General features: G+C 55.4%; 50 protein-coding genes and 2 pseudogenes (2 of these 52 running past the window's edge). 24 read left to right on the top strand and 28 right to left on the bottom strand.

Translation table 11 applies throughout. From position 1 onward, the window contains the following. Positions 1–567, bottom strand: the 5' portion of a protein-coding gene (gene ompR, locus Q3H59_RS01650; RefSeq protein ID WP_001157751.1) for a two-component system response regulator OmpR. Its footprint begins 153 nt before the window's first position; only the first 567 of its 720 coding nucleotides appear in the window; it begins with the start codon at positions 565–567; the stop codon falls past the left edge of the window. Between the two features lie 512 nt (positions 568–1,079). On the opposite strand from ompR, the gene yjbE reads away from it, so the two are divergent. Further along, a complete protein-coding gene (gene yjbE / locus Q3H59_RS01645; protein WP_137386665.1) occupies positions 1,080–1,322 on the top strand; it encodes an exopolysaccharide production protein YjbE in 243 nt (80 codons plus the stop codon). A 146-nt stretch (positions 1,323–1,468) separates the two neighbouring features. On the opposite strand, the gene greB is transcribed toward yjbE, so the two are convergent. Further along, positions 1,469–1,957: a transcription elongation factor GreB gene (gene greB / locus Q3H59_RS01640; RefSeq protein ID WP_101762682.1), complete on the bottom strand. Its 489-nt coding sequence runs from the start codon at positions 1,955–1,957 to the stop codon at positions 1,469–1,471. Between the two features lie 192 nt (positions 1,958–2,149). On the opposite strand from greB, the gene Q3H59_RS01635 reads away from it, so the two are divergent. Together Q3H59_RS01635 and Q3H59_RS01630 are read left to right on the top strand one after the other, a co-directional pair. Beyond that, positions 2,150–4,477, top strand: coding sequence for a Tex family protein (locus Q3H59_RS01635; protein WP_110867721.1), 2,328 nt, complete (start codon positions 2,150–2,152; stop codon positions 4,475–4,477). A 113-nt stretch (positions 4,478–4,590) separates the two neighbouring features. Next, positions 4,591–6,276, top strand: a complete 1,686-nt coding sequence (locus tag Q3H59_RS01630) for an alpha-amylase family glycosyl hydrolase (RefSeq protein ID WP_101762683.1) — start codon at positions 4,591–4,593, stop codon at positions 6,274–6,276. Here the strand turns inward: Q3H59_RS01630 and bioH are convergent. Further along, positions 6,260–7,030 carry a pimeloyl-ACP methyl ester esterase BioH gene (bioH, locus tag Q3H59_RS01625; RefSeq protein WP_280172165.1) on the bottom strand — a complete coding sequence of 257 codons (771 nt, stop codon included), beginning with the start codon at positions 7,028–7,030 and terminating at the stop codon, positions 6,260–6,262. The genes Q3H59_RS01630 and bioH overlap by 17 nt on opposite strands. A 35-nt stretch (positions 7,031–7,065) precedes the next feature. On the opposite strand from bioH, the gene gntX reads away from it, so the two are divergent. Further along, entirely contained in the window at positions 7,066–7,743 is a 678-nt protein-coding gene (gene gntX / locus Q3H59_RS01620; RefSeq protein WP_309832843.1) for a DNA utilization protein GntX, read from the top strand. Positions 7,744–7,801: 58 nt separating this feature from the next. Next, entirely contained in the window at positions 7,802–8,377 is a 576-nt protein-coding gene (gene nfuA / locus Q3H59_RS01615) for a Fe-S biogenesis protein NfuA (protein WP_064741235.1), read from the top strand. A 39-nt stretch (positions 8,378–8,416) separates the two neighbouring features. Here the strand turns inward: nfuA and malQ are convergent, their stop codons facing one another. The 5 genes and pseudogenes from malQ to glpE form a co-directional block, all read right to left on the bottom strand. Further along, positions 8,417–10,471, bottom strand: a complete 2,055-nt coding sequence (malQ, locus tag Q3H59_RS01610; RefSeq protein ID WP_192414816.1) for a 4-alpha-glucanotransferase — start codon at positions 10,469–10,471, stop codon at positions 8,417–8,419. 28 nt (positions 10,472–10,499) lie between these two features. After that, positions 10,500–12,906, bottom strand: a pseudogene (gene malP / locus Q3H59_RS01605) (maltodextrin phosphorylase). Positions 12,907–13,081: 175 nt separating this feature from the next. Continuing rightward, a complete protein-coding gene (locus tag Q3H59_RS01600) occupies positions 13,082–13,840 on the bottom strand; it encodes a DeoR/GlpR family transcriptional regulator (RefSeq protein WP_008107931.1) in 759 nt (252 codons plus the stop codon). A gap of 42 nt (positions 13,841–13,882) precedes the next feature. Continuing rightward, positions 13,883–14,707 (bottom strand): rhomboid family intramembrane serine protease GlpG, encoded by an 825-nt coding sequence (glpG, locus tag Q3H59_RS01595; protein WP_110867722.1) that lies wholly within the window; start codon positions 14,705–14,707, stop codon positions 13,883–13,885. Positions 14,708–14,739: 32 nt separating this feature from the next. Next, positions 14,740–15,066: a thiosulfate sulfurtransferase GlpE gene (glpE, locus tag Q3H59_RS01590; RefSeq protein ID WP_008107933.1), complete on the bottom strand. Its 327-nt coding sequence runs from the start codon at positions 15,064–15,066 to the stop codon at positions 14,740–14,742. Between the two features lie 228 nt (positions 15,067–15,294). On the opposite strand from glpE, the pseudogene glpD reads away from it, so the two are divergent. Continuing rightward, a pseudogene (gene glpD / locus Q3H59_RS01585) lies at positions 15,295–16,804 on the top strand (glycerol-3-phosphate dehydrogenase). A gap of 131 nt (positions 16,805–16,935) precedes the next feature. On the opposite strand, the gene iolE reads toward glpD, so the two are convergent. From iolE to iolD, 3 genes are all read right to left on the bottom strand, one after another. Then, positions 16,936–17,832 (bottom strand): myo-inosose-2 dehydratase, encoded by an 897-nt coding sequence (gene iolE / locus Q3H59_RS01580; RefSeq protein ID WP_137386669.1) that lies wholly within the window; start codon positions 17,830–17,832, stop codon positions 16,936–16,938. A 65-nt stretch (positions 17,833–17,897) separates the two neighbouring features. Further along, a complete protein-coding gene (locus Q3H59_RS01575) occupies positions 17,898–18,911 on the bottom strand; it encodes a Gfo/Idh/MocA family protein (protein WP_137386670.1) in 1,014 nt (337 codons plus the stop codon). A gap of 68 nt (positions 18,912–18,979) precedes the next feature. Continuing rightward, positions 18,980–20,914, bottom strand: coding sequence for a 3D-(3,5/4)-trihydroxycyclohexane-1,2-dione acylhydrolase (decyclizing) (gene iolD / locus Q3H59_RS01570; RefSeq protein WP_309832836.1), 1,935 nt, complete (start codon positions 20,912–20,914; stop codon positions 18,980–18,982). A gap of 549 nt (positions 20,915–21,463) precedes the next feature. Between iolD and iolC the strand changes: the two genes are divergently transcribed. Together iolC and Q3H59_RS01560 are read left to right on the top strand one after the other, a co-directional pair. Further along, on the top strand, positions 21,464–23,377 hold the full coding sequence (iolC, locus tag Q3H59_RS01565; RefSeq protein WP_101762693.1) for a 5-dehydro-2-deoxygluconokinase: 1,914 nt from the start codon (positions 21,464–21,466) through the stop codon (positions 23,375–23,377). A gap of 333 nt (positions 23,378–23,710) precedes the next feature. Further along, a complete protein-coding gene (locus Q3H59_RS01560) occupies positions 23,711–24,556 on the top strand; it encodes a MurR/RpiR family transcriptional regulator (protein ID WP_101762694.1) in 846 nt (281 codons plus the stop codon). A 71-nt stretch (positions 24,557–24,627) separates the two neighbouring features. On the opposite strand, the gene iolB is transcribed toward Q3H59_RS01560, so the two are convergent. The 3 genes from iolB to Q3H59_RS01545 all read right to left on the bottom strand — a co-directional run bounded on the left by iolB (position 24,628) and on the right by Q3H59_RS01545 (position 27,270). Then, on the bottom strand, positions 24,628–25,443 hold the full coding sequence (gene iolB, locus Q3H59_RS01555; protein WP_271461189.1) for a 5-deoxy-glucuronate isomerase: 816 nt from the start codon (positions 25,441–25,443) through the stop codon (positions 24,628–24,630). A 24-nt stretch (positions 25,444–25,467) separates the two neighbouring features. Continuing rightward, positions 25,468–26,973: a CoA-acylating methylmalonate-semialdehyde dehydrogenase gene (locus Q3H59_RS01550; protein ID WP_192236963.1), complete on the bottom strand. Its 1,506-nt coding sequence runs from the start codon at positions 26,971–26,973 to the stop codon at positions 25,468–25,470. 114 nt (positions 26,974–27,087) lie between these two features. After that, positions 27,088–27,270: a hypothetical protein gene (locus tag Q3H59_RS01545; protein WP_277974186.1), complete on the bottom strand. Its 183-nt coding sequence runs from the start codon at positions 27,268–27,270 to the stop codon at positions 27,088–27,090. 127 nt (positions 27,271–27,397) lie between these two features. On the opposite strand from Q3H59_RS01545, the gene Q3H59_RS01540 reads away from it, so the two are divergent. Further along, the gene (locus Q3H59_RS01540) at positions 27,398–28,213 is read left to right on the top strand and encodes a TIM barrel protein (protein ID WP_309832828.1); all 816 of its coding nucleotides are present in this window, start codon (positions 27,398–27,400) and stop codon (positions 28,211–28,213) included. A 214-nt stretch (positions 28,214–28,427) separates the two neighbouring features. Here Q3H59_RS01540 and Q3H59_RS01535 read toward each other — a convergent pair whose 3' ends face one another. After that, complete coding sequence (locus Q3H59_RS01535; RefSeq protein WP_309832827.1) at positions 28,428–29,651, bottom strand: MFS transporter; 1,224 nt, start codon at positions 29,649–29,651, stop codon at positions 28,428–28,430. A 226-nt stretch (positions 29,652–29,877) separates the two neighbouring features. On the opposite strand from Q3H59_RS01535, the gene Q3H59_RS01530 reads away from it, so the two are divergent. The 7 genes from Q3H59_RS01530 (at position 29,878) to Q3H59_RS01500 (ending at position 36,037) form a co-directional block, all read left to right on the top strand. Beyond that, entirely contained in the window at positions 29,878–30,591 is a 714-nt protein-coding gene (locus Q3H59_RS01530; protein ID WP_309832825.1) for an ABC transporter ATP-binding protein, read from the top strand. Further along, a complete protein-coding gene (locus tag Q3H59_RS01525; RefSeq protein ID WP_222235067.1) occupies positions 30,569–31,540 on the top strand; it encodes an ABC transporter substrate-binding protein in 972 nt (323 codons plus the stop codon). The genes Q3H59_RS01530 and Q3H59_RS01525 overlap by 23 nt, the downstream gene beginning before the upstream one ends. A gap of 3 nt (positions 31,541–31,543) precedes the next feature. Further along, complete coding sequence (locus tag Q3H59_RS01520) at positions 31,544–33,193, top strand: ABC transporter permease subunit (RefSeq protein WP_309832823.1); 1,650 nt, start codon at positions 31,544–31,546, stop codon at positions 33,191–33,193. 199 nt (positions 33,194–33,392) lie between these two features. After that, entirely contained in the window at positions 33,393–33,641 is a 249-nt protein-coding gene (locus Q3H59_RS01515; protein WP_309832822.1) for a hypothetical protein, read from the top strand. Continuing rightward, the gene (locus Q3H59_RS01510) at positions 33,610–34,068 is read left to right on the top strand and encodes a hypothetical protein (RefSeq protein WP_309832821.1); all 459 of its coding nucleotides are present in this window, start codon (positions 33,610–33,612) and stop codon (positions 34,066–34,068) included. The genes Q3H59_RS01515 and Q3H59_RS01510 overlap by 32 nt, the downstream gene beginning before the upstream one ends. A gap of 213 nt (positions 34,069–34,281) precedes the next feature. Next, positions 34,282–34,761, top strand: coding sequence for a type VI secretion system tube protein TssD (locus tag Q3H59_RS01505; protein WP_101762703.1), 480 nt, complete (start codon positions 34,282–34,284; stop codon positions 34,759–34,761). A gap of 229 nt (positions 34,762–34,990) precedes the next feature. Next, positions 34,991–36,037 carry an AI-2E family transporter gene (locus tag Q3H59_RS01500; protein ID WP_101762704.1) on the top strand — a complete coding sequence of 349 codons (1,047 nt, stop codon included), beginning with the start codon at positions 34,991–34,993 and terminating at the stop codon, positions 36,035–36,037. A 78-nt stretch (positions 36,038–36,115) separates the two neighbouring features. Here Q3H59_RS01500 and Q3H59_RS01495 read toward each other — a convergent pair whose 3' ends face one another. Both Q3H59_RS01495 and Q3H59_RS01490 read right to left on the bottom strand, forming a co-directional pair. Next, positions 36,116–37,066, bottom strand: a complete 951-nt coding sequence (locus Q3H59_RS01495) for an ABC transporter substrate-binding protein (RefSeq protein ID WP_309832818.1) — start codon at positions 37,064–37,066, stop codon at positions 36,116–36,118. Between the two features lie 11 nt (positions 37,067–37,077). Beyond that, positions 37,078–37,842 (bottom strand): class II aldolase/adducin family protein, encoded by a 765-nt coding sequence (locus Q3H59_RS01490; RefSeq protein ID WP_101762706.1) that lies wholly within the window; start codon positions 37,840–37,842, stop codon positions 37,078–37,080. Positions 37,843–38,069: 227 nt separating this feature from the next. Between Q3H59_RS01490 and Q3H59_RS01485 the strand changes: the two genes are divergently transcribed. Beyond that, positions 38,070–39,674, top strand: coding sequence for an EAL domain-containing protein (locus Q3H59_RS01485; protein WP_309832815.1), 1,605 nt, complete (start codon positions 38,070–38,072; stop codon positions 39,672–39,674). Continuing rightward, on the top strand, positions 39,649–40,608 hold the full coding sequence (locus Q3H59_RS01480) for a D-2-hydroxyacid dehydrogenase family protein (protein ID WP_309832813.1): 960 nt from the start codon (positions 39,649–39,651) through the stop codon (positions 40,606–40,608). Before Q3H59_RS01485 ends, Q3H59_RS01480 begins: the two co-directional genes overlap by 26 nt. Here Q3H59_RS01480 and Q3H59_RS01475 read toward each other — a convergent pair. From Q3H59_RS01475 to Q3H59_RS01465, 3 genes are all read right to left on the bottom strand, one after another. Further along, positions 40,576–41,079, bottom strand: a complete 504-nt coding sequence (locus tag Q3H59_RS01475; protein ID WP_192414786.1) for a hypothetical protein — start codon at positions 41,077–41,079, stop codon at positions 40,576–40,578. The genes Q3H59_RS01480 and Q3H59_RS01475 overlap by 33 nt on opposite strands. A 111-nt stretch (positions 41,080–41,190) precedes the next feature. Next, the gene (locus Q3H59_RS01470) at positions 41,191–41,661 is read right to left on the bottom strand and encodes a hypothetical protein (RefSeq protein ID WP_101762709.1); all 471 of its coding nucleotides are present in this window, start codon (positions 41,659–41,661) and stop codon (positions 41,191–41,193) included. Further along, positions 41,654–42,454 carry a hypothetical protein gene (locus Q3H59_RS01465; RefSeq protein WP_101762710.1) on the bottom strand — a complete coding sequence of 267 codons (801 nt, stop codon included), beginning with the start codon at positions 42,452–42,454 and terminating at the stop codon, positions 41,654–41,656. Before Q3H59_RS01465 ends, Q3H59_RS01470 begins: the two co-directional genes overlap by 8 nt. Positions 42,455–42,814: 360 nt before the next feature. On the opposite strand from Q3H59_RS01465, the gene proP reads away from it, so the two are divergent. The 3 genes from proP to Q3H59_RS01450 all read left to right on the top strand — a co-directional run bounded on the left by proP (position 42,815) and on the right by Q3H59_RS01450 (position 46,495). Further along, the gene (proP, locus tag Q3H59_RS01460; RefSeq protein ID WP_101762711.1) at positions 42,815–44,320 is read left to right on the top strand and encodes a glycine betaine/L-proline transporter ProP; all 1,506 of its coding nucleotides are present in this window, start codon (positions 42,815–42,817) and stop codon (positions 44,318–44,320) included. A 116-nt stretch (positions 44,321–44,436) separates the two neighbouring features. Continuing rightward, on the top strand, positions 44,437–45,414 hold the full coding sequence (gene hemB / locus Q3H59_RS01455) for a porphobilinogen synthase (RefSeq protein WP_110867652.1): 978 nt from the start codon (positions 44,437–44,439) through the stop codon (positions 45,412–45,414). Positions 45,415–45,523: 109 nt separating this feature from the next. Further along, positions 45,524–46,495 carry a diguanylate cyclase gene (locus Q3H59_RS01450; RefSeq protein WP_210081392.1) on the top strand — a complete coding sequence of 324 codons (972 nt, stop codon included), beginning with the start codon at positions 45,524–45,526 and terminating at the stop codon, positions 46,493–46,495. Positions 46,496–46,525: 30 nt separating this feature from the next. Here Q3H59_RS01450 and Q3H59_RS01445 read toward each other — a convergent pair whose 3' ends face one another. Further along, positions 46,526–47,548 carry an alpha/beta hydrolase gene (locus Q3H59_RS01445; protein ID WP_309832806.1) on the bottom strand — a complete coding sequence of 341 codons (1,023 nt, stop codon included), beginning with the start codon at positions 47,546–47,548 and terminating at the stop codon, positions 46,526–46,528. 317 nt (positions 47,549–47,865) lie between these two features. On the opposite strand from Q3H59_RS01445, the gene Q3H59_RS01440 reads away from it, so the two are divergent. Beyond that, on the top strand, positions 47,866–48,357 hold the full coding sequence (locus Q3H59_RS01440) for a helix-turn-helix domain-containing protein (RefSeq protein ID WP_210081434.1): 492 nt from the start codon (positions 47,866–47,868) through the stop codon (positions 48,355–48,357). A gap of 109 nt (positions 48,358–48,466) precedes the next feature. Here Q3H59_RS01440 and yfaU read toward each other — a convergent pair whose 3' ends face one another. The 6 genes from yfaU to Q3H59_RS01410 all read right to left on the bottom strand — a co-directional run bounded on the left by yfaU (position 48,467) and on the right by Q3H59_RS01410 (position 53,822). Continuing rightward, positions 48,467–49,267, bottom strand: a complete 801-nt coding sequence (gene yfaU / locus Q3H59_RS01435; protein ID WP_192414779.1) for a 2-keto-3-deoxy-L-rhamnonate aldolase — start codon at positions 49,265–49,267, stop codon at positions 48,467–48,469. Between the two features lie 13 nt (positions 49,268–49,280). After that, positions 49,281–50,567: an MFS transporter gene (locus Q3H59_RS01430; RefSeq protein ID WP_309832803.1), complete on the bottom strand. Its 1,287-nt coding sequence runs from the start codon at positions 50,565–50,567 to the stop codon at positions 49,281–49,283. A gap of 47 nt (positions 50,568–50,614) precedes the next feature. Beyond that, positions 50,615–51,817, bottom strand: a complete 1,203-nt coding sequence (rhmD, locus tag Q3H59_RS01425; protein ID WP_110867658.1) for an L-rhamnonate dehydratase — start codon at positions 51,815–51,817, stop codon at positions 50,615–50,617. Between the two features lie 13 nt (positions 51,818–51,830). Next, on the bottom strand, positions 51,831–52,613 hold the full coding sequence (locus tag Q3H59_RS01420) for an IclR family transcriptional regulator (protein WP_277974197.1): 783 nt from the start codon (positions 52,611–52,613) through the stop codon (positions 51,831–51,833). A 177-nt stretch (positions 52,614–52,790) separates the two neighbouring features. Continuing rightward, positions 52,791–53,207: a DUF1640 domain-containing protein gene (locus tag Q3H59_RS01415; protein WP_137386691.1), complete on the bottom strand. Its 417-nt coding sequence runs from the start codon at positions 53,205–53,207 to the stop codon at positions 52,791–52,793. Positions 53,208–53,474: 267 nt separating this feature from the next. Continuing rightward, positions 53,475–53,822: a hypothetical protein gene (locus Q3H59_RS01410; protein ID WP_277974198.1), complete on the bottom strand. Its 348-nt coding sequence runs from the start codon at positions 53,820–53,822 to the stop codon at positions 53,475–53,477. Between the two features lie 566 nt (positions 53,823–54,388). On the opposite strand from Q3H59_RS01410, the gene Q3H59_RS01405 reads away from it, so the two are divergent. Next, positions 54,389–55,384, top strand: a complete 996-nt coding sequence (locus tag Q3H59_RS01405; protein ID WP_309832799.1) for an autotransporter domain-containing protein — start codon at positions 54,389–54,391, stop codon at positions 55,382–55,384. Here Q3H59_RS01405 and Q3H59_RS01400 read toward each other — a convergent pair. Next, positions 55,381–56,565, bottom strand: coding sequence for an NAD(P)/FAD-dependent oxidoreductase (locus Q3H59_RS01400; protein ID WP_137386694.1), 1,185 nt, complete (start codon positions 56,563–56,565; stop codon positions 55,381–55,383). The two genes, Q3H59_RS01405 and Q3H59_RS01400, sit on opposite strands and share 4 nt — an antisense overlap. A 242-nt stretch (positions 56,566–56,807) precedes the next feature. Here Q3H59_RS01400 and pitA point away from each other — a divergent pair, with 242 nt between their 5' ends. Then, on the top strand, positions 56,808–57,428 hold the start of the coding sequence (gene pitA / locus Q3H59_RS01395; RefSeq protein WP_137386695.1) for an inorganic phosphate transporter PitA. 879 nt of this gene lie beyond the right edge of the window; 621 of the gene's 1,500 nt are visible here — the first part of the coding sequence; its start codon is at positions 56,808–56,810; the stop codon falls past the right edge of the window.

Genomic DNA, 57,428 nt, shown 5'->3' with positions numbered 1-57,428 from the left:
CGCCAGGTTCATCAGCTTATCGCGTGACAGCGGCTCACGCGGATGGCTCACCAGCGCTTTCAGCACGGCAAACTCACCGCTGGTCAGCGGCATTGGCTCATCTTCACGGAACATCTCGCGGGTGCCGAGGTTCAGCTTGAACTTACCGAAGGCGATAACCGCTTCTTCCTGCGAAGGCGCGCCCGGCAACTCATTGGCCTGACGACGCAATACGGCACGAATACGCGCCAGCAGTTCGCGCGGGTTAAACGGTTTTGGAATGTAGTCATCCGCACCGATTTCCAGACCGACGATACGATCCACTTCTTCGCCTTTCGCGGTGACCATGATGATCGGCATCGGGTTGCTTTGACTGCGCAAACGGCGGCAGATAGACAAACCATCTTCGCCCGGCAGCATCAAGTCGAGCACCATCAAGTGGAAGGATTCGCGGGTTAACAGTCGGTCCATTTGCTCGGCGTTGGCAACGCTACGCACCTGAAAGCCCTGCTCGGTGAGATAGCGCTCCAGCAACGCACGCAAACGCATATCATCATCGACGACCAGAATTTTGTAGTTCTCTTGCATGTTCAACTCCCAAAGGCGCCATTGCCTGAGCCAATATTGTTAAAAAAAGAGGCCTCAGTGTGACAGTCATTAATGGTTTATATTCTAGCCGAAATTGTTACAAAGCATATTAAACAGCAGCTTATATTTATTTTTAACCCTGAAATGCGCTTCGCTTCGCGTTTTTTATCTGTGCTTTCAAGCCGCTTAGCGCTTATCTGAAAATTTGGCGCATTTTCTTTATGTTACTGGTTCATGACAAAAAATCCCGCCGCCAGAGAGGCGTTCAGGGCGATTTGACTTAAGGTGATGGTGAAGAATAGGCCTGAGTTGCAGTGATGGCAGCATAAAATAGGGCATTTCTCTTGCGGAATGCGCATCTGTTTTCGGAACAATTCCCGAGCGATAAAAAACAAGGCCAGTGTTAAATTAATTCCTACAAATCAATCAGTAATCTCCTCTTTCCTCGCTTCTCTCGATCTCCGACACTGGATTCGTACCTGTTATTATTGAGTTCATGTGGAGAGAGAAAAATGAAAAAAACGGTAATTCTGCTGGGCGCACTGGTACTGACCAGCTTCACTCAGGTTCAGGCGGCCACCAACGCGGGCGAAGCGGCGGGCGCGCAGGCATCCACGACGGCGAAGGGTAACTCTGACGCGATTGGTGTTGGCGCTGTAGGCGCGCTGCTCGGCGTGGCGCTGGCGACCATGGGCGGCGGCGACAAAGGTGGCAGCGGTACCTCAACCACCACCGCGACCCAGGCCGGTAAATAACGCATCACGGCCGTTCCGTTAATCTCTGCCATTTAATACCGCACATTTCGTAGCGGCGCGATTTATCGCGCAGTCAATTGCGCCGCGACGATGTGTGCGTTTTGCGAAAGAGTGTTGAGTACTACACCAACGGCGATTGCGCTTTTTTAAGGCGTCTCTTTCACATAATCGATGCTGTTCACAAACCACAACTTCTGCCCTTCCGGCGTGTTGACCACCACTTCGTCATCCACTTCTTTCTTGATCAGCGCGCGCGCCATCGGCGAGTCGATCGAGATGTACTCTTTCATCGTCTCGCCATAAATTTCATCCGGGCCAACAATGCGGAAACGCTTAACGTCGCCCTGCTCATTCTCCACTTGCACCCAGGCACCGAAAAACACTTTGCCCTCCTGCTGCGGCGCGTAATCGACGATTTTCAGATCGGCGAGGCATTTGCGCAGATAGCGCACCCGGCGATCGATCTGGCGCAGCAGACGCTTGTTGTAGGTGTAATCCGCGTTTTCCGAACGATCGCCGAGGCTGGCAGCCCAGGAGACGATTTTGGTGACTTCCGGACGCTTTTCATTCCACAAATGGTCGTGTTCGGCACGCAGCTTGTTATAGCCTTCGCGGGTAATCAGTTGGGTTTTCATGACTTCAACTCGTGGTGACGGCGGTTCTTCGCAGCAAAGAGGCTAACAATAAGCGACCGATTGACCATCAGCAAGATTGCGCGCGCTGCATTCAGAAAAAGACGGATTCACGGGCCACCGGCTGGCAATTTTCGGCCTCATTCCGTATAACTGTCCGCTATTTCCAACCCTGTGTAAGCATTGTTAATGATGATGAAAGATTCACTGAGCCAGATTATCGCAGGTGAGCTGAAGGCACGCGCCGACCAGGTTGATGCTGCCGTTCGCTTACTTGATGAAGGGAACACCGTGCCGTTTATCGCACGTTATCGTAAGGAAGTGACCGGCGGACTCGACGACACCCAGCTGCGTTTGCTGGAGAGCCGTCTGAGCTACCTGCGCGAGCTGGACGATCGTCGCCAGTCGATTCTGAAATCCATCGACGAACAGGGCAAACTCACGCCTGAACTCGCCACCGCCATCAACAGCACGCTGAATAAAACCGAGCTGGAAGACCTTTACCTGCCGTACAAACAGAAGCGTCGTACGCGCGGACAGATCGCTATTGAAGCCGGTCTGGAACCGCTGGCCGATACGCTGTGGCAGGACCCATCGCAGGATCCCGAGCAGCTGGCCGCCAGTTACGTTGATGCCGACAAAGGTGTCGCCGACGTGCGCGCGGCGCTGGATGGCGCGCGCTACATCCTGATGGAGCGCTTTGCCGAAGACGCGACGCTGCTGGCGAAAGTGCGTGAATATCTGTGGAAGAACGCGCATGTGGTTTCGCGCGTGGTGGAAGGTAAAGAGGAAGAAGGCGCAAAATTCCGCGACTACTTCGATCACCACGAAGCGCTGAGCGGCGTCCCGTCGCACCGTGCGCTGGCGATGTTCCGCGGCCGCAATGAAGGCGTGCTGCAGCTGTCGCTGAATGCCGATCCGCAGTTCGACGAGGCCCCGCGTGAAAGCTATGGCGAAACGCTGATCGCCGAACACCTCAAGCTGCGCCTGAATAACGCGCCAGCGGATAGCTGGCGTAAAGCGGTGGTGAGCTGGACCTGGCGCATCAAAGTGCTGCTGCACCTCGAAACTGAATTGATGGGCACCCTTCGTGAACGCGCCGAAGATGAAGCCATCAACGTATTTGCCCGTAACCTGCACGATCTGCTGATGGCCGCGCCTGCGGGCATGCGCGCCACCATGGGCCTCGATCCAGGCTTACGTACCGGCGTGAAAGTTGCGGTGGTAGATGCCACCGGCAAGCTGGTCGCCACTGATACCATTTATCCGCACACCGGCCAGGCGGCGAAAGCGGCCACGGCTGTGGCGGCGCTGTGCGCCAAACATCAGGTTGAACTGGTGGCGATTGGTAACGGTACCGCCTCGCGCGAAACCGAGCGCTTCTTCCTCGACGTGCAGAAGCAGTTCCCGCAAATCAACGCGCAGAAAGTGATCGTCAGCGAAGCCGGTGCATCGGTCTATTCGGCCTCTGAGCTGGCGGCGCTGGAGTTCCCGGATCTCGACGTTTCCATCCGTGGCGCGGTTTCCATCGCGCGTCGCCTGCAGGACCCGCTCGCCGAGCTGGTGAAGATCGATCCGAAATCGATCGGCGTAGGCCAATATCAGCACGACGTCAGCCAAAGCCAGCTGGCGAAGAAGCTGGATGCGGTAGTGGAAGACTGCGTAAACGCCGTCGGTGTCGATCTCAACACCGCGTCTGTGGCGCTACTGACCCGCGTGGCCGGTTTAACCCGCATGATGGCGCAGAATATTGTTAGCTGGCGCGATGAAAATGGCCGCTTCCAGAATCGTCAGCAACTGCTAAAGGTGAGCCGCCTCGGGCCGAAAGCCTTTGAGCAGTGCGCGGGCTTCCTGCGCATCAACCACGGCGATAACCCGCTGGATGCCTCAACCGTGCACCCGGAAGCCTATCCGCTGGTCGAGCGCATTCTGGCCGCCACCGAGCAGGCGCTGAATGAGCTGATGGGCAATGCTGGCGGTCTGCGCGATCTGAATGCCCGCGACTTTACCGATGAGCGCTTCGGCTTGCCCACGGTCACAGACATCATCAAAGAGCTGGAAAAACCGGGCCGCGATCCACGTCCGGAGTTTAAAACCGCACAGTTTGCTGAAGGCGTGGAAACGCTCAACGATCTGCTGCCGGGCATGGTGCTGGAAGGCGCCGTCACCAACGTCACCAACTTCGGTGCTTTCGTCGATATCGGCGTGCATCAGGATGGTTTGGTGCACATCTCTTCCCTTTCCGACAAGTTCGTTGAAGATCCCCATCAGGTGGTGAAAGCCGGCGATATCGTCAAAGTGAAGGTAATGGAAGTGGATATGCAGCGTAAGCGTATTGCGCTCACCATGCGTCTGGACGAGCAGCCTGGTGAAAGCAATGCCCGCGGCAGCAACCGCAGCGCAGGCAAAGAAAACGCCCGCCCGGCGGCCAATAACAAAGGTCGCGGCAAACCTGCCAGCTCGTCTGCCGGCAACAGCGCGATGGGCGATGCGCTCGCCGCGGCATTCGGTAAAAAACGCTAAGTTCCTGCCGTAAATAACGCGCGGAGAAACCCTCGTCTCTGCGCGTATCAGCTTGATAAATCTCCTCATCCAACTACGCTGAAAAAATAACCTTCCGCGTGGCCCAGCGATCCATGGATATTATCAACGCCTTAATCGATGAGATTTATCACGGCAGCTTTCCGGTCGCGGCGCGTGAACGCCTGCTTTCCCACATTCGTGCCGCACGCGATACGGCAAAACTGCCGCGCAAGGCGCACTGGGATGAGAAAGATGTGGTGCTGATTACCTATGCCGATCAATTCCGCGAACCTGAACAGCCAACCCTTGCCAGCTTCTCGCGTTTTTATCAGCAGCATCTGCAATCCACTTTCAGCCTGGTGCATCTGTTACCGTTTTTTCCCTACTCTTCCGACGATGGCTTCTCGGTTATCGACTATCACCAGGTCAATCCGATCTGCGGCGACTGGCAGCACATCAGCGCGCTGCACAGCGAAACGCGGCTGATGTTTGATTTTGTCTGCAACCATATGTCGGCGCACAGCCGCTGGTTTCAACACTTTCTGGCGCAGGATCCGGGTTGGGATGATTTCTTTATCAGCATGCCGCCGGCGACCGATCTAAGCGCGGTGACGCGTCCACGCACCTCGCCGCTGCTCACACCGTTTGCGATGGCCGACGGCGAGACGCGCTATATCTGGACCACCTTCAGCGCCGACCAGATCGACCTCAACTTTGGCAATCCGGAAGTGCTGATTCGCATGGTCGATGTGCTGCTCGACTACCTGAACAAAGGCGCGGATTATGTGCGGCTCGACGCGGTGGGCTACATGTGGAAAACGCCGGGCACCAACTGCATTCACCTGCCGAAAACGCATCAGCTGGTGAAGCTGTTTCGCGCCATTGCCAATGAAGTGGCGCCCGGCACGGTGATCGTCACCGAAACCAACGTGCCGCACAAAGACAACATCAGCTATTTCGGTAACGGCAAAGATGAAGCGCAAATGGTGTACCAGTTTTCGCTGCCGCCGCTGGTGCTGCACGCCATTCATTCGGGATCGGCGCGTGCGCTGCGTCAATGGGCCAGCACGCTGGATTTAGGCGGCGGCACGACCACTTTCTTTAACTTTCTCGCCTCGCACGACGGCATTGGACTCAATCCGGCGCGCGGCATTTTGTCGGAAGTGGAGATTGTGGCGCTGGTGCGTGATTTAGCGCTGGAAGGCGCGCTGGTCTCCTACAAGAACAATGCCGATGGCACCACCAGCCCTTACGAAATCAATGTCACCTATTTCGATGCGCTCAATCAGCAGGACGACGACGATGACACGCGTTTGCGCCGCTTCCTGCTGGCGCACGCGATTCTGCTGTCGTTTCCTGGCGTACCGGCGATTTACATTCAAAGTATTCTTGGCTCGCGCAACGATAATGAAGGCGTGCGCGCCGCCGGTCATAACCGTGCCATCAACCGGGAGAAGTACAGCCTGCGTGAAATGGAACAGTGGATCAGCGGCGGCAACCCGCTGCGCCAACAGGTGTATGAACGCCTGAGCGCGCTGATTCAACTGCGCACGCGGCAGCCCGCGTTTCATCCCGATAACCCGATGACGCTGCTGGAAAGCGAAAATAGCCTGCTGGTGTTGCGTCGCCATCAGCCGGATAGCGATGAGGGGTTGCTGTGTGTGTTTAATCTCAGCCGTCATGAGGTGACGACACAGTTACCGCTGGCGCGGCATATGCAGGATGTGATTAGCGGGGAGAAGCTGGATGGCAGCCAGCCCTTAACGCTGGCTGCGTGGCAGTTTATGTGGCTGCGGTAAACGTCATGATCAGCTGCGTAAATTCATCGGGGTGAGAAATGAAAGGCGCATGCGCGGCTTTCTCCATCACCACCGAGGATGAAGCTGGCCAGCGTGAATCCAGTTCTTCTGCGACACGACGCGGCACCAGCCCATCGAGATAGCCGTAAATACGCAGGAACCGCAGCGGTAGATCGTCGAGCGCGGCACGCAAATCGTCCTGACGCAAAATCTCTAATCCCCCTTCCAGCACTTCAACCGACGGCATCGGCTGCGATAACACCACCTCTTTCAACTGACGCGCATCCTGTCGCGCGTTCTCCGTGCCCATGGTTTGCAGTGCCAGAAAGCGCTCCACGGTGCGCTGGAAATCGGTGCTCAACTGCTGCTGAAAATTTTGTAGCGTTTCGGGCTTGATGCCCGGCCATTGATCACGCGCGGTAAAACACGGCGATGAGGCAACGGTGATCAGCGCTGCAACGCGCTCCGGCTGGGTTAACGCCAGCTGGCTGGCCACCAATCCACCCAGCGACCAGCCGAGCAGCACCGCGCGGTCGGGTAACTGCGGCAACAGCTGTTGCGCCATTTCCGCTAAGGTCAGCGGCGCAAAACCCTGGCTGCGGCCGAAGCCCGGCAGATCCACCAGATGCAGGCGAAAATGCGAGCGGAGTCGCGGAACGATGTTTTGCCACACTTCGGCGTTCAAACCCCAGCCGTGCAGCAGCACAAGATCGCGATCGCCCGTGCCTGTGGTGTGCCAGTAAAGCGAACTCATCGGTTACACTCCGGAAAAGTGATAAGGAGGTCGCTATGCTACCAATCCCGGCCCTGTGTTGGCTATGCCGCCTGCCGTTGCAGATTGCCAGCCACGGTTTGTGCAGCCGCTGCGTGCAGCAAATTCCGCGCCTACCGGCACTCTGTCCCTGCTGCGGTTTACCGGCCAGTGGAATGCAGCCCTGCGGGCGCTGCCTGCGCCGCCCGCCGCCGTGGCAGAGCCTGAGCTGCGTCAGCGATTACCTGCCGCCGCTGAGCGATTGGGTGCAGCAGCTGAAGTTTTCTCGCGTAACCGCACTCAGAGTGATGCTGGCGCGGCTGATTTTGTTAAAATTGTTAACAATGCGTCGTGATTACCGGCTGCCGCGTGTAGATTTGGTGCTGAGCGTACCGCTGCATCGTCGGCGCGCCTGGCAACGCGGCTACAATCAGGCGGCGCTGCTAGCAAAACCGCTGGCTCGCTGGCTGGGCTGTGAATATCGCGAAGCGGTAAAGCGGGTGCGACAGGGCGCAGTTCAGCATTCATTGAGCGCCAGCGCGCGTAGAAAGAACCTGCGCGGCGCGTTTCGCCTTGAAATGCCGGTGCGCGGACGCCATATCCTGCTTATCGACGATGTTGTGACGACCGGAAGTACCGTGGCGGAAATTAGCCGCATCCTGCTGGCGCAAGGCGCGGCCAGCGTACACATTGGTTGCCTGTGCCGTACCTTGTAGAGCGTCGGTGTTGGGCGTATTATAACCAAGTAATTTAGTCAACTATTGAGCAATCGCCATGATCGTTATTACTGATGCTGCGCAAGAGCACTTCTCAAAATTGCTGTCCAAACAAGAAGATGGCACTCAGATTCGCGTATTCGTCATTAATCCGGGTACGCCAACCGCTGAATGCGGTGTTTCTTACTGCCCACCCGATGCAGTAGAAGCGACTGATACTGAATTTAAGTTCGAAAAACTGTCAGCCTTTGTTGATGAGCTGAGCGCACCGTACCTCGATGACGCGGAAATCGACTTTGTTACCGACAACCTCGGTTCGCAGCTGACGCTGAAAGCGCCTAACGCCAAAATGCGGAAAGTCTCTGACGATGCGCCAATGGTGGAACGCGTGGAATATCTGCTGCAAGCGCAGATTAACCCGCAACTGGCTGGCCACGGCGGTCGCGTATCGCTGATGGAAATCACCGATGACGGCATCGCCATTCTGCAATTCGGCGGCGGCTGTAACGGTTGTTCGATGATCGACGTCACGCTGAAAGATGGCATCGAGAAGGAGCTGCTGGCAGCCTTCCCTGAGCTGAAAGGCGTGCGCGATTTGACCGAGCACCAGCGCGGCGAGCACTCGTACTACTGATTAAGCACGCGGCAGCGACCCGACGCTGCCGCGCGTTCTTCAACGCTTCCTGCGCCCGGTATTCACCGCATTCAATAAGCCCGGCACGTTTCCTCTAAACATCTTTTCGATTGTGACGCTTAACTTGCGCCGCCAGTTTGGATATTCATCTACCGTACCCGGCACGTTGACCGGTGAAGTCATAGCAAGCCAGTCTTCAGGTTGCAGCCCCAGCAATGCGCTGTTAGTGCGCGCCAGATAGCGGTGGAAGCCGCGATTGAGCATCGGTGTGAAGGACAATCGGCTAGCAACGGTACCGTGGCGCGCAGGCAACGTATTCATCTGATGCAGCGCATCCAATAGCGCCTGTTTTTGTTTATCCCTTTGCCTTAGCAATGACATGTATACGCTCTCCTGGTACAAGCCCAGTTTGTGACCCAGAAAAAGATCCTCATATCTCCAGAATCCCGCCAACGTCGGCAAATCATGGGTACTGGCGCTGGCAATCGACTGCACGGGATACTCTTGCGGCTGACGATAGCTGCCATCGCCGTGCTGCTCGAAGAACAACACTTTCCACGAGAAAATGCCGCTTTTGCGCAGCAGGCTGACGATCTCTTTTGGCACCGTGCCGAGATCTTCGCCAATGACCATGCAGCGATGGCGCTGACTCTCCAGCGCCAGGATCGCTAGCAGATCCTCAACCGGATAGGCCACGTAAGCGCCTTTATCCGCGCTTTCGCCGTAGGGAATCCACCACAAGCGCAGCAGCGCCATCACGTGATCGATACGCAAAGCGCCGCAGTCACGCATATTGGCGCGCAGCAGGTCGATAAAAGGCTGATAGCCGCGCGCGCGCATCACATGTGGATCGAGCGGCGGCAAACACCAGTTTTGCCCCTGCGGACCGAGGCGATCCGGCGGCGCACCGACGGAAGCGCCGAGTTTATACAGTTCCGGATCCTGCCAGGTTTCCGCGCTGCCTTGCGCCACGCCGACCGCTAAGTCGCGATATAATCCCACTTCCATGCCAAGCTGCTGGCTAATTTGACAGCAGATGGCAAACTGCTCTTGCGCCACCCACTGCAACCAACTCCAGAACTGAATCTCCTCTTCGTGTTCCGCACACCATTGCTGCACCTCCGGCAGCAAAGCGTTGCGCCAGCCTTCCGGCCAGTTGGTCCAACCCCATTCATCAGGATGCTGCTGGCTGCGTTCGGCGAGAATGCCATCAAACGCCGCCTGATAACGCAGATGGTCGCCGCCCTCAACGATAAATTGCTGGAATCCGGCATCTTCAGCGGCGCGCGGCTGAAAGCGTTGCCAGGCAAAGCGCAGCGCGGCCAATTTCAGTTTGGCCACCGCGCTGTAATCGACAAACTCAGCCGCGCGCGCCTGATCCAGCGCTTTGCGTGTTTTCGCCCTTTGCCACCAACGCTGCGCTGCCTCGCTACGCTGAAAATCCTCCAGCCGATTAACGTCGATATACAGCACGTTGAGCCAGCGACGTGAGGTTGGGCTGTAAGGACTGGCATGTTCTGGCTGTGCAGGATAAAGCGCATGCAAAGGATTAAGGCCAACGAAGTCACCGCCATTATTGGCAACGTTCTCCAGCATTTGCGCCAAATCGCCGAAGTCACCGATGCCCCAATTGTCATCCGATCGCAGCGTGTAAAGCTGTACTAACGCGCCCCACAGTTTCTCTCCTTGCTCGACTGATGCCGGGATAAAACAGCGGCGTGGCGCAATGATGATGCGGGTTTGCCACTGCTGGCGACCTTTGCGCAGCGTGAGCTGGTGATAACCTTGTGACAGACGCGGCGGCAGTGTGAGCGGTTCTCCGCCTTGCACTTCGCCGCTGAAGCTTTTGCCCTGTTCGGTTTGTAGCTGCCAGGAAAAGGTGCCGCTGCCTTGTGGCGTCAGTTGGCGCTTGCTGCGAGCAGCAAATACCTGCACCGGCGGCAGCGGTGGCGCTTTACCGGTTGGCGTTTCCATGACTGCCAGCAACGCGCGTTTGGTCTCATCGCTGATGGTTTCCGGCTCGCCGTGCGCGTTAATAAAGCGCAGCGAAATGCCGGCATCCTGTGTCGCCTGGTCCAGCTTGTTGAGCGTCATCGTGTCTCCAAAATCATCTATCGTGTCTTTATCGGGCCGCCTGCCAAATCCGCTGCTGATAATCGCGAATTGAACGGTCAGAGCTGAAGCGGCCGGTGTGAGCGGTATTGAGGATCGCTGCGCGCGTCCAGGCGTCCGGATTTTTCCACAACGCTTCCACCTGCTGCTGCGCGGCGATGTAGGCATCAAAGTCGGCCAGCACCAGCCAGGGATCGCCATTTTTGGTCAGGCTTTGCAGCATCAAATCAAACGCATGCTTATCGCCGTCGCTGAACTTGCCCTTCTCCAGCTCCTTCAGCAAACCATCCAGATAAGGATTCTGTTTACGCAGCTTTTTCGGGCTGTAGCCGCCCGCCTTCAGCGCTTTCACCTCGTCCACGCTGTTGCCGAAGATAAAGATATGCTTCGCGCCCACCGCTTCAGCAATCTCCACATTGGCGCCGTCCAGCGTGCCAATAGTGAGCGCGCCGTTCAGCGCCAGCTTCATATTGCCGGTGCCGGAAGCCTCATAACCGGCGGTGGAAATCTGCTCGGAGAGATCGGCGGCCGGAATCATCAGCTCTGCGGCGGTGATGCGGTAATCCGGGATAAACACCACTTTGAGGCGATCGCTGACGAGTGGATCGTTGTTGATCACCTGCGCCACTTTGTTGATGGCATAGATGATATTTTTGGCGAGGTAGTAGCCGGGCGCGGCTTTGGCGCCAAACAGGAACACGCGCGGCACGAAGTCGGGGTTATCCGGGTTGTCGCGCAGCTGGCGATAGCAGTGCAGCATATGCAGCAAACTGAGGTGCTGACGTTTGTACTCATGCAGTCGCTTAATCTGCACGTCAAACAGCGCATCCGGATTGATATCAATGCCGGTGACGCGCTTGACGTAGAGCGTCAGCCGCTGTTTGTTTTGCTGCTTAATGTCGCGGAACTGCTGACGAAACGCCTTCTTGCGGGCGAAAGGTGCCAGCCACGCCAGCGCATCGAGATCGTTGGCCCACTCAACCTGCAAGCTGTCATCGATCAGCGTCGCCAACAGCGGATTGCACTGTTTCAACCAGCGGCGCGGCGTGATGCCGTTGGTCACGTTATGGAATTTGTTCGGCCACAGCAGGTGATATTCCGGGAACAGATCTTTCACCACCAGCTCGGAGTGCAGCGCCGCCACGCCGTTGACGGCGAAACAGCTCACCACGCACAGATTCGCCATGCGCACCTGACCATCAGCCACCACCGCCAGCTTGTGCCAGATCGCTTTATCGTCTGGCCACCGTTGCTTCACCACCTTTTTCAGGCGGCGATTAATCTCGCGGATGATCAACATATGGCGCGGCAGCAGGTCGCGCACCAGCTTCTCATCCCAGCGCTCCAGCGCTTCCGGCATCAGCGTGTGATTGGTATACGCAAAAGTGCGGCTGGTGATATGCCACGCATCGTCCCAACTCAGTTGATGCTCATCCAGCAGCACGCGCAGCATCTCCGGGATGGCGATGGTGGGGATGCGTGTCGTTAAGCTGGATCACTTCGAAATCAGGCAAAGTGCGAATGGCGCGCCCGGCGAGATGATGACGCCGCAGAATATCGCCCACCGCGCAGGCGCACTGGAAATACTGCTGCATCAGGCGCAGCCGCTTACCTTCGGCATGATTATCATTGGGATAGAGCACTTTGGTCAGCTTGTCGGCTGCAATGCCTTGCTGCTCAGCCTGCAGGAACTGGCCGTTGTTGAACGCGGTGAGATCGAACGGCTGCGCGCTGCTGGCTTTCCACAAGCGTAGCGGCAGCGTGATACCGTTGCGATAGCCCACCACCGGCAAATCCCAGGCTTCCCCTTTGAGGTGAATTTTAGGTCGCCAGCTGAGGCTGCCATCGTGGTTCTCTTTGACCTTGCCGCCGAGGCCTACCTGCACATCCAGCGCGGCGTTGTGGCGGAACCACGGATAGCGATCGCGCTGCCAGTCATCCGGCGCTTCCTGCTGCTGTCCGTCGGCAAACGTCTGACGAAACAGGCCGTATTGATAGTTGAGGCCGTGGCCCATCGCAGCCTGGCCGACGGTCGCCATCGAATCCATATAGCAAGCGGCCAAACGCCCCAATCCGCCGTTACCGAGTGCCGGATCCACCTCCTCTTCCAGCAGTTCGCTCAGCTCAACCTGATGTTCCGCCAGCGCGGCTTGCACTTCGTTATACCAGCCAAGATTGAGCAAATTGTTGCCGGTCAAACGCCCCAGCAGAAACTCCATCGACAGATAGTTGACGTGGCGCTGCCCGTGTTTGGCTGGCACAGGTGGCTGCGTCGCCAGCATTTCTGCCAGCACGCGGCTCAGCGCTTGCCACCATTGCTGCGGTGTCATTTGCTGGGCGGAAGTGAGTCCGAGATGCTGCCATTGGCGGGTGAGCGCGGCGTCGAAACGTGTTTTATTGAATTTTTGCTGCGACATATCAATCCCTTCGAGTCCGTTAACGGTAAAGCCGGGCGAGCGCAAGAGGTGAATGGATAAGTAAAGCTGGGGGCGCAGAAAAAAGCGACAGGGAAATGCAGGTGCGGTGAAAAAAATCGGTGCTGATTTTTGTAGCGGCGCGATTTATCGCGCAATAAATTGCGCCGCTACGGCATTAGCAAAGTTCGAGGTGAACTTCGTGCTGTTCAATCACTTTCAGCACGCTGGCCGGCGGGCTTTGATCGGTATACATGTAATCAATCAGGCTCATATTGCCGAGGTTGACCATCGCATTGCGGCCAAACTTCGAGTGATCCACCACCAGCATCACGCAGCGCGAGTTTTCGATGATGGCGCGTTTGGTGCGCACTTCGTGATAATCGAACTCCAGCAGCGAACCATCCATATCAATGCCGCTGATGCCGAGAATGCCGTAATCGAGGCGAAACTGCGAAATGAAGTCCAGCGTCGCTTCGCCCATGATGCCGCCATCGCGCGTGCGCACTTCGCCGCCGGCGATAATTACGCGGAAATCAGGTTTCGCCATCAGCAGAATCGCCACGTTGAGGTTGTTGGTGACAACGCGCAGATTGTTGTGATTGAGCAGCGCATGCGCCACCGCTTCCGGCGTGGTACCGATATCAATAAACAGCGTGGCGCCATCAGGGATCTGGCTCGCCACACGCTCAGCGATGCGCGCTTTCTCCGCCGACCACATCATTTTACGATCCTGCCATGCGGTATTTTCTGAGCTGGACGGCAGCGCCGCCCCGCCGTGATGGCGCATGATTTTGTTCTGATCGGCCAGGTCGTTCAGGTCACGCCGAATGGTTTGCGGGCTGACTTCAAAGTGATCAACAAGCTCTTCGGTACTGACATATCCCTGACGCCGGACCAGATCGATAATGGCGTCATGACGTTGCGTCTGCTTCACATCTCTCTCCTCGGCTCGTGGCCGCTTCTTTTATTGGTGCTGCTAACGACGCGTAATCTTACGCGTATCAACAAATGCCATCGCTAAACCCACCAGCAAGCCGGTGACGTGCGCGGCGTTGGCGATCGACAGACCAAATGCGCCGTACCAGCCAATCACCAACCATACGACCGCAAAGCCAATCAGGCCGCGCTCGAGATAAATACCACTTTCGGGATCGCGCTCGCCGCGCAGCCAGCAGTAACCCATCAACGCGTAAACCACGCCCGACAAGCCACCAAACAGCACGCCGCTGAACTTGGCCTGCATCCAGCCGGTTAGCAGCGCCGAGATCAGCATAATCACAAACAGCTTGCCGCTGCCGAGACGCTTCTCGACCGCACCGCCGAGATACCACCACCACATCAGGTTGAACAGGATATGCAGTAGCGAGAAGTGCAGCAGCGCATGGCTAAACCAGCGCCACACCTGGAAATATTGCGAAGAATCCGCCGGCCACGCCAGCCAATCCAGCGCCACATCATCACCGACGATCTGCATCAGGATAAATACCGCGACGCAGGCGATCATGATGGTCATGGTGAGCGGACCTGCGCGTTCGCGAATGCTCGCCCAGATGTGGGTGCGCTCGTAGCGCAAGCCACTTTCGGTGTTGCCGCTATGCCAGCTGGCCGCCTGATAGCGCGGATGGTTGGGATCGCGCACGAACTGCGCGAGTTCGTTTTCGACCCTCTCCAGCTTGCTTTCGTCATCCAACATAATGACAAAGTGGCTTTCGCGCTCAATGCGTAGCGTCACGCCGCGGGTCGCCATGTAGTCGACAAACGCCTGCGCCATGCGCGGATTATTGAACTGGGTGATGCGCATCATGCGGTGATCTCCTTCCTTATGCGATGGGCTCAGGCGTCGCCGAGGGCAACCTGCGCCGGGAATGCCGCGCGCCAGGCATCAAATCCGCCGTCAATGCTGTACGCCGCGCTGAATCCCTGGCCCAGCAGGAACTGCGCCGCGCCTTTGCTGCTGTTGCCGTGATAGCACATCACCAGCACCGGCAAAGCCTGATTGGCGTTGGCGATGAAATCCGCCAGATTGTCGTTGGTCAGGTGCTGCGCGCCCGCCGCGTGGCCCATCATAAAGCTCTGCGGATCACGGATATCCACCAGCTGCGCACCTTGTGCCAGATGCTCTTGCGCCTGCAGGACGTTAATACACTCGAAGGTTTCCATGGTGTCTCTCATTACTTCATCACAATTAGCGCCTAGTTTAACCTGAGAACGCGCCGCGATAACCTGACAAGTCCTGTGGTTATGTGATTTTTTTCCTGTCGGAATGTTAGCTATATCACGCAAAAATGTTTTTATTCAGTTAACCGCTGGCGTAGATGTTGGTTTCCGATTATTATTACGCTCGAAAACGAACATTTTAGAACTATTCCGAACATCGGAGGAGATGACGTGGAAACCAAAGACCTGATCGTGATCGGCGGCGGCATTAACGGAGCCGGCATTGCAGTGGACGCTGCAGGACGCGGACTGTCGGTGCTGATGCTGGAGGCGCGGGATTTGGCCTGTGCAACCTCCTCCAACAGCTCGAAATTGATTCACGGCGGCCTGCGCTACCTTGAACACTATGAATTCCGCCTGGTGGGCGAAGCGTTAGCAGAACGTGAAGTGCTGCTAAAAATGGCCCCGCACATCGCTTTCCCGATGCGCTTCCGTCTGCCGCACCGTCCGCATCTGCGTCCGGCGTGGATGATCCGCATGGGCCTGTTTATGTACGATCGCCTCGGCAAACGCACCACGCTGCCGGGCAGTAAGAGCCTGCGTTTTGGCGCGGATTCGGCCCTCAAGCCGGAGATCACGCGCGGATTCGAATATTCTGACTGCTGGGTTGATGATGCGCGCATGGTGGTACTCAATGCGCAGGAAGTGGAAAAACAGGGCGGCGAAGTACGCACCCGCACGCGCGTGACCCGCGCCTGGCGTGAAGCCGGTTTGTGGATGGTGGAAGCCGAAGATATCGACAGCGGTAAAACCTACACCTGGCGCGCCAAAGGTCTGGTCAATGCGGCCGGTCCGTGGGTAAAAGAGTTCTTCGACGATGGCCTGAAGCTGAAATCGCCGTACGGCATTCGTCTGATCAAAGGTAGCCACATCGTGGTACCGCGCGTCCATCGCGAAAAGCAGGCGTATATCCTGCAAAACGAAGATAACCGTATCGTGTTTGTGATTCCGTGGATGGATGAGTTCTCCATCATCGGCACCACCGACGTGGAGTACAAAGGCGATCCGAAAGACGTGAAAATCGATGACAACGAAATCAGCTACCTGCTGAACGTGTTTAATGGACACTTCAAACAGCAGCTGAGCAAAGATGACATCGTCTGGACTTACTCGGGCGTACGTCCGCTGTGCGATGACGAATCGGATTCGCCGCAGGCCATCACCCGTGATTACACGCTGGATGTGCATGACGACAATGGCCAGGCTCCGCTGCTGTCCGTGTTCGGCGGCAAGCTGACCACCTATCGTAAGCTGGCGGAACATGCGCTGGAGAAACTGACTAAATACTACCCGAATATCGGCCCGGCGTGGACCAAAAACGCGGTATTGCCGGGCGGGGGATTTCTCCGGTTCACGCGAGGATTACACCGCCAGCCTGCGTCGTCGCTATCCGTTTATTAGCGAAGGTATGGCGCGTCACTTTGCGCGGACTTACGGTAGCCGCACCGAAGAGCTGCTGGCAGGCGCGAAGAGCATCGACGATCTGGGTGAAAACTTCGGTCACGAGTTCTACGAAGCCGAGCTGCGTTACCTGGTGAAAAACGAATGGGTACGCGAGCTGGATGATGCGATTTGGCGTCGTACCAAACAAGGTATGTGGCTGAACGAAGCCGAGCAGGCGCGCATTGCCGAGTGGCTGGCGGTCAACGCACAGAAACCGGCGTTGTCGTTAGCGTCATAATCTCAGCCAATTAAAAGGCCGTTATCCTGAAGGGATAACGGCCTTTTTTTATGGAAAACAGCGCGATAAATCGCGCCGCTACGAATGCGTGTACATCCCGTAGCGGCGCAATGCATTGCGAGCATTTGCCCTTATAACCCCGCATTCTCGCGGATGTACTTACGCGCTTTCACCGCATATTCGAACGGATTGGCCAACGCCGGATCCTGCTCCGCTTCCACCACCATCCAGCCTTTATAGCCGTAATCATCGAGGATTTTGAACACCGGTTTAAAATCGATCACGCCATCGCCCGGCACGGTGAAAGTCCCCTTCTTCACGCCGTCCAGGAACGACAGCGATTTCTCACGCACTTCGGCTACCACGCTGTCGCGCACGTCTTTCAGATGCACGTGGAAAATACGCGGCAGATATTTGGTCAGCACATCCAGCATCGCCTGCTGTGAACCTTCGGAATAGTAGATGTGGCCGGTATCGTACAGCAGGCCAACATTCTCATTGGTCGATTCCATAAAGCGGTCGATCTCGGCTGGCGTCTGAATCCCGGTGCCCATGTGATGGTGCAGCGTGACGCGCATGCCTTTCTTCGCGGCGATCTCCGCCAGCTCGTTGTAGCCTTCCGCGGTTAAGCGCCACTCTTCATCGCTGAAAATCGGCTTCTGCTCCAGCACCGCCAGCGTGGTGCCCTGAATACTTTTGCTCTGCTCGGAGCAACCAATCACGCGCGCGCCCATCGCATGCAGGAAGTTCATGTGATTGGTGAATTCGTCAATGGTTTTCGCTTTGTCGCCGTTGGCGAAGAAGGTGCTGAACCAGGCGTTGCAGATCTGAATGCCACGGATATCTAGCATCGGCTTGAGAATCGCCGGATCGCGCGGGTATTTGCTGCCCACTTCGCTGCCGGTAAAGCCCGCGAGCGCCATTTCACTCACGGTTTGCTGGAAGGTGTTTTCGCTGCCCAGCTCTGGCATGTCGTCGTTAGTCCAGCCGATTGGCGCGATCGCCAGTTTAACGTTGTCTTTGTTCATGGTGTTGTCCCTGATTCACAGAGGCGGCCGCTGAGCCGCCGAGGAGTATTTAGCGCACAGCTCAGTTATTTGGCGTAGAAATCCGGACGCGGCGGCATGGTTACCGGCTCAATCGCACCGCTGTTCTGCGCTTTGTGGCAGGCATCGGCGGCCACGGAAGCAGCAAAACCATCCCAGGCAGAAGGTCCGGTCAGTTGGCCGTCTTTCACGTCATTAATAAACGCTTGCAGCTCAACGTCATAAGCATCAATGAAACGGTCTTTCCAATCGGTTAGCAGCGGCACGCCGAGACGCGCGTTTTTGCGCGTTTGGATCGCCGAAGGCTCCGGTAGCTTAGCGATGCCCTCTTCGCCCACTACTTCACACTGAATGTCGTAGCCGTACGCGCAGTTAACGAAGATCTCCACATCAATGCGGATACCTTTCTGCGTTTCGAACAGCACGATCTGCGGATCTTTTAGATTGGCATGAGACTTCGAGGTGGTGCGTGGGAACACTACCTGCACGGTTTTGTAGTCGTCTTCGGTCAGCCAGCGCAGCACGTCCAGCTCGTGAATCAGGGTGTTAGTGATCGCCATGTCGGTGGTGTAATTCTCGCCGACGCTCTGGTTGCGGTGCGCGCAGTGCAGCATCAGCGGTTCGCCGATTTCACCGTCAGTGATCACTTTTTTTAGCGCGCGATAGCCGGCATCGTAAGGGCGCATAAAGCCCACTTGCACCAGACGTTTACCGTGTTTGATCTCGGCATCCACAATGCGACGGCAACCTTCAGCGCTCAGCGCCAGCGGCTTTTCACAGAACACCGGTTTGCCGGCCGCGATTGCCGCCAGCGTAAACTCTTCGTGGGTCGGATCCCAGGACGTCACCAGAATGGCATCGACTTCCGGCGAGTTGATCACCTGATGACCATCCTGATACACCTCGGCTTCGATATTCAGACGTTGCAGCGCAGCACGCGCGCCTTCTATGTTGATATCAGAAACCGCCACCACTTTGGCACCCTGCAAAACGTTATTGCAGCGACGAATGTGTTCCTGACCAATTGCACCGGTACCAATTACACCGAGTTTGAGCGTCATAATTACACCTGTAGAGTCGGATAAGTTAGGGTAAAACAAGGCCGGAGAGCTCCGGCCTAAAAGAGGTTTTAATACTTACGTGCTTGTTCGATATGCATGTTAAGGTTGTCGGCCACTTCTTGCGTGCGCGTTGACGTAGAGGTTTGCGCCACGCCGACGTGCCACCAGCTGAAGTATTTGTGCACCATGGTTTTTGGCAGCACTTTGATGTCGAACAGCACGGAAACGGTCTGCTTCTGCGCGTCGATCAACGCGGCTTCCAGCTGTTCCAGCGTGGTAATGCGGTAGGTTTTGCAGCCGTAACCGCCGGCGATCGCCGCGAAGTCCACCGGCACAAAGCCGCCATCCAGCTTGCCCCCTTCCGGATTACGGAAGCGGAACTCGGTGGTGAAGCTGTCCATGCCGTGTTCCATCTGCAGGTTGTTGATACAACCGTTGGTCATGTTATCCAGCAGCACCACGTTGATTTTCGCCCCTTCCTGAATCGACGTGACCAGCTCGGAGTGCAGCATCATGAACGAACCGTCGCCAACCATGACGTAGACTTCACGCTGCGGCTGCGCCAGCTTTACGCCCAGCGCGGCATTCACTTCATAACCCATACAGGAGTAGCCGTACTCAACGTGGTACGAGTTGTAATCTTTGGTGCGCCACACGCGCTGCAGGTCGCCCGGCAGACTGCCCGCTGCCGCGACAATCACCGCATCCTTTGGGAGTTGCTCGTTTAAGGCGCCCAGCACGCTGCTCTGCGTCAGCACCGATTTCGTCAGGCGCTCAAACTCGGCAAACAGCGCTTCGCGATCGGCGTGGTCGGCGATTTCCGGAATGAAATCGTCGGTGTTATAGGTGGCGGCATAGACGCGCTGCGTCTCTTTCAACAGCTTGCTTTGCGACAGCTCAATCTGGCCGCCCCAATGGTTTTCGAAACCTTGCAGCCCGCTTTCCAGCGCGGTTAAACCTTCACGCGCATCCGCCAGCAGCTGCACCGCATCCAGCTTGTAGCTGTCGAAGTTGCTGACGTTGAGGTTCAGATAGCTCACGTCCGGATTCTGGAAAATCCATTTCGACGCGGTGGTGAAGTCGGTGTAACGCGTACCGATACCAATCACCAGATCGGCCTCTTTCGCCAGCAGGTTGGCCGCCAGGCAGCCGGTTTCGCCCACGCCGCCGACATTGAGCGGGTGATCGGAAACGATGGTGCCTTTACCGGCCTGAGTTTCGGCAAACGGAATGTTGAAGCGCTCGGCAAATTTCAGCAGCGCATCCCCGGCATCGGAATATTTCAGGCCACCGCCGACAATGATCAGCGGCTTGTGTTTACGCGCAATCAGCGCCAGCGCATCTTCTAATTGCGCGGCAGTTGGCAAGCGGCGATCCAGACGATGCACACGTTTCTGGAAAAAGTATTCCGGGAAGTCCCAGGCTTCGCCCTGCACGTCCTGCGGCAGCGCAATCGTCACCGCGCCGGTTTCTGCCGGATCGGTCAACACGCGCAAGGCGTTGATGCAGGCAGTCATCAGCTGTTCCGGGCGGCTGACGCGATCCCAGTATTTGCTCACGGCGCGGAACGCGTCGTTGGTGCTGATGCTGAGATCGTGGCTCTGTTCGATCTGCTGCAATACCGGATCCGGTTGGCGCGTAGCGAACACATCGCCCGGCAGCAGCAGTAAAGGAATGCGGTTGGCGGTCGCGGTGGCAGCAGCGGTAATCATGTTGGCCGCGCCGGGACCGACCGATGAGGTACAGGCGATAATCTGACGACGCAGCGACTGCTTGGCAAAGCCAATAGCAGCGTGCGCCATGCCCTGCTCGTTACGGCCCTGATGCACCACCAGATCGCCGCTGTCCTGCTCCAGCGCCTGTCCCAATCCCAGCACGTTGCCGTGACCGAAAATGGCAAAAATGCCTTTCACAAATTTGGTTTCAACGCCGTCAACGTTCAGGTATTGGTTATCAAGAAATTTTACCAGCGCCTGTGCCGTGGTGAGTCTGATTGTGCCCATATGCTTCTTCCTTTACATGCTGGTACCTGCGGCGAGGTACATCGCGGTTCGGGTAAAAACTGCCGTTCACGGCGCCCGCGGATTAAGTGAAACGTGAGGCGATTATAAACAAATATTTTTTTCATTAAACACGATTACAGAAGAAACATTTCATTTTGCGATGGAGATCAAATTCAGCAATGAAACGTGGGCTGCGCAAGCCGCGAAAGGGGGAAAAGTGGAACAGTAACAGGTCATTTGCAGGTCATAACGAAATTTCATTTCACTTCAGTAGCTTCCTTGATTCGCCAGCACTTTCCTGAGACCTGGCTCACAAGCCTGACTATCACTGAAACTCCCGACGATTCAAACGCCGCTTTGCGGCCTGGTCAGAGTTTTACCTGGCTCACAAAATCGTGATGGATGTTTCATTTCATATTGAATTTGGAATTTTTATTCCTCATACTGCGACCAAAGCCAATCAGGCACCTTGAGAACCCGGAAGCAAAGCGCTCGACGTTGGGCGGCAGCGCCCGCAGTGTCTGCTTATCACAGAAGGAAACAATAGGTATGAGTACACAACAGAAGCGGCTTGATGTGATTTGTATCGGACGCATCGCCGTCGACCTCTACGGTCAGCAAATTGGATCACGCCTGGAAGATATGACCAGCTTCAACAAATATCTCGGCGGGTCTTCCGGCAACGTGGCCTACGGTACGGCGATTCAGGGCCTGAAATCGGCGATGCTGGCGCGCGTAGGTGACGAGCATAACGGCCGCTTTTTGCGTGAAGAGCTGCAACGTGCGGGCTGCAATACCGATGGCCTGATTACCGATAAGCAGCGCCTGACCGGGCTGGTGATCCTTGGGATCAAAGATGAAGAGAGCTTCCCGCTGATCTTCTACCGCGACAACTGCGCCGATATGGGGCTGGTGCCGGAAGATATTAACGAAGATTTCATCACCTCTTCACGCGCGGTCGCCGTCACCGGCACGCACCTTTCGCATCCGCAAACCCGCGCTGCCGTGCTGAAAGCGCTGGATATCGCCAAACGCAACGGCCTGCGCACCGCGCTGGATATCGATTATCGTCCGGTACTGTGGGGATTGACCTCACTCGGCGACGGCGAAACGCGTTTCATTGAATCGGGCGAAGTGACGCAACAGCTGCAGGAAGTGCTGCACTATTTCGATTTGGTGGTCGGAACGGAAGAAGAGTTCCATATCGCTGGTGGCAGCACCGATACGCTGACCGCGCTGAAAAATGTGCGTCAATCGAGCCAGGCCACATTAGTGTGCAAACGCGGTCCGCTGGGTTGCGTGGTGTTTGAGGGCGAGATCCCGGATAGCTGGGAACAGACCAAACTGCAGAGCGGCGTGCGCGTTGAAGTGCTGAACGTGCTGGGTGCGGGCGATGCCTTTATGTCGGGCCTGCTGCGCGGCTGGCTGAATGATGAAAGCTGGGAGCAAGCGTGCCGTTACGCGAACGCCTGTGGCGCGCTGGTGGTTTCGCGCCACGGCTGTGCACCGGCGATGCCGACCAAAGAAGAGCTGGATGATTTCCTAAGCCGCGATAAAGAGGTGAAACGTCCGGATCTTGATGTACGTCTCAATCACCTGCATCGCGTCACCACGCGTAAACAGCAGTGGCCAGAGCTGAATGTGTTCGCCTTCGACCATCGCAAACAGCTGGCTGATATGGCGCGCGAAGCGGGCGTCAGCGAAGCGCGCATCCCAGAATTGAAACTGCTGCTGCTGCGTGCCGCAGAAGAAGCGGCCAATGAAGCCGGCCTGAATGAAAAGAGCGGCATCCTCGCGGATACCACTTACGGCCAGAAAGCGCTGAACGCGATTACCGGTAAAAACTGGTGGATTGGGCGTCCAATTGAGCTGCCAAGTTCACGTCCGCTGCGTCTTGAGCACGGCAACATCGGCTCACAGCTGGTCGACTGGCCAGCCGAGCACGTGGTGAAATGTCTGGTGTTCTACCATCCGCACGACAGCGCGGAACTGCGTAAAGAGCAGGATGAGCTGGTGCTCGATGTGTGGAATGGCTGTAACAAGAGCGGGCACGAACTGCTGCTGGAGCTGATTCTGCCGGAGAGCAATCCGGACCGTAACGAATCTTACTATTACGACATGCTGAGCCACTTCTACAGCCTTGGCATTCAGCCAGACTGGTGGAAACTGCCGCCGCTGTCTGCCGAAAGCTGGCAGGCGATCAGCGGGTTGATCGAGCAGAACGACCCGCACTGCCGCGGCATTCTGCTGCTGGGCCTCGATGCCCCGGAAGAGACGCTGAAAGCCGGTTTCGCCGCCGCAGCGCAAGCGCCGTGGGTGAAAGGTTTCGCGGTAGGTCGCACCATCTTCGGCCAGCCGTCACGCCAGTGGCTGCAAGGCGAGCTGGATGATACAGCGCTGGTTGAGACCGTGAAAGGGAACTACCTGCGGTTGATCGGCTACTGGCGCGCTGTACGCGGTTAAGTGCGAAGTTAGCTGGGAAAAAGCGGCCAATTGGCCGCTTTTTTGATTGTGCTCGCTGGCCCTCATCCTCGCCTTCTCCCGCCAGCGGGAGAAGGGACCGATTCAACGGCTGTTGAGTAAAGAACTCGATCCGGTGTACCGCACAAGACGGTTCCCTCGCCCGCTTGCGGGAGAGGGTTAGGGTGAGGGGGGAAAACCTGCATATTCTGTGAGGCATTTCATAAACCGATGAAATAAGCGTCACGATGATGTCAAACAAATGAAATTTTCCATCCATCTGGTACTATAGCGCTCATTATCCAGCCATATTTTCTTTTCTAGCGGGCCGAAGTAATGACCAATAATCCAACGCAATTAACCTTGTTACAGGACGAGATCCGTCGTCGCTATGAGACGCTGAGCAAACGCCTGAAGCAGGTGGCTCGTTATATCCTTGATAACAGTAACAGCATCGCTTTCGATACCGTTGCTTCAATCGCACAACATGCCGATGTGCCGCCCTCCACGCTGATCCGCTTTGCCAACGCCTTTGGCTTCAGCGGCTTCAACGAAATGAAACAGGTTTTCCGTCAGCACCTGATGGAAGAGACCGTTAACTATACCGAGCGCGCACGTCTGTTCCGCCAGACCGCCACCGACGACAGCGCCACTTCACCCGAAAGCCCGGCCGAAATCCTCAACGTCTTCACCATGGTCAACAGCCAGGCGCTGCAACAGCTGGCGATGCAGGTCAATCCAGACCAGCTCAACCGCGCGGTGAAAATGCTCGATGAAGCCGAGAACATCTACATCATCGGCCTGCGTCGCTCATTCAGCGTGGCATCGTATCTGGTGTATGCGCTGCGCCATCTGGAGCGTCGTGCGTTCCTGATCGACGGCCTCGGTGGCATGTTCACCGAGCAGCTGAGCATGGTGAACCCGAAAGACGTGGTGATCGCCATCAGCTATTCGCCATACGCGCGTGAAGCGGTGGAGTTGGTTGAGCTGGGTGCCAAACGTGGCGCGCATCTGATCGCCATCACCGACAGTCAGGTCAGCCCGCTGGCCGCCTTCAGCGATGTGTGCTTTGTGGTGCGTGAAGCGCAAGTGGATGGCTTCCGTTCGCAGGTCGCTTCGCTGTGTCTGGCACAGACGCTTGCCGTGTCGCTGGCGCTGAACAACAACGTGCCCAGCGAATAATCTCTTCGCAGAGTCGACCAGCTAACAAAAAGGGCAGCCAGGTGGCTGCCCTTCTTACATTGATGTGCAATCTACGAACGCGGATACTGGTCGCTGTTCACCCAGGCGTGATCTTTCTCCCAGGTAAATTTCCACAGACGTTTTGGACCCGCCATCACGTTGAGATAGTAGTTATCGTACCCGGCAATGGTTGCCACCGGATGATAGCCACGCGGCACCGTCACCACATCGCGGTTATACGGCGCCATGCACTCGTCGAGTGAACGGTCGTCGGTATAAACGCGCTGCATGGCGAAACCTGGCTCAGGATCGAAACGGTGATAGTAGGTCTCTTCCAGATAGGTTTCGTCCGGGCTGTTTTTCTGGTCGTGCTTGTGGCTGGGGTACGAACTGGTCGCGCCTTCATCGGTGTAAACTTCCACCACCAGCAGGCTGTCGGCCTCTTTATTGTCCGGCAGAATGTTGTGCACCAGACGCTGATTACGCCCTTTACCGCGCTGCTCAACACCAACATCTTCCGGCGCAATCAGTCGCGCCGGCAGGTTGCCGCTGCTCGGTGCATTACACACCGCCAGCTCCAGATCGCTATCCGCATACACTTCCACTTCGTCGTTATGCGGTACGTAAACTGAGTAAGGCGGAGTGCGTTCAAACGGCGACAGACGTTTACCCAGATTCGGAAACTCGGCGTGACGGGTTTTCACCGACGCAAAGCCCGCCACCAGCACCAGACACAACTCTTTGTCGCCGCTGCTCAGCTTCAGGCTCTGCCCTTTTTTCAGCAGATAGGCATCAAAGCCGACATATTCCCAGCCCGCGCTTTCCGGCGTGACGTGCTGGATGCGGCCGTTACTGTCGGGTTTTTGCGCTTTCGAAATCAGAGACATCCTGTTCCTCCTTGTTGAGCGAAATTAGCCCAGCGTCGGCATGCTGAACTCAGATACGGTCTGCTGGCCGCTCGGCCAACGCACGGTGGCGGTTTTCATGCGGGTGTAGAAACGCACGCCGTCTGGACCGTGCACGTTCAGCGCACCAAATACCGAACGCTTCCAGCCGCCGAAGCTGTGGAACGCCATCGGAACCGGAACCGGCACGTTAACGCCAACCATGCCAGCTTCGACGTTCTGCACGAACTCACGCGCGGTGTGGCCGTTGCTGGTGAAGATGGCGCTACCGTTACCGAATTCGTGGCTGTTAACCAGCTGCAGTGCGCTGTCGTAATCGCTGGAACGCATGATGCTCAGCACCGGCCCGAAGATCTCTTCGCGCCAGATGGTCATATCCGACGTCACATTGTCGAACAGCGTGCCGCCAACGTAGTAACCTTCTGCATGGCCAGCAACCTGGATGCCGCGGCCATCAACCACCAGCTTCGCGCCTTCCTGCTCACCTTTGTCGATGTAGCCCAGCACTTTCTTCTGGTGCGCAGCAGAAACCACCGGCCCCATTTCATTCTCTTCGGTACCTTTCTGGATGCCAGGACCGACGCGCAGCGCTTTGATCAGCGGCGTCAGACGCGCAATCAGTTTGTCTGCGGTGTCGTCACCCACGGCAACCACAACCGGCAGCGCCATGCAGCGTTCACCCGCTGAACCAAACGCGCCGCCCATAATGGCGTTCACGGTGGCATCGAGATCGGCATCGGGCATCACGATGGCGTGGTTTTTCGCCGCGCCAAACGCCTGCACGCGTTTACCGTGGGCGCTGGCAGTTTTATAGATGTGCTCCGCTACGCCGGAAGAACCCACGAAGCTGACTGCGGCGATGCGCGGATCTTTGTACAGCTGCTCGGCATCTTCGTTAGACGAATGCACCACGTTGAATACGCCATCCGGCAGGCCCGCTTCTTTCAGCAGTTCGGCCATGCGCACAGATGCGGAAGGATCCAGCGCCGGTGGCTTGAGGATAAAGGTGTTGCCGCACGCCAGCGCGATGGGGAACATCCACAGTGGCACCATCGCCGGGAAGTTAAACGGTGTGATACCGGCGACAACGCCGACCGGCTGCATCAGCGAATAGCTGTCAACGCCGGTGCCCACGCTCGGTGAGTTTTCACCTTTAATCAGATGTGGAATACCGCAGGCATACTCGATCACTTCGATACCGCGCGTCAGTTCACCCAGCGCATCGGACCACACTTTACCGTGCTCAGACACGATCAGTGCCGCCAGCTCTTCGCGATGTTTTTCCATCAGCGCTTTAAAGTTGAACATCACACGGGCACGACGCAACGGCGCGGTTTTCGACCATTCCGGGAAGGCGGCATGCGCGACTTCAATCGCCTTTTCCACTTCAGCAGCGGTGCTCTGCGTCAGTTCACGCACGACTTTGCCGGTCGCCGGATCGTACACGGGAATGGTTTCATTGCTGGCGCTGTGGGTAATTTTGCCGCCGATAAAGTTTCCTACGATAGTCATGTCGTTGCCTCTTAGATGTGAAGTTCCCTGCAGATAGCCCGTTCGAACCGCGACGCTGCGTGTGCAGGCAATACTTAAAGCGTGCTATGAAGCTATCGTAATGAAATGAATTTTTCAAATACTTCTTTTTAGAAAATTTCCTTTTAGCGGCATGGATCGCATTTTTTCCGCCTGCGCTGACAGCCGGGTGTAAATCAGCTCGTAGCGCTGCACTGCTGGCGCTAAAGGCTCGCCAAACCGCTCTGCCGCTAAGCCGTTGCCCGCACCGAATTTATGTCTGAAATCCAGCTTACCCATGCAACGCGAAACGAAATATGAAATTTTTGCGAGGCAGATCCAATATCTGATATTTCATAATTCAATAATAATGAAATAAATGTTCTCTTTGCAGCACCTAATCCGTATCCGTTTACAGGAGCCGCACATGGCCATCGATCCGACCCGTTTCTGTATTAACCGTAAAATTGCGCCCAGGCTAACGCTGGAAGCCTTCTTTCAGCTGGTGCAACGCCTGGGATTGAGCAAGGTTGAACTGCGTAACGACATGCAGAGCGGCAAGGTAACCGATGATCTCAGCGCGGCGCAGCTGCGCGCGCTAGCGGATAAGCACCACATTGAAATCGTGACGATTAACGCGCTCTATCCGTTTAACCGTGCCGATGAGTCGCTGCTGGTTAAAGCCGACGCGCTGCTACAGGAAGCACAAGCCATCGGCGCAAAAGCGCTGGTGATGTGCCCGCTAAATGAAGGGATTGAGATTTCGCCCCAGCAGACGCTGGAAGCGCTGCAAGTATTGGCGCCGCGCTTTGAAAAGTATGGCATTCAGGGGCTGGTGGAACCGCTGGGCTTCCCGATCAGTTCGCTGCGCTCAGCGGTGCAGACGCAGCAGCTGATTCAGCAAGCAAAAGTCCCGTTTAAGGTGCTGCTCGATACCTTCCATCATCATCTGTATGAGAACGCCGAAAACGAGTTCCCACAGGAGATTGATATCAACCATATTGGCCTGGTGCATTTGTCGGGCGTGGAAGATACCCGCCCGCCGGCGCAGCTGACCGATGAACAACGCATCATGCTCAGCGACCGCGATGTGCTGAACAGTGTGGCGCAGGTGAAACGTCTGGAGATGTTGGGCTATAAAGGCATTTACGCATTTGAGCCGTTTGCCTCATCGCTGGAGACGTGGAATACCGCTGAGATTGAACGCCAAATTCGCTACAGCATCGAGTTGCTGCAAGCCTGAAAACGAACCCTTATCTGTGTCTAATGACACATTTTGTTAGTGTTGGCCTCGGTCGGAGGCCTTTTTTTCATACCCGTCATATTTTAAGCCATAGCTGCGTTGGCTGCCCGTGCTCACCCCAGTCACTTACGGGCGTAAGCTCCTGGGGATTCTCACGCTTGCCGCCTTGCTCTGACGTAAACTATTTAGGGTATGCCTGAGTTCAATAGCAAAATTATGCGTTCTCTTTAACCTCCCCCATCGGCTCTTCCGGCATCTGCTTAATCATGCGCAGCGTGCAGAACAGCGCTAAACACACCAGCAGTGCGGTGAGGAAATAGACCAGCGAAACCCCGGCATAACTCATAATGAAACCGGCGATCGGGCCGGTGATGCCCAGCGATAAATCCATAAACGCGGTATAGGTGGCGAGCGCGCTGCCCTGATTCTGCTGCGGCACCACTTTCACCGCCACCACGCCAATCGCCGGGAATACCAGCGAGAAACCCGCGCCGGTGAGGAACGCGCCCATCTTCGCCATCCACGGGTCGAATGAACCGGCCACCAGAAACAGGCCCATCGCTTCTACCGCAAAGCAGATACTCGCCACGCGCAAACCACCGAGCTTGTTGATGGCATTCGGAAACAGCAGACGCGTGCCGACGAACGCGGCGCTGAACATGGTCAACGCGAAGGCGGCGCCATCCCAACCTTTATCCTGATAAAACAGCGTGATAAAGGTGGCGATCACGCCAAATCCGGCGGAACCCATCGCCAGAATCAGGCCGAAACCATACACCTTGCTCAGCACGTCACGGAACGGCAGCGGCTTGGCTTTGCTGCCTTTCACCGGTGCACGCGGCAGCGCCAGCGCAATTGCCAGTAAACAAATGGCAATGATGATGCTGGAGAGCAGCAGCAAGCCGCCGCTGCGGAAAATCACCACGCCGAGCGGCGCACCGATCGCCATCGCGCCATAGGTGACAATGCCATTCCACGAAATTACCCGGCCAATATGCAGCGAACCGACGCGCGCCACGCCCCACAGCGACGTGCCGGTGCCGGAAAAACTTTGTCCGATGCCGAGAATCACGCGCCCCAGACACAGCAGCACCAGACTCAGCACGCCCTGCCCATCGCTGAGCGCCGACAGCAAAATACAGATGCCGCTCAGCAAGCATCCCACCAGCCCCAGCACCACCACTTTTTTCGGCCCCCACATATCGGCATAGCGTCCCGCGTGTGGGCGACTGAGCAGCGTGGCGATGTATTGCAGGCTGATCACCAATCCGGCCCAGAAGGCGTTGTAACCCAGTCCGTCATGGACAAAACCGGGCAGCACCGCCAGCGGCAAGCCGATGGTGAGATAGCTGGCAAAGTTGAACTTCACGATGGAAAGGATCAGTAAATTGAGGCGAAAACGGCCGTGTTCAGGTGCGGCGGCAGGCGAGTCAGGCATGAGTGATTGCGCTCGTGGGTGACGGAATTTTTATAACAAGAGGATAACTATACGCCATTTGGTTTTATCCGCATCAGTGAAATGCCCAGTTTTATGGTCATCATTTCGTCATATCGCGCTCGTAGACTCGCCCCCAATCAAATCCCAAAGAGGATAACAATCTGATGACGCCCCTGATTTCTCAGGCGCGCGTGCGTAACGCTCACGCCTTCGCGGGAGGTGGCCGATGACGCATGCCGCGCTGCCTATTGAACTGAAAAATCTCAGATGGTCGGTGGATAACCTGACTATTCTGCACGATCTCTCCCTGACCATTCCCGCAGGCGAAATTCTGGCGCTGCTCGGCCCGAGCGGCTGTGGCAAAAGCACGCTGCTGAAACTGCTGGCGGGTTTGTTGCAGCCCACCGCCGGCGAACTGTGGATCGGCCAACGCTGCGTGGCCTCACCGCGCCACTGTGATGCGCCGGAAAAACGTAACCTTGGCATGGTGTTTCAGGATTACGCGCTGTGGCCGCACATGTCGGTGGCGCAAAACGTCGCCTTTCCGCTACGTATGCGCGGCATGAAAAAAGCCGCCGCGCGGCAACAGGCCGATGCCGCACTGGCGCAGGTGGGCCTTGAGGATTTTGGCGATCGCAAACCGGCGCTGCTTTCAGGCGGCCAGCAGCAGCGCGTGGCGCTGGCGCGTGCGCTGGTGGCGAAACCGGCCATTCTGCTGTTCGACGAACCGCTCTCCAACCTCGACCGCGACCTGCGTGAAACTCTGGTTCACACCATGGCGGATTTGCTGCGCGTGGCGCGCATCACCGCTGTTTACGTTACGCACGATCGCGACGAAGCCAACACGCTGGCCGACCGCATCATTCACCTGGCGCAGGGCCAGATTGTTTCCGTTACTCACCTCTCAGGGGACTGCAATGCCATCTCTCAAGTCAGTTAAAACAGGAGCCATCAGCGCGATGATGTTGACTTCCGCCATCATGATCAACGACGCCCAGGCGCTGACGGTATACACCGCCGGTCCGGGTTCGCTGTCGAAAAGTCTTGCCGCCGGATTTGAAAAACAGACCGGCATCAAAGTGAATATTTTCCAGGCCACCACCGGCAAAGTGATGGCGCGTCTGGAAGCGGAACAGGCCAATCCGCAAGCCGACGTGCTGATCTCGGCTTCGTGGGATACCGCCGAAGATCTGCAACAGCGCGGCTGGCTGCTGCCGTTCAACAGCGCCAACGCGGCGAAGGTGCCGAATCAGTTCAAAACCGCCAACTATGTCGCGCAGGGCATTTCCGCGCTCGGCATCGTGTGGAATACGCAAAGCAACACGCCAGAGCCGAAAACCTGGCAGGATCTCACCGCGCCCGCCTTCAAAGATAACGTCACCACGCCGGATCCGGCGCTGTCTGGCGCGTCACTCGATCTGCTGATTGGCCTGCAAAACAGCGAAGGCGAAAAAGCCTGGCAGCTGTTTGACCAGCTGAAAGCCAACGGCATGGTGATGAGCGGCCCCAACGCGCAGGCGGTGACGCCGGTGCTGCAAGGCGCGAAAGCGGCGGTGTTTGGCGCGGTCGATTACGTCACCTATAACAACATCGCGCAGGGCGAGAGCGTGAAAGTGATCTTCCCGGAAAACGGTACCGTGGTCGCACCGCGTCCGATGATGATCCTGAAAAGCAGCCAGCACCCAGACGATGCGAAAAAGTTCGTTGATTACGTGCTGTCAGATGAAGGTCAGGAGCAAGTGGCGAAAGCCTGGCTGATGCCGGCGCGTACCGATATCAAAGCGCAACGTCCGCTGTTTACTGAGATCAAGTTATTGCCGACTAATCAGGATGGCAGCAGCGAACGTTCGGCGGTGCTAAAGCGCTTTGGCGCCCTGTTCGGACAGTAAGCGATGTCGCGTGCCCTGAATGGCGTGATTCTGCTGGCGTTATTGCTGCTGGTAGCGCTGCCGCTGCTGTTTATCGTGCTGCAAGCGTTATTTCCCTACTTAGGTGAAGGCAGTTGGCGCGGCGCTTTTAGTGCTTTTCCGGCGCTGCTGGACGATCCGCAGCTGGCAGCGATGTGGCTGGGCACGCTGAAAATCGGCGGCGGCGTGGCGCTGTGCAGTTTGCTGCTGGGCTTGCCGCTCGGCGCACTGCGCGGCCTGTTCCGCTTGCCGGGCGCGGCGCTGTGGGATCTGCTGTTTCTGATCCCCTTTCTGACGCCGCCCTATATTGTGGCGCTGTCATGGACGCTGGCGCTGCAACGCAACGGTTATATCGAACAACTCACCGGCATCAACTTCGACAGCCTGCTGTTTAGCAGCAGCGGCATGATTGGCGTGATGACGCTTAACATCTTCCCGGTGATCTATTTCGCGGTGTCGCGTTCGCTGCTGGCCAGCGGGCAACGTCTCGCCTGGGCGGCGCGCGTGCATGGCGCATCGGCGTGGCGCGGCTTCTGGCACATCACCTTGCCGCTCACCTTACCGGCATTGGCGGGCGGCGTGCTGCTGGCGTTTACGCTGGCGATTGAGGAGTACGGCGTGCCTGCGGCGCTCGGTGCGCAGGCGAAGTTGACGCTGATGACCGTCGGTATTGAAACCAAACTCGCCGACTGGCCGATTGATCTGCCTGGCGCGGCGTCGCTGTCACTGATGCTGAGCCTGATGGCGCTCACGGCGTGGCTGCTACAGCGCAAACTGACCGGCAGCAGCGATGTGACGGCGGTTGGTGGCAAACCAGTGAGTCAGGAACTGGCGCATGCGGGACGCTTACAAATCTTAATGCTGCTGCCGTTTGCTGTCACCGTGCTGCTGGCGGTGGTGCTGCCGCTCGGCGCGATGACCCTGAGCGGCTTGCTGAATACGCTCTCCGGCGGATTACATCTGAGTAATCTGACGCTACGCCACTTCGGCGCGCTGTTCAGCCAGCAAGGCGATGCGCTGGCGGCCTTCTCCACCAGCATTGGCCTGGCACTCGGCGCGGCGCTGCTGACCGGCGCGCTGGGTTTTCTGATCGCCTGGCGCGTATCGGAAGGGAAAACCCGTTTGCTGGCAATGATGGATGGCCTGGCGCTGCTGCCTGCGGCGATGCCCGGCGTGGTGGTGGGCGTGGGGTTGATTCTGCTGTGGAACCGCGGTTTCTGGCCGGTTTCGCCCTACAACACGATGTTTATTCTGCTGCTGTCGTACAGCTGTTTGCTGCTGCCGTGGCCGGTGCGTTATGTCAGTAGCGCGCTGCGCCAGCTGGCACCCACGCTGCAACCAGCGGCGCGCGTGCACGGCGCATCACGTGTGCAGGCGCTGCGTCTGATTGTGCTGCCGCTAGTCGCGCCCAGCTTGCTGGCGGCGATGATGATGGTGTTTGCCGTAGCGTCGCGCGAGCTGGTGACATCGCTGCTGCTGGCTCCGGCAGGCACGCAAACCGTGGCGATCTTTATCTGGCGTCAGTTCGAACAGGGCTCGGTGGGACAAGGTATGGCGATGGCCACGCTGATGCTTTGCGCCAGTTTGAGTTTGATGTTGGCGGCCACGGTGCTAATGCGGCGTCATGAAAAATAATCATACATACCGTAGCGGCGTGATTCATCACGCATAAATAGGACCTTGATGATTAACATTATTTAAGCTGTGATTGTGGGTTTAACTGTCATCTTATCCACATTTTTTAAAACCCATGTCCGTGCGGCATTGACCTTACACTTTAAATGGGTAAATTGTAGTTTCGACTAGGGATGATTTCTAACCGTAAGGAAACGGCATGTATCACAGTGATTTGATACTCAAGGGCATCAAAGCCGATGAGTTGATGGCGTCACAGCTTGAAAAAGCTCTTATAGGTGTAAAAGACCAAGCTCTTCAGCAAGCCAGTAAAATTGGCGACGGAGCAACACGCTTGGTGTATTACACATCTTGCTTCACCGATAACTATCAAGATGTCTGTGCAAAGCTAAAAGAAGAAGACTTGCGCTTCCTGGATGGCATTGCCGAAGTGGTCAAAAAGGCGTGACATTATCTATAGGCTGGTTCACATCTATTTTGAAGAAATTTTCAGATTCAAAACACGCGAACAACTTTCAGCAATCAATTCCGGTTTATTAAAAGCAGGCGTGATCATCTCCTCTAACACACTAAACAATCAGACTTTTATCATTGGAATAACAACAGCTGTTTGCCTTGGCATAGGCTTTAACTCATCCATCGTCGCCTGGACAGGAAAGACCGCCGCGCTAACTGTTACCGGGCTAGGGCTATACGGCATCGTACAACAAGCTGCTGATAGTGCTGAAAGGCTTAGGCTGCAAGCGCCGATGTATTATCAAGCCCTGCACATGCAAAGACTCGAAATGATGTATTTCCTCGTCGAGCCGACTTTTATGAAAGCTCAAGCATTTGAGAGTGACATTACCAACGCAATAATTAACATGGTGAAGTAGGCATGCGTAATTTTCTAAAACAATGGTTAAAGGCGCAGGCATCATATTTCTTTTGGGGCTACGTTCCGCTTGTTTTAATTATTACTTTCGGTGTTTTTGCAGTAACGTACTTTCGCCCCTACGCACTTCAGGCCATAGGGGTTTTGATAATCATTACCTTTGCGTTTGTTGTCTGGTTTAACCGCCCTCGTTAAAATTAAAAGGAACTTAACTATGTCAACTCCAGCTCATTTATGGCTAACAGATGAAAACGGATCCCCTATCGCGGGTGGATGCCTGATGCCTACACGACTCGGCTCAATTGAAATGCGCACTCTAACGCATAACATATCGGTTCCAGCCGACAGACATACCGGAAAGTTAACAGCAGCAAGAATCCATGCCCCAATAGTTTTCCAGAAAGAATTTGACCAGACGACGCCATTATTATTTCGCGCACTGTGTCAGGGCAGAATACTTAAATCAGCCACGATAAAAATGTATAGAATTAATGAGGCAGGAATTGAAACAGAATACTTTAACATTGTTCTTGAAAACGTAAAAATAACCAGCATTACTCCATCACTCGTACCAGCAGGCATAGCAAGCACACATATGGAAAATGTCGAGATTCGTTATGAAACTATTATGTGGAAATACGTCGATGGAAATATTCAGTTTAAAGATGGTTGGAATGAACGAATGATCGCTTAATTAAATAGTTAACACCTTACCTTGCTCGCTGTTTGTCTGTGCCGATGTTTAAATAAGTATTGATGTCGGCACGGTAAGCCGAGGTGTGAAAATTTCACAGCTACCGCTTGACGTTCATGCAGGTAGCTACGGATGTTGCGTGTTGTAAAAATTTCTCTTTATCTTAAAAAACAGATGGTTAATTTTCATCAACTACACTCTCCTGAGAAATTTTGTCTCAGGAGAGAGAATGAATAACCTGCTTCAGGAAAAAATTGGCCAGAACATCCTGGTAAAACTGGCGATGCTGGTGATTATTCTGGCGGGCATTCGCGCCGCCTCGGACATTCTGGTGCCCTTCTTACTCGCCAGCTTTTTAGCTATTGTGCTCAATCCGCTGGTTACGATGCTAATGCGACGCGGCGTCAAACGTGGCCTGGCGATTACGCTGGTGATCACCGTGATTTTTATCGTCGTACTGTTACTCATTGCTGTACTCGCCAGCTCGGCCAGTGACTTCAGCGATACCTATCCGCAAATCCGCGCCATGCTGGAGCAGAAACTGGCGGTGGTGCAACATTTTGCCGCGCGTTTTCATATCAACATCTCTACCGAAGCGCTGGCTGCGCGCCTCGATCCCAACGTGGTGATGGACATGGCCACATCGGTGCTAAAACAGCTGTCCGGCGCGATGACCAACGTCCTGCTGCTGATCCTCACCGTGGTGTTTATGCTGTTTGAAGTGCGTCATCTGCCGTACAAGATGCGCAATGCGATGGTTAATCCACAAATCCGCATCGCCGGTCTGCACCGCGCGCTGAAAGGTGTGACGCACTATCTGGCACTTAAAACCCTGGTGAGTTTGATTACCGGCGTGGCCGTTTGGCTTTCGCTGCTGCTGCTCGGCGTGAAGTTCGCGCTGTTCTGGGGCGTGGTGGCGTTCATCCTTAATTTCATCCCCAACATTGGCCCGATCATCGCCGGTATTCCGCCATTTATTCAGGCGCTGGTGTTAAATGATATTTATGACGCCATGCTGGTGGCGGCGCTGTTCAGCGCGATTCATATGGTGTTCGGCAACATGCTGGAGCCAAGATTGATGGGGCGCGGGCTGGGACTCTCGACGCTTGTGGTGTTTCTGTCGTTGATTTTCTGGGGCTGGCTGCTGGGTCCGGTCGGCATGTTGCTGTCGGTGCCGCTCACCAGCGTGACCAAGATTTTGATGGAAACCACGCCGGGCGGAAGCCGATTGGCGATTATGTTGGGTAATGGACGGCCGGGTAAACGGGCGCGTTAAGGCTCTTTTACTCAAGGTCGCGCAATAGATTGCGCCGCTACGGTTCAGTTCACGTTGTCGTAGCGGCGTGATTTTACGTTATTGCGTTTGAAACACGCTGTTGTCGGTAATCGCCTGTACATCAACTTTGTTTGGCAGGATATTCAACTCGCTAAACAAGTCCGACACCTTCTGCACCTTTGCCACATCATCCGGCGTCACGCCACGTACACCGTGGGAAATACGCGCAGTAATCTGCTGCGCGTCCGCCGGTTGCAGGCGCGTTAACTGCGCATATACCTCGTTATACTGCTGCGGATGCGCCAGCGCCCACTCGCGCGCTTTGGCCAGACGATGGGTGAAATCGGCAATCGCCGCGCGCTTCGCGGGATCGTCGAGCGAGCTTTGCGTGGCGGTGACAAACGACAGCGCGGTTGTCAGCCCTTTGCCGTCACGCAGCAGACGCGCGCCATGCTTTTCCGCAATACCTAAATAGGGATCGAAGGTCGCCCATGCGGTAATCTGCCCGGAGTTAAACGCCGCGCTGGCGTCGGTTGGCAACACAAAACGCACCGGCACCGTATCACGTGGCACTTTCGCCTCTTCCAACGCCTCATACAGCAAGTGCTGCGAGATACTGCCGCGCGCCGACGAGACAACAACCTGCTTGCCAGCCAGATCTTTCACGCTGTGGATCGGCGAATCGGCAGGGACGATCAGCCCGTTCGAACCGGCGTCACCGACGTTGGTGGCGATGATCTTCAGCGGTACGCCGCCCGACGCCGCCATCAGCACCGGCAAATCGCCAGCGTACGAGGTATCGACCGCACCCGCACGCTGCGCTTCAAACAGCGGCGCCGCGCCCTGGAAATTCGCCCAGCGATAGTGATAAGGCGCGTCTTTCATGACATCTGCCGCTTCGATCAGCGAACGCAGATTGCGTGCCTGACCGCCCAGCACCAGCGTGACTTTACTCAAATCAGGCGCCGCCTGACTGCCAAACGCCGCGCACAGCAGCAGCGCAGAAACTACCGGTTTTAGCCATTTCATCGGGGAGATTCTCAGAGTGCGTTGCGGTTGAGCTGGCGGATGTAAGCATCCCAGTGCAGCTGATATTTGCGATTGCGGATGCTGTTATCAAACGCCTGCGCGGCTTTCTCGGAAACGGCGTCCGGCAGAATGATCAGATCCGCGCCACCCGATTGTGCCGCCAACTGTGCCTGACAGGCGCGCTCGAGGTAATAGAGGTTGTAGAAAGCTTCTTCAATGCTGCCGCCGCTGGTCAGCAGGCCGTGATTGCGCAGGATCAGCGCGTTAAGATCGCCGAGATCGGCAACGATGCGCTGCTGCTCGTCGAGATCCAGCGCAATACCTTCGTAATCGTGATAGCCGAGGCGATTATGGAAACGCGTGCTGTGTTGCGAAATCATCAGCAGGCCGTTCCGCTGCGCCGAAACGCCAATGCCCGCCGCGGTGTGCGTATGCAGCACCGCATGGGCATCTGGCCGCGCGCGGTGAATCGCGCTGTGAATAACAAACCCGGCAAGGTTAATTCCCAGCCCGGTTGGGTCGTCAATAATATTGCCGTCGATGTCGATTTTAACCAGCGTTTCCGCCTGGATTTCATCGAAGGTTTGCCCGAAAGCGTTGATAAGAAAGTGCGGCTGATCGCCCGGTACGCGCAGGGAAAAATGGGTGTAAATATGGTCGGTCCAGCGTAGCTTCGCCGCCAGATGATAAGCCTGCGCCAGTTTGATGCGCGCCTGCCATTCGCCTTCGCTGATGCGCTGCCGTAATGATGTGACATCCAGGGTTTCCGTGCTCATTTCCGCTCCTCATTTCAGGTCAATGTGCTTACCTAACATCGTGGCATAGCGTTTTTGCCGCTGGGAAATGCCAATAACGGCAAAACAATGTCATTAAACGCAAAGTGAGATTGATCATTGACCTGTATCAGACCGGTTTATTCTTAAATCGCTACCCTACACAGCCCTGTGAAAATGGTATGCTGCTGACGCCGCAAGCGCAGCTTAAACCGACTGAGGATTGTCTGGTGCCACTGAAAAAACGACATCACGATTTTGATTGGGTCTTAATCGTTTGTGCCGGGTTGCTGCCGTTGGTGCTCGGCATCCTTTGTACGGCCATCGAAGCGCGCCACACCGTCAGCCAACAGCAGATCTCAACCGCCAATACCTTGATTACTCAGGCTGAAAAGATGAGTGACAACGCCTGGGATATGATCACTGAGATGCGCCAGTATCAGTACCAGCCTTGTGCACAAATCGAAGATCAGCTGCAGCGCGCCGGTACGCTTAATCCCTATTTTCGATCCATTGGTATGATGAAAGGCAATGACATCATTTGCTCGTCCGCCTTTGGCCTGCGACATGGCACCCTGACTGAGATGATGATGCAGCCGCCGCCGATAACCGGCAAAGCCTGGTGGAGCATTTCGGTGCGCGGAACGGTTGGCGTGCCTAATCGTCCGGCGGTGGTGTTTATGCGTCAGCTTCCCGATACCAGCGGTTTTTGGGCGGTCATCGACGGCCAATATTTGATGGATTTCATGAACGCCATCGGCGGTTCACGCGGTTACCACATGAGCCTGCAATTTAGCGGTGGCGCAGTGATCGCCAGCGGACCGGCTGACATGCAGCCAAAGCTGTATATGAAAAGTGAATCTTTTCAGGCCGACTCCAGCCGCTATCCCATCACCGTTAATGTAACCGTTCCGGCTTCTGAGCTGCTCAAAGCCTGGCGTCAGGCGCTGTTCATCTTCCTGCCGATGGCGGCGATTTTCTCGATTTTGCTGATGATCCTCACCGCCAATTGGCTGCGTCGTCGTATTTCCTGGCACGATGAGATTGGTCGCGCTATCCGCGCCCGCCAGTTCTCAGTGCATTATCAGCCGGTATACAGCAATACCTTGCACGCCTGCGCCGGTGTTGAAGCCTTACTGCGCTGGCAACGGCCCAATGGCGTGATGATTCGTCCGGATATCTTTATCAGCGCCGCTGAAGCCGAAGGGATGATTGTGCCGTTGACGCAGCATCTGCTGGAGTTGATGGCCGAAGATATTCAGAGCTGGCAGGTCGAGCCCGGATTTCACCTCGGGCTGAATCTGGCAGCGGAGCATCTGCAGCATGACGATTTCGTGGCCGATATTGAATTGTTTGCTGAGCGCATCAAAGACAAACAGCTGTGCATCACGCTGGAGCTGACCGAACGCAGCCTGATTGAAGAGGGTGAAAAGGTGGCGTGTAAACTGCGTCATTTGCGCGCGCAGGGCATGAAGGTGGCGATTGATGATTTCGGTACCGGCCACTGTTCACTGACCTACCTGCTCACCTTCCCGCTGGACTACCTGAAAATCGATCGCGGCTTTATCAATGCCATTGAAGGCCTCGACGTGGAAACGCCGGTGCTGGATGCGATTATTAATCTGTGCCACAAGCTGGAACTGGATGTGCTGGGCGAAGGCGTCGAGACCGCAACACAATTTGAGTACCTGCGGCAGCGTGGTGTGATATTTATTCAGGGCTACTATTATGCCCGTCCGCTGGATAATGACCGGCTGCGTGCCTGGCTCAGCGAGCAAGGGCACAAGCCACTTCTCGTTGAGGAACATTATGAGCCTGAACTGCATCATTCTTGATGACTACCAGAACGTCGCCCAGTCGCTTGCCGATTGGGCATCTCTCGCCCCGCTGGTGCACACCACTTCCCTGACTGAACATTTCGCCGACCAGGATGAATTGGTTAAGCGCATCGCGCACGCCGATATTTTGGTGGTTATGCGCGAACGCACGCCGCTCAGCGCCGAGCTGATTGGCCGCTTGCCCAATCTGAAAATGGTAGTCACTTCCGGCATGCGTAATGCCTCCATCGATTTACATGCCTGCGCGGAACGCTATATCGCGGTGTGCGGTACCGCCAGCAGCAGCGCGGCACCGCTGGAACTGACGTGGGGATTGTTGCTGGGATTGGCGCGCCATATCGTGCCGGAGAATCAGGCGCTGCGCAGCAACGGCGCGTGGCAGCACACCGTTGGCATGGGCCTGCAGGGCAAAACGCTGGGATTAATTGGATTGGGTAAAATCGGCGGCGAGATGGCAAAAGTGGCGCAGGCGTTTGGGATGCGCGTGTGTGCGTGGAGCCAGAATTTAACCGCCGAACGTGCCGCCGAGTGTGGCGCAGAACGTTCGCCATCGCTGGCGGCGCTGCTCAGTAGCAGCGATGTGGTGTCCATTCATCTGGTATTGAGCGAGCGCTCACGCCATTTAATTGATGCAGCGGCGCTGGCGCAGATGAAACCCGGCGCGCTGCTGATTAACACATCGCGCGCCGGCATTGTCGATCAACAGGCGATGATCGCCGCGCTGCAATCGGGTCAGTTAGCCGGTGCGGGATTAGATGTGTTTGAACAGGAACCGCTGCCCGCCAATCATCCGCTGCGTCAGCTGCCGAACGTGCTGGCGACGCCGCATCTCGGCTATGTCGCCGACAGCAATTATCGCACCTACTTCACGCAGGCGGTGGAAGATATTCAGGGATGGTTAACGGGTGCGCCGCTGCGCTCGCTGCTCTGAACGGCCTGCGCGCCGTTTTTCCGCAATGCGCAGCGCCACTTCAAGGCTGTCTTCCGCCAGCGCGCCATTCGGCACATCGCGCTGGGCATTGAGACGTTGATTAATGCGCTCCAGCGTCGGCGTTAACTGCCCCACGAACTGCTGATATTCATCAAGCTGCGTGATGGGTTGGTTACATGCGATGCTGGTTTGCGTCAACCGTTGCAGCTGACGCAAGCTCTCGGTCGCCTGGCGGGAGAGTAATCCGGCCTGACGCCAGCTTTTCAGGCGCTGCAGCAGTTCATCGGGTTGTTGCGCCAATAATGCCAGCTGCGCATCGGTTCGTTCGCCACAGTTAATCCACGCCACCGAGCTAATGGAAACGGCAGTCGTACGCTGTGCCGCAGGCACAAGATTGATAAGATTGCTTTCTACACTGTCGCTCATCGACAGCCAGGGATTCTTAAAAGACTGGGCGTTTATCCTCGACATGAACACTCCACCAAAGCACGGCGGCAGAGTATTACCCAATGTTTTGGAGCTGGCAAGCAGAGGTTGCCGCCTCGCTTAATGGTAAATTTTTCTTATTTATTTGCGCATCAATTAGGTATGGCAATAAAGCCGCGGCATACCAGAATAATTGATTATTTGATCGCCATTGGGGAGTTGATACATCTGATAATAATCACTGTGGGATTCTCGCGCCGAGGTGAAAAGTATCTGCGCAGCGAGTGGCTCGGGCACCGTATCATCGGCCATCGCCTGCACTTTACGGGTATTCACCAGCATAAAATCGCCCTGACGATGCCAGCTACTGACAGAAACGCGATTTAAACGATATTGACGATCCGGCAATGTCACCGTGCCGATTAGCGTTGATGCGCCGCTACCATCCGCTTTAAAACGTGTGCGTACCGTCGCATCCAGCGTACCCGTTGGCTTCCCTTCATTATCAATGCGATAGGGAACATCACACCATTCGGGTACCACAACGGTTGGGCGGACCAACAGCACCCACGCCCAGGGAAGAATGAACGCAATAATAACAACCAATGTGAGTAATGACTTACGCATCAGGTAGCTCCTGATTAGATATCAACCATGAAATACATCCATTATTCTTTTGCTCGATGGGTTGGAGGCAAAGGAAAGCACTGCTGAAGGCACGAATGCGTGAACGGTTGATGTACAGCAACGGCGGGACTGAGCCATCCGGCAGGCGCGGTTTTAACTCGCGGAATCGGCGCATAGCATCCTGAACGACAAAAGAATCGGCAGAAAGTCTTTCATTGATAAAGACCTGCGTCTGCGCTTCCTGGCCATAAAATTTAAATTGCATGCCATCATGTTCGGTTGGCGCAAACTCCTGACGGATAATTAGTGCCAGCGCCACATTTAGCAGTAATAATCCCGCCAGCACGCCACGCCACAGCCAGGATTTTTTCTTCACGGCGACCGCTTTCACAGCAGGTTCGGGCTGCACCGTGACCGGCTTTTCAGCTTCAGCAGCAGGCGTAGCGACCTCATTGAAGGATTCGACATCGACCTGCTCGGCCAGCACGCAGCCAATCAGCGGCACCTGATGTACCAATGCACCTGGCGCGTGCGCCTGCTGCGCCAGACGATTGATCTCAGCAATGGTCAACGTTAAGCGATCGGCAAAGGGGATCTCAGAAGGTTCGCGCTGAAACAGCACATGCAATGCCTGATTACGCACCAGCTTGCCTTGGGCATTGAGCACGCGACGTAATACCGCGCTTTGCAGCGGACTTAATGCCACGCGTTGAGCGGGAGAATTGAGTGGATAAAACACCTGTTGGTCGGCATCAAAACAGAGACTTTTGGCAAATAAAACAAAGCGCGCCATATGAAACCTGATTTCCAAAAAAGCAACTCACGCAAGTATATGTAGTTTCGCGAGATGGCGCACGCTTACTGCAAATCGCTGCGTGAAATTGCGGCCTTTTTTCGACGCGTTTTAAGCGCTAACAGGCCACAGCATTAGCTAAAAAATAGCCAGTTAATGGTGAGAACATGACAAATATCACACAAAATCGGTATACTCTGTCGCGGTTGGCAATCATTACTTTCCTAATAATTGCCCGGCAGGGCAGGGAAAAAGCGTTATTTCCCCGCTATGCTTTAATTTTCTCAACGCCGCGGACTGTTGGCATTGTTTGAGTCCGCAGCGTTGAGGATTTTTCGAATTCCAATACAGGGTATCTGCATGAAACTACGTAGGAAGCGTGTAAAACCTATCGGGATTGATGATGTCACCATTATCGATGACTCCCGTTTACGTAAAGCCATTACCGCGGCTTCGCTGGGCAACGCGATGGAATGGTTTGATTTTGGTGTTTATGGCTTTGTGGCTTACGCGCTGGGTAAGGTGTTCTTCCCGGATGCTTCTCCAAGTGTACAGATGATTGCTGCGCTGGGTACGTTCTCAGTTCCGTTCCTGATTCGTCCACTCGGTGGTTTGTTCTTCGGCATGTTGGGCGATAAATATGGTCGCCAGAAAATCCTTTCTATTACCATCGTTATCATGTCGATCAGTACCTTCTGTATCGGCTTGATACCGTCCTATGCCTCAATTGGTATTTGGGCACCGATTCTGCTGCTGTTGGCAAAAATGGCGCAGGGCTTCTCGGTCGGCGGTGAATATACCGGTGCATCGATCTTCGTTGCCGAGTACTCGCCTGACCGCAAGCGCGGCTTTATGGGCAGCTGGCTTGATTTCGGCTCCATCGCCGGTTTTGTGCTCGGTGCGGGCGTCGTGGTGCTGATCTCCACCATTATCGGTGAAGAGAAATTCCTCGAGTGGGGCTGGCGTATTCCGTTCTTTATTGCGCTGCCGCTCGGCATTATCGGTTTGTATCTGCGTCATGCCCTGGAAGAAACGCCGGCGTTCCAGCAGCACGTTGACAAGCTGGAACAAGGCGACCGTGAAGGTCTGCGCGACGGCCCGAAAGTGTCGTTTAAAGAGATCGCGACCAAACACTGGAAAAGCCTGTTGGCCTGTATCGGTCTGGTGATTGCCACCAACGTGACCTACTACATGCTGCTGACCTACATGCCGAGTTACCTGTCGCATAACCTGCACTACTCGGAAGATCACGGCGTGTTGATCATCATCGCCATTATGATGGGTATGTTGTTTGTGCAGCCAGTAATGGGCATGCTGAGTGATCGCTTTGGCCGTCGTCCGTTTGTCATCATCGGCAGTATCGCCCTGTTTGCCTTCGCGATTCCGGCCTTTATGCTGATTAACAGTGGCGTGCTGGGTCTGATTTTTGCCGGTCTGTTGCTGATGGCTGTGATCTTAAACGCCTTTACCGGTGTAATGGCATCCTCGCTACCTGCGATGTTCCCAACCCACATTCGCTACAGCGCATTGGCAAGTGCCTTCAATATTTCGGTGCTGATTGCCGGTTTAACACCGACATTCGCCGCTTATTTAGTGGAAGCCACCAACAATCTGTATATGCCGGCATACTACCTAATGGTTGTCGCGGTGATTGGTTTGATTACCGGTATCTTCATGAAAGAGACCGCCAATAAGCCGCTGCGCGGTGCTACGCCAGCCGCGTCGGACATGGATGAAGCACGTGAAATCCTGCAGGAGCATCACGACAACATCGAGCAGAAAATCGAAGATATTGATGACGAGATCGCCAAGCTTGAGGCGAAACGTAAAAACCTGGTGCAGCAGCATCCGGACATCAACGAGTAATCTTCCCTACTCCCGCCACCCGGCGGGAGTTTTCGTTTCCGCACACAATCCTTCATGCACAGCCGCGAAAAGGGGTAAACTATTGCCACTTTTTTAACCTGCATAAGTTGTAAAGCATGTCTGAATTTAATCTGATCCAGCGCCCAAGAAGGCTGCGCAAAAGCGCGTCAATGCGCGAAATGTTCCAGGAATCTCACCTCAGCATCAACGATTTGGCACTGCCCATTTTCGTTGAAGAAGGCGTGGACGAGTATGTGCCCATTAACGCCATGCCGGGCGTGGTGCGTATCCCCGAGAAACGTTTAGCTTATGAGATTGAACGTATTGCCAAAGCGGGCATTCGTTCAGTGATGACCTTCGGTATTTCCCACCACACCGACGCCACCGGCAGCGATGCCTGGAATGAAAACGGTTTAGTGGCGCGTATGTCACGTATCTGCAAAGACACCGTGCCAGAAATGATCGTGATGTCTGATACCTGCTTCTGCGAATACACCAGCCACGGCCATTGCGGCGTGCTGTGCGATCACGGCGTCGATAACGACCAAACGCTGATTAACCTCGGCAAGCAAGCCGTGGTTGCGGCACAAGCCGGCGCAGACTTTATCGCTCCTTCTGCCGCGATGGATGGCCAGGTGAAAGCCATTCGCCAGGCGCTCGACGCCGCCGGCTTCACCGATACCGCCATCATGTCTTATTCGACGAAGTTCGCGTCCTCCTTCTACGGCCCGTTCCGTGAAGCCGCAGGCACCGCGCTGAAAGGCGATCGTAAGACTTACCAGATGAATCCGATGAACCGCCGTGAAGCGCTGCGTGAGTCGCTGCTTGATGAAGCGGAAGGTGCAGATTCTCTGATGGTAAAACCGGCTGGCGCTTACCTCGATATCCTGCGCGATATCCGCGAACGCACCACGCTGCCGCTCGCTGCGTACCAGGTGAGCGGTGAGTACGCGATGATCAAATTCGCCGCGCAGGCGGGTGCCATCGACGAACGTAATGTGGTTCTGGAGAGCCTTGGCGCGATTAAACGTGCCGGCGCGGATCTCATTTTCAGCTATTTTGCCCTTGATCTCGCTGAGCAAAAAGTGCTCTGATTATCGTTACGCCTGGCATCGGACATCGCATACCGTTGCCAGGCGCTTTCAGCCTTTGTGGCTTAAACACCAGTGTTTCTGTAATCCCATAATTATTAAGAGTAACGCGATGAAAGCACCTGCACTGCCTGCGGACGAGTCACATCGTCTGGCCCAGTTACGTGCGCTCAACATTCTGCACACGCCTGCCGAAGAGCGTTTCGACCGTTTAACCCGCCTTGCCCGTCGTTTGTTTGGTGTACCCGTTGCGCTGGTCAGCCTGCTGGAAGAGGACCATCAGTGGTTCAAATCCACTGCGGGTTCAAGCGATACCACCGCACCGCGCAATACCTCTTTCTGTGGCCACGCCGTGCTGCAGGATGATGTGATGGTGGTGGAAAACGCGCTTGATGACGAGCGCTTCTTCGATAATCCACTGGTTAAAAATGCCGAAAATCCGGTGCGTTTCTACGCCGGTTGCCCATTGCGCACGCCGGCTGGTGCGAAAGTCGGCACCTTGTGCATTATCGATCATCATGCGCGCCAGTTCGATGCGGATGATATCCATACATTGCGTGATTTAGCCGCAATGGCGGAAGCGGAGCTGGTGGCGTTCCAGACCGCAACATCCGATGAACTGACGCAAATCACCAATCGCCGTGGCTTTATGACGCTCGGCCAGTTGGCGCTGAATGAGTGCCAGCTGAAGCAGTTACCGGCCAGCCTGACTTTCCTCGATCTCGATCGCTTTAAAGCCATTAACGATACGCTCGGTCATCGCGAAGGCGACCGCGCATTAATGGACTTTGCCAACGCCATGAAGGTGAGTTTTCGCCATGCGGATATCTTTGCCCGTTTGGGCGGCGACGAATTTGTGGTGCTGTTTAATGGCTTGCAGCAAGCCGATGCCGAAGGTGTGTTGGCGCGCTTTGATGGTTTCCTGCAACAGCAAACCCAGAACCTCGAGCGCCGCTACGCTCTGCACTTCTCATCGGGCATTGTTGAGTTCGATCCCGATCATCCGCAGTCGCTGGAACAGCTGCTGGAAGGTAGCGACGAACGGATGTACGCCGCTAAGAACGGGAAAAAGAAGCTGAGTTGATGTTGGTCGCCGTGAATGGCGACCCTGCAATTAATGACCCACTAAATCCGTGATCAATGCCTGATTAAACGTCTGCGGTTCTTCCATCTGCGGCGCGTGCCCCATGCCCGGGAATTCGATTAAGCGTGCGCCGGGAATCAGTTGCGCCACCTGCTTGCCCAATACATTGTAATGCCCGAGTTTTGCTTTCACTTCCGGCGGCGCGATATCACTGCCAATCGCCGTGGTATCTGCGGTGCCAATCATCAACGTGGTCGGCACGCGTAGATCTTTAAACTCGTAATACACCGGCTGAGTGAAAATCATGTCGTAGATGAGCGCCGAGTTCCACGCCACTTTCTTGTGGCCTGGCCCGCTGTTTAGCCCGGCTAGCATATCGACCCATTTGTCATACTCCGGCTTCCACTGGCCGCTGTAATATGTCTGCTGTTCATATTTCTTGATGCCCGCCGCATCCAGCTTGAGTTCACGCTGATACCACTGATCCACCGAGCGCCACGGCGCGCCTTTGGCTTTCCAGTCTTCTAAGCCGATGGGATTGACCAGCACCAGCTTCTGCGTTTGTCTGGGATACATCAGCGCATAACGCGTCGCCAGCATGCCGCCGGTCGAGTGCCCAACCATAATGGCGTTGTCGATACCCAGCTGCTGCAACAGTTGATGGGTGTTCTGTGCCAGTTGCTGGAAGGTGTATTGATAGTTAGCTGGTTTAGTTGAGCTGCAGAAGCCAATTTGATCTGGCGCGATGACGCGATACCCTTTCTGACTCAGCGCTTTGATGGTGTCATCCCAGGTTGCGCCACAGAAGTTCTTGCCGTGCATCAACACCACGGTTTCACCGTTGGCCTGCTGCGTAGGTTTGACATCCATATAACCTATACTTAGCGCTTGCTGCTGCGAGGAGAAGTTAAAGTGCTGCAGCGGATAGGGATAGTTAAAGCCTTCGAGCTGTTCACCATACACATTGGCGGCGAGCACCGGAGCAACAGCGCCTAACGCCACTGATGCCAGAATCACGGCAAGTGACTGTTTTGGCTTGAAACGAAAACCCATTAGGTGATTCCTCAACAGTGAAAACCTTCAGTGTGGCACGTTAATCCGCGTTAAGTATTGATGAGGTGTGCCGCCAGAAAGCACACCTTTTACAATTAAGCGCCGCGAAGCGATGAAAAATTTGAGTTAATAATAACGCCCGTTATTACGATAAATACTCAACATCATCACAACAAGAAAACCTGTAAATTCACGAAAACCAAGACCGGTCTTGATGACAAATATTAAAACAGCCAAATAACCAGAAAACTTTACATTAATTGCAGATTGGAAAGATTAATTAAATTACACTCTGCCACTGTTAATGGAGGACTATGATGACACAGCAAAAATATAATGAAGGGGTAATTGATTCGGTAACCGAATGGATTATGGCTAACCTGGATCAACGTTTAACGATTGATGATATTGCACTGAAGTCTGGCTATTCGAAATGGTATTTACAGAAACTCTTCGCCCGTTATCACAATGAGACACTGGCACGCTACATCCGAAAAAAGAAACTGGTTCATTGCATTAATGACTTAAAAGACAGCAATGTGCCAATTATCAGCCTGGCAGTGAAATATCATTTTGAAAGCCAACAATCTTTCACGCGCTCATTTAAACATGTGCTGGGCTGCACGCCTCTTTATTGCCGTAAGCGCCAGCTGGATGAGGAAGCCAAACTTGCAATGCGTGAAAGTCGCGATCCCTGTGTGCTTTGCCGTCAGGCGGGATTTAACGCCACCGAACGCAATAAAGCAATTATCACGCCCGCGGTACGTAACGATAAATATATGCCGCGAATTGGTTGTGCGATGCGTTGATAAATAATTGACTCTTTTTTGGCGCCATTTGACGCCAACAGACTTCTTCATTCCAATTCATGAACGCTTTAATTGAATAGAAACGGATGGCATACCATCCGTTTCTCAATTAGTAACTCGATTTATTCAGCGCATTTACGCTCTTTTTAAAATGCGCGAGCCGATTATCCAGCGCATCGGTATACAGCATGGTATCCACACCGACGGCAACGAAATTAGCTCCCCAATGAATAGCGCGTTCCGCCATCTCCAGATTAACCGCCAGAAAACCGGCCGCTTTTCCTGCGCTGCGGATGCGTTTGATACTCTGCTCAATCACTTTCTGCACTTCAGGATGCCCGGCATTATCGGGATAGCCCAATGAGGCTGACAAATCAGCCGGACCAATAAAGATTCCGTCAACGCCCTCAACCTCCAGCAACGCATCGAGATTATCAATCGCCGTTTTGCTTTCGGCCTGAATCAGCAAGCATAACTCTTCATTGGCGCGCGCCATATAATTTTCCACGCGCCCCCAACGTGCCGCCCGCGCCACGCCTGCGCCGACACCGCGCGTGCCGTAAGGCGGATAGCGCGTCGCCTTCACCAGCGCCTGTGCCTGCTCAGCGGTATCGATCATCGGCACCAGCAAGGTGCGCGCACCGATATCCAGCACCTGCTTAATCAGTGCCGTCTGGAATTCGATTGGCCGTATCACCGGCTGACTGCGATAAGGCGCAACGGCCTGCAATTGATGATAGAGATCCTGTACGGTATTCGGGGCGTGTTCGCCATCAATCAATAACCAGTCGTAGCCGCTGGTGGCAGCAATTTCGGCCAGATACGACGATGTGCTGCTCAGCCACAAACCAATCTGCGTTTCGCCTTTCGCCAATCCGGCTTTGAAGGGATTATTTAACGGATCCTGCATAGCTGCTCCTTACTTAATGACTTGGCTGCTGAGAGTGTGGCAACTGACGCTCCACTTTCAGGCTGAGGATAATGAGTGAACCGATGGCGGCAATTAGCGCCAGCGCCAGCAATCCGGCAGCGCTGCTGTTAAAGTGCATTTCGGCATTTACGCGAATCAGCGGTGCGAGGAAGCCACCTACAGCACCAAACAAATTGACGAAGCCGATGCCCGCCGCCAGCGCAGTGCCAGAAAGCAGCTGCGTCGGCATGGTCCAGAACACCGGCTGCACGGCAATAAAACCCACCGCTGCGACGCTAAGCGCAATGATGGCCAACAGCGGCGAAACCAATCCGGACAAACCAATCCCGACGGCAGCAGCCAGCAAGGTGAACGCCGCGACCCGGCGACGCTCGCCGCTGCGGTCGGAATAGCGCGGAATCAGCCAGGTGCCAAACAGCGCGGCCACCCAGGGAATGGCCGCCACCAGCGAGGCGAGGAAACCGACTTTGGTGCCTAACAACGCTGCGACTTGTGAAGGCAGGAAGAAAATCAGGCCATAAACCGCAATCTGAATGGTCATATAGATAATGGCGAGCTGCCAGACGCGACCATTGCGCAGCGCATCACGCAGATGTGAAGTCGGTTTCTGCTGCTCTTCGCTCTCCAGCTGACGTTGCAGCGCCTGCTTCTCTTCGGCGCTGAGAAAACGCGCTTTCGCCGGTGTGTCGTCGATATAGCTGAAAGTGAAAACGCCGGCTGCCACCGCCAGTAATCCTTCAATGATAAACATCCAGAACCAGCCGGGATGGCCTAGCACGCCATGCATTTCCAGCAGTGCGCCAGAGAGCGGTGAACCCAGCGTCAACGCCAGCGGCGCGCCCATGTAGAACAGTCCCATGACGCTAGCGCGCTGCTGTTGCGGGAACCACAGCGAGGTCAGATAAATCATGCCCGGGAAGAAACCCGCCTCAGCGGCGCCGAGCAAGGTACGCACCAGCAGGAATTTGGCTTCGGTATCAGCAAATGCCATCGCCGCCGAAAGCAATCCCCACAGCAGCGTGGTGCCGCCAATCCAGCTGCGCGCGCCAAAGCGTCGCATCAGCAAATTGGCCGGCACGCCAAGCAGCGCGTACACCACAAAGAAGATCCCAGCCCCTAACGCGTAAGCTTCATTACTCAGGCCGGTATCAAGTTGATATGCCTCTTTGGCGAAACCAATGTTGGCGCGATCGAGAAACGCCAACACGTAGAGCATCAACATGAAAGGAATAAGACGTGCGCGATTCTTTTTAACCGCGCTTAACACCAGATTATTCATGGTAAACCCTCACGCAGGGCTGCGACGCGTCGCCGCAGCCGCTGCGATTAGTGTTGATAAGGACGCTTCAGTCCATCGCGATTCAGCTCCACGCCGAAGCCCGGTTTATTCAGCACCGATTTGTGCATGCGACCGTTAACCGGCACCGGTTCGTTGATCAGCAGCGGATCAAACTGCGGGCGCAGCGTGCTGCAATCCGGGCTGGTCATCAGGAATTCACTGAATGGGCTGTTGGTGAAGGTGATCACCGCGTGATGCGAGTAAACCGAGGAGCCGTGCGGCACCACCAGCTGGCCGCGTGATTTCGCCAGCGCCGCCACTTCCACCAGCGTGGTCAGGCCGCCGCACCAACCGACGTCGGGCTGCAAAATATCGATGCCGGTTTCAGCCAGCGTGCGGAATGATTGCAGCGTGCCGTGATGTTCGCCGCTGGTGATCAACATGCCCTGCGGCGCTTGCTGTTTCAGCTGGGCGTATCCTTCGAACTGCTGCGGCGGCAAACACTCTTCCAGCCACTTGACGTTATAAGGCGCGCAGGCGTGAGCCAGCCTGGTGGCGAAATTGACGTCCTGGCTCATCCAGCAATCAAGCATCAGCCAGAAATCCGGGCCGCAACTTTCGCGATAGTGAGCGATGCGCGCCACCTCTTTACGGATGCCTTCATCGCCATCGTGCGGTCCCCACTGCACCGCCATTTTGCCGCCGATAAAGCCCATCTGCTGCGCCAGGTCCGGACGCGCACCGGTGGCGTAGAACTGCAGTTCATCGCGTACCGCGCCGCCCAGCAGTTTGTACACCGGCAGATCGGTGACTTTGCCGAACAGATCCCACAGCGCCAAATCGACGCACGAAATGGTGTTCATCACCAGGCCGCCCGAACCGGCGTAATACAGGGTGGCGTTCATCATCTGGTCGTGAATCAGTTTGATGTCGCTGACGCAGCGTCCTTCAAGGAAGCGGTTGAGATGCTTTTCCACAATGAAGCAGCCCATTTCGCCGCCGGTGGTAATGGCAAAACCGGTTTGACCGTTATCGGCTTCGACTTCGACAATTAGCGTGCCTAACACGTTGATGCCAAAGGATTGACGCGACTGCTCATACTGCTTGTATTTGCTCATGGGCGTGGCGACGTGGTCGTCAATCCAGTGATTGGCACCTTGATCGTGATAATCACCGCCAGCCGCTGCTTTATCCGCGGTAGCGCCACCGGCAAAGTAGGCGCGGACAGTTTTAATTTTAGGTAGGGACATGCTCTTCTCCTGGTTACGAGGCGTGTTTTTCCGCCGGGCTACGCCAGCCCAGCAGACGGGAAATATCGCGGGCGCAGGCAATCGCCTGGCCAGCAAGGTAATCGCGTTTGTCGTCGTCAATGTCGAGTCGGGTACCCACCAGCGAAATGGCGGCGACGAGCTGCTGGCGGGCATTGAAAATCGGCGCGGCGACGCAGCGCACATCGGGATAATCTTCACCGTTATCAAAGCTCCAGCCCTGACGGCGAATGCGTGCCAGCTCGGTACGCAGCGCCTCGGCGTTACGCAGCGAGGTTGGCGTCACCGCCACAAAACGCAGGCCGCTGATGATGCGTTCCTGCTCTTCAGGTTGCTGCCAGGCGAGCAGACACTTGCCAATGCCCGAGCGATACAGCGACAGGCTTTTGCCTTCGTGCGAGCGCACGCTGATGGTGGCGGCGGATTCGAGTTTGAGGATGTAACAGGCGTGACCACCCTCGAGGATGCCGAGGTGGCACAGCAGATTGGTCTGCTGCATTAAACGTGTCAGAGGTGGACGCGCAATATCGCGGATATCCATGCGCTGCAGTGCGTGACCGGCAAACTCCACCAGCCGCGTCCACAGGCAATAGTTGTTGTTGCGATCAATAGTGATCAGACGCTGTTTTTTCAGTTCAGCGAACAGCAGGTAGGCGCTGCTTTTAGGAAGCGCCAGCGTTTCGATGATCTCGGCGGCACTGCACGGTCCGTGCTGGGCAATAAAGTCGAGAATCGCAATGGCGCGCGTCAGCGCGGGGACAGGCGTAATTTCCAACATGCTGGACTCCAGTCTGATGATCTGGAGCGCAGTGTTGTAGTTTTACTTCGTGATAAGTGTGCGCCGCTTCAAATTACGCGGCGCTGAGCGCGTTTGCTGGCAGCGCGTGTGCGGGAATGTGAATCGCGCCGCGCTGAGAGTACAGCCGACTGTACTCCTGCCGCAGGAGCACAAGATCTAAGAGAAAATGTATTTGATCGCTGCAATGACCATCGTGGTGGTCATCACCATTAGCAAACGTTTGATCCAGCGCATATCGGTTTTCAGCGTGGCAACATCCGCTTTGAGTTGTTTCACGTCAGCTTTCAGTTCCTCAATATCCTTAATCGCGCCACTTAACCGAACATCCAGATCTTTAATCGCACCAGTAAGCCGAATATCCAGCTCTCTGATATCGCCGGTAAGTCGAACATCCAGTTCTTTAATGCTCCCTGTAATTCCTTCTCCGGCCTTCATTAAATCAGCACGAGATAACGCATTATCCTGCTGCATCTCAGTAAAGATCTCGACCATGGCTTCGGCCTGTTGGTCGCTGACGCCGGCCAACTGCAGTGCTTTAAAGGCTTTGTGTGTGTTCATCATCGCGAGTGTCATCCGTGAAGCTCCTGAGTTGATGTGAGGCGCGTGCCAACATCATGCTCAGCGAGCGATTGCTGCACCATGTGACTGTGTGTATTTTGCGCGGCACTGCGAAAAATATCAATTAGTACAATAAGTAACGTGCAAGCGGATGCGGGGCGTCTCGCAAAATTGGCGTCAGATTCTGCTGCGAAACGTTTTGCGATATGGGAGCGGGAAGGTGTTGAGCGGCTTCTTAAAACGGCGGCGCAGCTTTTAATCCCTGCGCTGCCCGTTCAATAATTACTGAACCGGCTGGCCCGGTAGCAATTTCTCAGACATCAAACGGCGGCAGGAGAGTCTTTCCTGCCGCGCCTGCTGCTGCTGTTCTGGCGACAAATCCTGCCACACCGCTTGCAGATGATCAGCCAAACCCTGTTGGAAATGAATCTTCTGCAATGCGTAATCTGCATTACTGCCTTCAATAATCTGCTGCATATCCTGCGCGGTATTGCCGCGTCCATCGTGAGTCAGCGTACAGAACATGGCGATGTAATAGCCTTTGTCCTCATCGCTGTAATGCGGCATCAGCCACCAAACCGCAGCACTGATGATGATCAGCAACGGCACAATGAATTTGAGTTTTAACATGAATGGTTTATCCGCTGGAAAAAGGAAACGCGCGATAGTAACAGCATTCGGCTGGCCGCACATATTTTGCCGGCCGCATCCATAACGTAACCAGTTAACTGTGATCAGCTGCCGAGCGATTCATTTTGCCCGTCAAAACAAGACAGGTCTTAAATAGCTCGACTAACAGGTCACTATAAGTTGCAAACCCTTTCGCCATAAATCGACCAGATACGATGAACCTGACTCAGCTGACGCTGGCTATCGGTGCACTTTGTAGCTTCGAGCCGTTATATGCTAAAGAGATAAAACCCTTTTCTTCAGACATTCCACCGCTTCCTGTAACCCCCCTTTCTCACTCATCAACCGAAGCGGTTTTAGCGCCTTTATCCGAGCATCCCCACTCCGATTCGCTGTTGCATAACGTTAAACATGCAGCCGCTGACAGCTTAAAAATGGTGGGGAAATTTTTCGCACGAAACAGCTGGTATGATGATTTCAATCCGGCGGCCAATCGCCCGCATATTCAGGGAAAGCTTGCCGGTAGCAGGCCCCATTTATTTTGGTTTTACCGGCTGCAGAGCTCGATGATTGCTCCGCTTCCACCCGATCCGGATCTGATCGACCCCGTGCTCGATGGCAATCCACCTCCCCCGCCGGCGCCCTCCGTGGCAGGAGCTAAGCCACAAATCCCAGCTTATGCCGCTCTGCCTGCCGCACTCTTTGGTATGGATGAAAATCTGCAAGCACGCTTTATCTATGATGCACAACTTGCAGGTCGGGATGGTCGCCATGACCTGTTCATTTCGGGTTTTAGCGTTGATGAGCGCTATCGCAGCGAAGCCAATCACAACCAGAGTGAAAACCGCTATTACGGCTGGCTGGTAGGCTTACGTGGATTACTGACGGAAGATGAGCAACGACAGCTGGCACTGAGTGTGGCGATCAGTAAAGGTCACTTCACTCTGGAGCCCTCACAGTCCAGCGGCAACAGCCACGGGCAGGTTGATACTCAAGGTATCAATGCCATGTTGAGCTGGCAGCCACAGCATGGCCTGCAACTGGCTCTGCCGATTAGCGTCGGTCACTATCGCGGCAATATAAGCAGTGATGAAAAAGATAAGGTGGCGCAGGTAAAAGCCCGCAGCGCCAATATCGGTATGGATGTTGGCTGGCGCTGGCAGCAGGGTTCACATGCGTTCACCCCAGTGCTGGGCGCCACCATGCAATGGGCACGCATCAAGGATATTCATGACAACGACAATCTACATATTGGTTATTCACAGCAAAAACAGCTGCAGTTCTCTGGCGGTATGAAATATGACTTCAGACCAACAGATAGCCTGAAATTTGGCCTTGAAACACGCTATGTGCAGTACAGCGGCCATGCGGGCAATGTTGCGGTAGATAAAGATAATCTGCGTACTGGCCGAGGCGGTAAGCACCTGCAATATAGCGGCGACGTTGGCTGGCAACTGACTGAGAATGTTCAGCTTAATAGCCAGCTTAAGTGGCAACATCGCCTAAGTCAGGAAGGTGCCAGCAACTGGCAGACACAACTGGGTGTAAAGATTGCCTTTTAAAGCGCCTGCGCGCACGCCCAGGCCGAGCTCCACGCCCACTGGAAGTTGTAGCCGCCCAGCCAACCGGTAACGTCCACCACTTCGCCGATAAAGAACAAACCTGGCACATCGCGCGCTTCCATGGTTTTTGACGACAGTTGGGTGGTATCGACGCCGCCTAGCGTCACTTCTGCGGTGCGATAGCCTTCGGTGCCGTTTGGCTGCACGCGCCATTGATGCAGCGTGCTGACCAGTTCGCCCTGCTGCTTGCTGTTTAGCTGCTTCAGCGTGACGTCAGGAATCTGCTTTAGCTCCTGCAGCACTTCCACCAACCGTTTTGGCAGAATTTTCGCCAGACTGTTTTTCAGGCTGAGATTGGGATGCGCTTCGCGCTGCACATGAATGAAATCATCCAGCGAAGTGGCAGGTGACAAATCAATGGTGACGAATTCACCCGGCTGCCAGTAGCTGGAGATTTGCAGCACGGCGGGCCCCGATAAGCCGCGATGGGTAAACAGCATCGCTTCTTTAAATAAGGTGCCGTCCTGCGCGGTGATGGTGGTGGGCAGCGCGACGCCCGACAGCGTGTTGAGCTGTTCCAGCAGCGGTTTATGCAGCGTGAACGGCACCAATGCCGCACGCGTCGGGAACACTTTCAGGCCGAACTGTTCCGCCACTTTATAGCCAAACGGCGTGGCGCCGAGGCCTGGCATCGAGAGCCCGCCGCTGGCGATCACCAGTTTTTCTGCCTGCACCGATGTGCCGTTCAGCTGCAAGGTATAACCGTTATCGTCGCGCTCAACGCTCAGCACTTCACTGCGCAGGCGCAGCGTCACCTGGCCGGCATCACACTCTTTCAACAGCAGATCGACAATCTGCTGTGCGGAGTCATCGCAGAATAATTGCCCGAGCGTTTTCTCGTGATACGCAATGCCGTGGCGATTGACCAGATCGATGAAATCCCACTGGTTGTAGCGCGCCAGCGCCGATTTGCAGAAATGCGGATTGTGCGACAGATACGCCGCCGGTTCGGTGTGCATGTTGGTGAAGTTGCAGCGACCGCCGCCCGACATCAAAATCTTGCGACCGGCTTTTTTGCCGTTATCCAGCAGCAATACGCGGCGACCCAATTGCCCTGCCTGCGCAGCGCAGAACATGCCGGCTGCGCCTGCACCAATAATGATAACGTCAAACTTTTCCACTGCTTTTATCCGCCTTGCTCGAAAGGCGCTGATTGTAGGGATTTGCGGCTTTTAGCGCCAGCTTCAAAAAAATGCCGTAAATGTGTCATAATGTAACTTACTAATTTTAAGCTGTTTTCAGCTAAATCTATACGCTGCATTACAATTTTAAGACAATAAAGAGCTATATTTTTCTTTCATATCGCGCACGTTGTCGCAGATAATGCGCCGCGTTCATGTCCTCCCAAAATGGCGTAACGTTTATGCTACATCTGTTTGCTGGTCTCGACCTCAGTACCAGCCTGTTACTGATTCTTGCTCTGCTGTTTGTATTGTTTTACGAAGCAATCAACGGTTTTCACGACACTGCTAACGCGGTCGCGACTGTCATTTATACCCGTGCGATGCGGGCGCAACTGGCGGTTGTCATGGCGGGTGTTTTCAACTTCTTAGGTGTTTTGCTTGGTGGATTGAGCGTGGCGTATGCCATCGTTCACATGCTTCCGACCGATTTACTGTTGAATGTCGGTTCGGCTCACGGACTCGCCATGGTCTTCTCCATGCTGCTGGCCGCGATTATCTGGAACCTTGGCACCTGGTATTTGGGTTTGCCGGCGTCCAGTTCTCACACATTGATTGGCGCCATCATCGGTATTGGTCTCACCAACGCCCTGATGACCGGCACCTCGGTGGTTGACGCGCTCAACCTGCCGAAAGTCATCAATATCTTCATGTCCCTGATTCTTTCGCCGATTGTAGGTCTGGTGATTGCAGGCGGTCTGATCTTTATCCTGCGTCGCTACTGGAGCGGAACCACCAAGCGTTCACGCATCCACATGACGCCTGCTGACCGTGAAAAGATTGATGGCAAGAAAAAGCCCCCG

The sequence above is a fragment of the Pantoea sp. SORGH_AS_0659 genome (genome assembly GCF_031453915.1).
In the GTDB taxonomy this organism is placed as follows: Bacteria; Pseudomonadota; Gammaproteobacteria; order Enterobacterales; family Enterobacteriaceae; genus Pantoea; species Pantoea leporis.
The sequence above is the reverse complement of the archived record's forward strand: the minus strand, read 5'-3'. Positions and strand labels throughout refer to the sequence as shown.

What these genes read in the sequence shown, in the direction of transcription:
- malQ (WP_192414816.1), bottom strand. Translation starts at nt 10,471, where the DNA reads ATGACGCTCAACAAGCTGGACCAGGCGACACAGGATGCCGGCATTTCG.
- Q3H59_RS01470 (WP_101762709.1), bottom strand. Translation starts at nt 41,661, where the DNA reads ATGCGTAAGTCATTACTCACATTGGTTGTTATTATTGCGTTCATTCTT.
- Q3H59_RS01550 (WP_192236963.1), bottom strand. Translation starts at nt 26,973, where the DNA reads ATGACTATCGTAGGAAACTTTATCGGCGGCAAAATTACCCACAGCGCC.
- iolC (WP_101762693.1), top strand. Translation starts at nt 21,464, where the DNA reads ATGAGTACACAACAGAAGCGGCTTGATGTGATTTGTATCGGACGCATC.
- Q3H59_RS01500 (WP_101762704.1), top strand. Translation starts at nt 34,991, where the DNA reads ATGAATAACCTGCTTCAGGAAAAAATTGGCCAGAACATCCTGGTAAAA.
- Q3H59_RS01635 (WP_110867721.1), top strand. Translation starts at nt 2,150, where the DNA reads ATGAAAGATTCACTGAGCCAGATTATCGCAGGTGAGCTGAAGGCACGC.
- hemB (WP_110867652.1), top strand. Translation starts at nt 44,437, where the DNA reads ATGTCTGAATTTAATCTGATCCAGCGCCCAAGAAGGCTGCGCAAAAGC.
- glpE (WP_008107933.1), bottom strand. Translation starts at nt 15,066, where the DNA reads ATGGAAACCTTCGAGTGTATTAACGTCCTGCAGGCGCAAGAGCATCTG.
- Q3H59_RS01480 (WP_309832813.1), top strand. Translation starts at nt 39,649, where the DNA reads ATGAGCCTGAACTGCATCATTCTTGATGACTACCAGAACGTCGCCCAG.
- yfaU (WP_192414779.1), bottom strand. Translation starts at nt 49,267, where the DNA reads ATGCAGGATCCGTTAAATAATCCCTTCAAAGCCGGATTGGCGAAAGGC.
- Q3H59_RS01415 (WP_137386691.1), bottom strand. Translation starts at nt 53,207, where the DNA reads ATGACACTCGCGATGATGAACACACACAAAGCCTTTAAAGCACTGCAG.
- Q3H59_RS01525 (WP_222235067.1), top strand. Translation starts at nt 30,569, where the DNA reads ATGCCATCTCTCAAGTCAGTTAAAACAGGAGCCATCAGCGCGATGATG.
- Q3H59_RS01405 (WP_309832799.1), top strand. Translation starts at nt 54,389, where the DNA reads ATGATTGCTCCGCTTCCACCCGATCCGGATCTGATCGACCCCGTGCTC.
- nfuA (WP_064741235.1), top strand. Translation starts at nt 7,802, where the DNA reads ATGATCGTTATTACTGATGCTGCGCAAGAGCACTTCTCAAAATTGCTG.
- bioH (WP_280172165.1), bottom strand. Translation starts at nt 7,030, where the DNA reads ATGAGTTCGCTTTACTGGCACACCACAGGCACGGGCGATCGCGATCTT.
- Q3H59_RS01535 (WP_309832827.1), bottom strand. Translation starts at nt 29,651, where the DNA reads ATGCCTGACTCGCCTGCCGCCGCACCTGAACACGGCCGTTTTCGCCTC.
- gntX (WP_309832843.1), top strand. Translation starts at nt 7,066, where the DNA reads ATGCTACCAATCCCGGCCCTGTGTTGGCTATGCCGCCTGCCGTTGCAG.
- iolD (WP_309832836.1), bottom strand. Translation starts at nt 20,914, where the DNA reads ATGGGCACAATCAGACTCACCACGGCACAGGCGCTGGTAAAATTTCTT.
- Q3H59_RS01465 (WP_101762710.1), bottom strand. Translation starts at nt 42,454, where the DNA reads ATGGCGCGCTTTGTTTTATTTGCCAAAAGTCTCTGTTTTGATGCCGAC.
- Q3H59_RS01575 (WP_137386670.1), bottom strand. Translation starts at nt 18,911, where the DNA reads ATGACGCTCAAACTCGGTGTAATTGGTACCGGTGCAATTGGTCAGGAA.
- Q3H59_RS01430 (WP_309832803.1), bottom strand. Translation starts at nt 50,567, where the DNA reads ATGAATAATCTGGTGTTAAGCGCGGTTAAAAAGAATCGCGCACGTCTT.
- Q3H59_RS01630 (WP_101762683.1), top strand. Translation starts at nt 4,591, where the DNA reads ATGGATATTATCAACGCCTTAATCGATGAGATTTATCACGGCAGCTTT.
- Q3H59_RS01505 (WP_101762703.1), top strand. Translation starts at nt 34,282, where the DNA reads ATGTCAACTCCAGCTCATTTATGGCTAACAGATGAAAACGGATCCCCT.
- Q3H59_RS01495 (WP_309832818.1), bottom strand. Translation starts at nt 37,066, where the DNA reads ATGAAATGGCTAAAACCGGTAGTTTCTGCGCTGCTGCTGTGCGCGGCG.
- Q3H59_RS01530 (WP_309832825.1), top strand. Translation starts at nt 29,878, where the DNA reads ATGACGCATGCCGCGCTGCCTATTGAACTGAAAAATCTCAGATGGTCG.
- yjbE (WP_137386665.1), top strand. Translation starts at nt 1,080, where the DNA reads ATGAAAAAAACGGTAATTCTGCTGGGCGCACTGGTACTGACCAGCTTC.
- Q3H59_RS01510 (WP_309832821.1), top strand. Translation starts at nt 33,610, where the DNA reads ATGGCATTGCCGAAGTGGTCAAAAAGGCGTGACATTATCTATAGGCTG.
- Q3H59_RS01450 (WP_210081392.1), top strand. Translation starts at nt 45,524, where the DNA reads ATGAAAGCACCTGCACTGCCTGCGGACGAGTCACATCGTCTGGCCCAG.
- Q3H59_RS01540 (WP_309832828.1), top strand. Translation starts at nt 27,398, where the DNA reads ATGGCCATCGATCCGACCCGTTTCTGTATTAACCGTAAAATTGCGCCC.
- Q3H59_RS01515 (WP_309832822.1), top strand. Translation starts at nt 33,393, where the DNA reads ATGTATCACAGTGATTTGATACTCAAGGGCATCAAAGCCGATGAGTTG.
- iolB (WP_271461189.1), bottom strand. Translation starts at nt 25,443, where the DNA reads ATGTCTCTGATTTCGAAAGCGCAAAAACCCGACAGTAACGGCCGCATC.
- Q3H59_RS01440 (WP_210081434.1), top strand. Translation starts at nt 47,866, where the DNA reads ATGACACAGCAAAAATATAATGAAGGGGTAATTGATTCGGTAACCGAA.
- glpG (WP_110867722.1), bottom strand. Translation starts at nt 14,707, where the DNA reads ATGCGCATCACCCAGTTCAATAATCCGCGCATGGCGCAGGCGTTTGTC.
- Q3H59_RS01445 (WP_309832806.1), bottom strand. Translation starts at nt 47,548, where the DNA reads ATGGGTTTTCGTTTCAAGCCAAAACAGTCACTTGCCGTGATTCTGGCA.
- proP (WP_101762711.1), top strand. Translation starts at nt 42,815, where the DNA reads ATGAAACTACGTAGGAAGCGTGTAAAACCTATCGGGATTGATGATGTC.
- Q3H59_RS01520 (WP_309832823.1), top strand. Translation starts at nt 31,544, where the DNA reads ATGTCGCGTGCCCTGAATGGCGTGATTCTGCTGGCGTTATTGCTGCTG.
- iolE (WP_137386669.1), bottom strand. Translation starts at nt 17,832, where the DNA reads ATGAACAAAGACAACGTTAAACTGGCGATCGCGCCAATCGGCTGGACT.
- Q3H59_RS01410 (WP_277974198.1), bottom strand. Translation starts at nt 53,822, where the DNA reads ATGTTAAAACTCAAATTCATTGTGCCGTTGCTGATCATCATCAGTGCT.
- Q3H59_RS01545 (WP_277974186.1), bottom strand. Translation starts at nt 27,270, where the DNA reads ATGGGTAAGCTGGATTTCAGACATAAATTCGGTGCGGGCAACGGCTTA.
- rhmD (WP_110867658.1), bottom strand. Translation starts at nt 51,817, where the DNA reads ATGTCCCTACCTAAAATTAAAACTGTCCGCGCCTACTTTGCCGGTGGC.
- Q3H59_RS01420 (WP_277974197.1), bottom strand. Translation starts at nt 52,613, where the DNA reads ATGTTGGAAATTACGCCTGTCCCCGCGCTGACGCGCGCCATTGCGATT.
- Q3H59_RS01490 (WP_101762706.1), bottom strand. Translation starts at nt 37,842, where the DNA reads ATGAGCACGGAAACCCTGGATGTCACATCATTACGGCAGCGCATCAGC.
- Q3H59_RS01560 (WP_101762694.1), top strand. Translation starts at nt 23,711, where the DNA reads ATGACCAATAATCCAACGCAATTAACCTTGTTACAGGACGAGATCCGT.
- greB (WP_101762682.1), bottom strand. Translation starts at nt 1,957, where the DNA reads ATGAAAACCCAACTGATTACCCGCGAAGGCTATAACAAGCTGCGTGCC.
- Q3H59_RS01475 (WP_192414786.1), bottom strand. Translation starts at nt 41,079, where the DNA reads ATGTCGAGGATAAACGCCCAGTCTTTTAAGAATCCCTGGCTGTCGATG.